This window comes from Parasphingorhabdus sp., assembly GCF_039982395.1.
Classification (GTDB): Bacteria; Pseudomonadota; Alphaproteobacteria; order Sphingomonadales; family Sphingomonadaceae; genus Parasphingorhabdus.
The window spans coordinates 629,302-683,715 of sequence record NZ_JBDWYO010000003.1 but is presented as its reverse complement, the minus strand read 5'-3'; the positions used below and the strand labels follow the sequence as shown (position 1 = coordinate 683,715).

The 54,414-nt window shown below is 54.9% G+C and carries 62 protein-coding genes; 42 read left to right on the top strand and 20 right to left on the bottom strand.

Annotated elements, in window-relative coordinates:
• Positions 1 to 23 precede the first annotated feature (23 nt).
• The 6 genes from ABJV08_RS09865 to msrA all read left to right on the top strand — a co-directional run bounded on the left by ABJV08_RS09865 (position 24) and on the right by msrA (position 4,779).
• Positions 24 to 1,313, top strand: coding sequence for an O-acetylhomoserine aminocarboxypropyltransferase (locus ABJV08_RS09865; protein ID WP_348038259.1), 1,290 nt, complete (start codon positions 24 to 26; stop codon positions 1,311 to 1,313).
• Positions 1,314 to 1,353: 40 nt separating this feature from the next.
• Entirely contained in the window at positions 1,354 to 1,815 is a 462-nt protein-coding gene (locus tag ABJV08_RS09860) for a hypothetical protein (RefSeq protein WP_348038261.1), read from the top strand.
• 92 nt (positions 1,816 to 1,907) lie between these two features.
• Positions 1,908 to 2,210 (top strand): alkylphosphonate utilization protein, encoded by a 303-nt coding sequence (locus tag ABJV08_RS09855; protein ID WP_348038263.1) that lies wholly within the window; start codon positions 1,908 to 1,910, stop codon positions 2,208 to 2,210.
• Positions 2,211 to 2,283: 73 nt separating this feature from the next.
• A complete protein-coding gene (locus ABJV08_RS09850; RefSeq protein ID WP_348038265.1) occupies positions 2,284 to 3,486 on the top strand; it encodes a pyridoxal phosphate-dependent aminotransferase in 1,203 nt (400 codons plus the stop codon).
• Positions 3,487 to 3,876: 390 nt separating this feature from the next.
• Positions 3,877 to 4,035: a hypothetical protein gene (locus ABJV08_RS09845; protein WP_348038267.1), complete on the top strand. Its 159-nt coding sequence runs from the start codon at positions 3,877 to 3,879 to the stop codon at positions 4,033 to 4,035.
• A gap of 6 nt (positions 4,036 to 4,041) precedes the next feature.
• The gene (gene msrA, locus ABJV08_RS09840) at positions 4,042 to 4,779 is read left to right on the top strand and encodes a peptide-methionine (S)-S-oxide reductase MsrA (RefSeq protein ID WP_348038269.1); all 738 of its coding nucleotides are present in this window, start codon (positions 4,042 to 4,044) and stop codon (positions 4,777 to 4,779) included.
• A 171-nt stretch (positions 4,780 to 4,950) separates the two neighbouring features.
• Here the strand turns inward: msrA and ABJV08_RS09835 are convergent, their stop codons facing one another.
• Positions 4,951 to 6,852 carry a hypothetical protein gene (locus ABJV08_RS09835; protein WP_348038271.1) on the bottom strand — a complete coding sequence of 634 codons (1,902 nt, stop codon included), beginning with the start codon at positions 6,850 to 6,852 and terminating at the stop codon, positions 4,951 to 4,953.
• A gap of 113 nt (positions 6,853 to 6,965) precedes the next feature.
• Positions 6,966 to 7,382 carry a hypothetical protein gene (locus ABJV08_RS09830; protein ID WP_348038273.1) on the bottom strand — a complete coding sequence of 139 codons (417 nt, stop codon included), beginning with the start codon at positions 7,380 to 7,382 and terminating at the stop codon, positions 6,966 to 6,968.
• 47 nt (positions 7,383 to 7,429) lie between these two features.
• Here ABJV08_RS09830 and ABJV08_RS09825 point away from each other — a divergent pair, with 47 nt between their 5' ends.
• The gene (locus tag ABJV08_RS09825; RefSeq protein ID WP_348038275.1) at positions 7,430 to 8,518 is read left to right on the top strand and encodes an alpha/beta hydrolase fold domain-containing protein; all 1,089 of its coding nucleotides are present in this window, start codon (positions 7,430 to 7,432) and stop codon (positions 8,516 to 8,518) included.
• Between the two features lie 5 nt (positions 8,519 to 8,523).
• Here ABJV08_RS09825 and infC read toward each other — a convergent pair whose 3' ends face one another.
• The 3 genes from infC to ABJV08_RS09810 all read right to left on the bottom strand — a co-directional run bounded on the left by infC (position 8,524) and on the right by ABJV08_RS09810 (position 11,505).
• Positions 8,524 to 9,063: a translation initiation factor IF-3 gene (gene infC / locus ABJV08_RS09820; RefSeq protein ID WP_348038368.1), complete on the bottom strand. Its 540-nt coding sequence runs from the start codon at positions 9,061 to 9,063 to the stop codon at positions 8,524 to 8,526.
• Between the two features lie 136 nt (positions 9,064 to 9,199).
• Positions 9,200 to 11,206 (bottom strand): threonine--tRNA ligase, encoded by a 2,007-nt coding sequence (gene thrS / locus ABJV08_RS09815; RefSeq protein ID WP_348038277.1) that lies wholly within the window; start codon positions 11,204 to 11,206, stop codon positions 9,200 to 9,202.
• A gap of 155 nt (positions 11,207 to 11,361) precedes the next feature.
• Complete coding sequence (locus ABJV08_RS09810) at positions 11,362 to 11,505, bottom strand: hypothetical protein (protein ID WP_348038279.1); 144 nt, start codon at positions 11,503 to 11,505, stop codon at positions 11,362 to 11,364.
• Positions 11,506 to 11,577: 72 nt separating this feature from the next.
• On the opposite strand from ABJV08_RS09810, the gene ABJV08_RS09805 reads away from it, so the two are divergent.
• The 7 genes from ABJV08_RS09805 to ABJV08_RS09775 all read left to right on the top strand — a co-directional run bounded on the left by ABJV08_RS09805 (position 11,578) and on the right by ABJV08_RS09775 (position 14,788).
• Positions 11,578 to 11,961: a hypothetical protein gene (locus ABJV08_RS09805; protein WP_348038281.1), complete on the top strand. Its 384-nt coding sequence runs from the start codon at positions 11,578 to 11,580 to the stop codon at positions 11,959 to 11,961.
• Complete coding sequence (locus ABJV08_RS09800) at positions 11,958 to 12,353, top strand: hypothetical protein (RefSeq protein ID WP_348052542.1); 396 nt, start codon at positions 11,958 to 11,960, stop codon at positions 12,351 to 12,353. The genes ABJV08_RS09805 and ABJV08_RS09800 overlap by 4 nt, the downstream gene beginning before the upstream one ends.
• A complete protein-coding gene (locus tag ABJV08_RS09795; RefSeq protein ID WP_348038285.1) occupies positions 12,350 to 12,541 on the top strand; it encodes a helix-turn-helix transcriptional regulator in 192 nt (63 codons plus the stop codon). The genes ABJV08_RS09800 and ABJV08_RS09795 overlap by 4 nt, the downstream gene beginning before the upstream one ends.
• Before the next feature lie 20 nt (positions 12,542 to 12,561).
• Positions 12,562 to 12,699, top strand: coding sequence for a hypothetical protein (locus ABJV08_RS09790; RefSeq protein WP_348038287.1), 138 nt, complete (start codon positions 12,562 to 12,564; stop codon positions 12,697 to 12,699).
• Positions 12,700 to 12,755: 56 nt separating this feature from the next.
• On the top strand, positions 12,756 to 13,148 hold the full coding sequence (locus ABJV08_RS09785) for a hypothetical protein (RefSeq protein WP_348038289.1): 393 nt from the start codon (positions 12,756 to 12,758) through the stop codon (positions 13,146 to 13,148).
• Positions 13,149 to 13,158: 10 nt separating this feature from the next.
• On the top strand, positions 13,159 to 13,905 hold the full coding sequence (locus ABJV08_RS09780; protein ID WP_348038370.1) for an alpha/beta hydrolase: 747 nt from the start codon (positions 13,159 to 13,161) through the stop codon (positions 13,903 to 13,905).
• A gap of 73 nt (positions 13,906 to 13,978) precedes the next feature.
• Positions 13,979 to 14,788 (top strand): tetratricopeptide repeat protein, encoded by an 810-nt coding sequence (locus tag ABJV08_RS09775; RefSeq protein ID WP_348115030.1) that lies wholly within the window; start codon positions 13,979 to 13,981, stop codon positions 14,786 to 14,788.
• Between the two features lie 25 nt (positions 14,789 to 14,813).
• Here ABJV08_RS09775 and ABJV08_RS09770 read toward each other — a convergent pair whose 3' ends face one another.
• Positions 14,814 to 15,590: a hypothetical protein gene (locus ABJV08_RS09770; RefSeq protein ID WP_348038293.1), complete on the bottom strand. Its 777-nt coding sequence runs from the start codon at positions 15,588 to 15,590 to the stop codon at positions 14,814 to 14,816.
• A 110-nt stretch (positions 15,591 to 15,700) separates the two neighbouring features.
• Between ABJV08_RS09770 and ABJV08_RS09765 the strand changes: the two genes are divergently transcribed.
• Positions 15,701 to 16,597, top strand: a complete 897-nt coding sequence (locus ABJV08_RS09765) for a LysR family transcriptional regulator (protein ID WP_348038295.1) — start codon at positions 15,701 to 15,703, stop codon at positions 16,595 to 16,597.
• Here the strand turns inward: ABJV08_RS09765 and ABJV08_RS09760 are convergent.
• Positions 16,569 to 17,288 (bottom strand): SIMPL domain-containing protein, encoded by a 720-nt coding sequence (locus ABJV08_RS09760; protein WP_348038297.1) that lies wholly within the window; start codon positions 17,286 to 17,288, stop codon positions 16,569 to 16,571. The two genes, ABJV08_RS09765 and ABJV08_RS09760, sit on opposite strands and share 29 nt — an antisense overlap.
• Positions 17,289 to 17,421: 133 nt before the next feature.
• Here ABJV08_RS09760 and ABJV08_RS09755 point away from each other — a divergent pair, with 133 nt between their 5' ends.
• Positions 17,422 to 17,841: a VOC family protein gene (locus ABJV08_RS09755; protein WP_348038372.1), complete on the top strand. Its 420-nt coding sequence runs from the start codon at positions 17,422 to 17,424 to the stop codon at positions 17,839 to 17,841.
• 14 nt (positions 17,842 to 17,855) lie between these two features.
• Here the strand turns inward: ABJV08_RS09755 and ABJV08_RS09750 are convergent, their stop codons facing one another.
• Entirely contained in the window at positions 17,856 to 19,514 is a 1,659-nt protein-coding gene (locus ABJV08_RS09750) for a diguanylate cyclase (RefSeq protein ID WP_348038299.1), read from the bottom strand.
• Between the two features lie 177 nt (positions 19,515 to 19,691).
• Between ABJV08_RS09750 and gloB the strand changes: the two genes are divergently transcribed.
• Positions 19,692 to 20,414 (top strand): hydroxyacylglutathione hydrolase, encoded by a 723-nt coding sequence (gene gloB / locus ABJV08_RS09745; protein WP_348038301.1) that lies wholly within the window; start codon positions 19,692 to 19,694, stop codon positions 20,412 to 20,414.
• 80 nt (positions 20,415 to 20,494) lie between these two features.
• Positions 20,495 to 20,899, top strand: a complete 405-nt coding sequence (locus ABJV08_RS09740) for a hypothetical protein (protein ID WP_348038303.1) — start codon at positions 20,495 to 20,497, stop codon at positions 20,897 to 20,899.
• A 109-nt stretch (positions 20,900 to 21,008) separates the two neighbouring features.
• Here ABJV08_RS09740 and ABJV08_RS09735 read toward each other — a convergent pair whose 3' ends face one another.
• The 4 genes from ABJV08_RS09735 to ABJV08_RS09720 form a co-directional block, all read right to left on the bottom strand.
• Positions 21,009 to 21,470, bottom strand: coding sequence for a hypothetical protein (locus ABJV08_RS09735; RefSeq protein WP_348038305.1), 462 nt, complete (start codon positions 21,468 to 21,470; stop codon positions 21,009 to 21,011).
• Positions 21,471 to 21,529: 59 nt separating this feature from the next.
• A complete protein-coding gene (locus ABJV08_RS09730) occupies positions 21,530 to 23,350 on the bottom strand; it encodes an AMP-dependent synthetase/ligase (RefSeq protein ID WP_348038307.1) in 1,821 nt (606 codons plus the stop codon).
• A gap of 91 nt (positions 23,351 to 23,441) precedes the next feature.
• Positions 23,442 to 25,163 (bottom strand): gamma-glutamyltransferase, encoded by a 1,722-nt coding sequence (gene ggt, locus ABJV08_RS09725; RefSeq protein WP_348038309.1) that lies wholly within the window; start codon positions 25,161 to 25,163, stop codon positions 23,442 to 23,444.
• A 37-nt stretch (positions 25,164 to 25,200) separates the two neighbouring features.
• On the bottom strand, positions 25,201 to 26,247 hold the full coding sequence (locus ABJV08_RS09720) for a quinone-dependent dihydroorotate dehydrogenase (RefSeq protein ID WP_348038311.1): 1,047 nt from the start codon (positions 26,245 to 26,247) through the stop codon (positions 25,201 to 25,203).
• A gap of 110 nt (positions 26,248 to 26,357) precedes the next feature.
• On the opposite strand from ABJV08_RS09720, the gene ABJV08_RS09715 reads away from it, so the two are divergent.
• The gene (locus tag ABJV08_RS09715; RefSeq protein WP_348038313.1) at positions 26,358 to 27,521 is read left to right on the top strand and encodes an isovaleryl-CoA dehydrogenase; all 1,164 of its coding nucleotides are present in this window, start codon (positions 26,358 to 26,360) and stop codon (positions 27,519 to 27,521) included.
• Here ABJV08_RS09715 and ABJV08_RS09710 read toward each other — a convergent pair.
• Positions 27,518 to 28,927 (bottom strand): alkaline phosphatase PhoX, encoded by a 1,410-nt coding sequence (locus tag ABJV08_RS09710; RefSeq protein ID WP_348038315.1) that lies wholly within the window; start codon positions 28,925 to 28,927, stop codon positions 27,518 to 27,520. The genes ABJV08_RS09715 and ABJV08_RS09710 overlap by 4 nt on opposite strands.
• Positions 28,928 to 29,007: 80 nt before the next feature.
• Between ABJV08_RS09710 and ABJV08_RS09705 the strand changes: the two genes are divergently transcribed.
• The 4 genes from ABJV08_RS09705 to ABJV08_RS09690 all read left to right on the top strand — a co-directional run bounded on the left by ABJV08_RS09705 (position 29,008) and on the right by ABJV08_RS09690 (position 32,560).
• Complete coding sequence (locus ABJV08_RS09705; RefSeq protein WP_348038317.1) at positions 29,008 to 29,694, top strand: glutathione S-transferase family protein; 687 nt, start codon at positions 29,008 to 29,010, stop codon at positions 29,692 to 29,694.
• Between the two features lie 101 nt (positions 29,695 to 29,795).
• Entirely contained in the window at positions 29,796 to 31,304 is a 1,509-nt protein-coding gene (locus tag ABJV08_RS09700) for a SulP family inorganic anion transporter (protein ID WP_348038319.1), read from the top strand.
• Positions 31,305 to 31,446: 142 nt separating this feature from the next.
• Positions 31,447 to 32,079 (top strand): glutathione S-transferase family protein, encoded by a 633-nt coding sequence (locus ABJV08_RS09695; RefSeq protein ID WP_348038321.1) that lies wholly within the window; start codon positions 31,447 to 31,449, stop codon positions 32,077 to 32,079.
• A gap of 7 nt (positions 32,080 to 32,086) precedes the next feature.
• On the top strand, positions 32,087 to 32,560 hold the full coding sequence (locus ABJV08_RS09690; RefSeq protein ID WP_348038323.1) for a hypothetical protein: 474 nt from the start codon (positions 32,087 to 32,089) through the stop codon (positions 32,558 to 32,560).
• A gap of 12 nt (positions 32,561 to 32,572) precedes the next feature.
• On the opposite strand, the gene ABJV08_RS09685 is transcribed toward ABJV08_RS09690, so the two are convergent.
• Complete coding sequence (locus ABJV08_RS09685; protein ID WP_348038325.1) at positions 32,573 to 33,088, bottom strand: sterol desaturase family protein; 516 nt, start codon at positions 33,086 to 33,088, stop codon at positions 32,573 to 32,575.
• A 99-nt stretch (positions 33,089 to 33,187) separates the two neighbouring features.
• Here ABJV08_RS09685 and leuC point away from each other — a divergent pair, with 99 nt between their 5' ends.
• From leuC to ABJV08_RS09625, 12 genes are all read left to right on the top strand, one after another.
• On the top strand, positions 33,188 to 34,618 hold the full coding sequence (leuC, locus tag ABJV08_RS09680) for a 3-isopropylmalate dehydratase large subunit (RefSeq protein WP_348038327.1): 1,431 nt from the start codon (positions 33,188 to 33,190) through the stop codon (positions 34,616 to 34,618).
• A 9-nt stretch (positions 34,619 to 34,627) separates the two neighbouring features.
• A complete protein-coding gene (locus ABJV08_RS09675; RefSeq protein WP_348038329.1) occupies positions 34,628 to 34,873 on the top strand; it encodes a hypothetical protein in 246 nt (81 codons plus the stop codon).
• Complete coding sequence (leuD, locus tag ABJV08_RS09670) at positions 34,870 to 35,463, top strand: 3-isopropylmalate dehydratase small subunit (protein ID WP_348038331.1); 594 nt, start codon at positions 34,870 to 34,872, stop codon at positions 35,461 to 35,463. The genes ABJV08_RS09675 and leuD overlap by 4 nt, the downstream gene beginning before the upstream one ends.
• Before the next feature lie 32 nt (positions 35,464 to 35,495).
• Positions 35,496 to 36,497: an NADPH:quinone oxidoreductase family protein gene (locus tag ABJV08_RS09665; protein ID WP_348038333.1), complete on the top strand. Its 1,002-nt coding sequence runs from the start codon at positions 35,496 to 35,498 to the stop codon at positions 36,495 to 36,497.
• A gap of 69 nt (positions 36,498 to 36,566) precedes the next feature.
• Entirely contained in the window at positions 36,567 to 36,893 is a 327-nt protein-coding gene (locus tag ABJV08_RS09660) for a DUF1476 domain-containing protein (RefSeq protein WP_348038335.1), read from the top strand.
• A 5-nt stretch (positions 36,894 to 36,898) separates the two neighbouring features.
• Complete coding sequence (locus ABJV08_RS09655; RefSeq protein WP_348038337.1) at positions 36,899 to 37,132, top strand: BolA family transcriptional regulator; 234 nt, start codon at positions 36,899 to 36,901, stop codon at positions 37,130 to 37,132.
• Positions 37,133 to 37,142: 10 nt separating this feature from the next.
• Positions 37,143 to 37,475, top strand: coding sequence for a Grx4 family monothiol glutaredoxin (gene grxD, locus ABJV08_RS09650; protein WP_348038339.1), 333 nt, complete (start codon positions 37,143 to 37,145; stop codon positions 37,473 to 37,475).
• Between the two features lie 448 nt (positions 37,476 to 37,923).
• A complete protein-coding gene (locus ABJV08_RS09645) occupies positions 37,924 to 38,292 on the top strand; it encodes a BlaI/MecI/CopY family transcriptional regulator (RefSeq protein WP_348038340.1) in 369 nt (122 codons plus the stop codon).
• A complete protein-coding gene (locus ABJV08_RS09640; protein WP_348038341.1) occupies positions 38,289 to 40,130 on the top strand; it encodes a M56 family metallopeptidase in 1,842 nt (613 codons plus the stop codon). The genes ABJV08_RS09645 and ABJV08_RS09640 overlap by 4 nt, the downstream gene beginning before the upstream one ends.
• Positions 40,131 to 40,229: 99 nt before the next feature.
• Positions 40,230 to 41,102, top strand: coding sequence for an MBL fold metallo-hydrolase (locus ABJV08_RS09635; RefSeq protein WP_348038342.1), 873 nt, complete (start codon positions 40,230 to 40,232; stop codon positions 41,100 to 41,102).
• Positions 41,099 to 41,815 (top strand): DUF4230 domain-containing protein, encoded by a 717-nt coding sequence (locus tag ABJV08_RS09630; RefSeq protein WP_348038344.1) that lies wholly within the window; start codon positions 41,099 to 41,101, stop codon positions 41,813 to 41,815. The genes ABJV08_RS09635 and ABJV08_RS09630 overlap by 4 nt, the downstream gene beginning before the upstream one ends.
• Complete coding sequence (locus ABJV08_RS09625; RefSeq protein ID WP_348038346.1) at positions 41,812 to 42,891, top strand: hypothetical protein; 1,080 nt, start codon at positions 41,812 to 41,814, stop codon at positions 42,889 to 42,891. Before ABJV08_RS09630 ends, ABJV08_RS09625 begins: the two co-directional genes overlap by 4 nt.
• Before the next feature lie 2 nt (positions 42,892 to 42,893).
• On the opposite strand, the gene ABJV08_RS09620 is transcribed toward ABJV08_RS09625, so the two are convergent.
• The gene (locus ABJV08_RS09620; RefSeq protein ID WP_348038348.1) at positions 42,894 to 44,510 is read right to left on the bottom strand and encodes an AMP-binding protein; all 1,617 of its coding nucleotides are present in this window, start codon (positions 44,508 to 44,510) and stop codon (positions 42,894 to 42,896) included.
• A 133-nt stretch (positions 44,511 to 44,643) separates the two neighbouring features.
• Here ABJV08_RS09620 and nadA point away from each other — a divergent pair, with 133 nt between their 5' ends.
• Positions 44,644 to 45,657, top strand: a complete 1,014-nt coding sequence (gene nadA, locus ABJV08_RS09615; protein WP_348038352.1) for a quinolinate synthase NadA — start codon at positions 44,644 to 44,646, stop codon at positions 45,655 to 45,657.
• Positions 45,654 to 46,070: an SMI1/KNR4 family protein gene (locus tag ABJV08_RS09610; RefSeq protein ID WP_348038354.1), complete on the top strand. Its 417-nt coding sequence runs from the start codon at positions 45,654 to 45,656 to the stop codon at positions 46,068 to 46,070. Before nadA ends, ABJV08_RS09610 begins: the two co-directional genes overlap by 4 nt.
• A gap of 182 nt (positions 46,071 to 46,252) precedes the next feature.
• On the opposite strand, the gene ABJV08_RS09605 is transcribed toward ABJV08_RS09610, so the two are convergent.
• Positions 46,253 to 46,546 carry a GIY-YIG nuclease family protein gene (locus ABJV08_RS09605; protein WP_348038374.1) on the bottom strand — a complete coding sequence of 98 codons (294 nt, stop codon included), beginning with the start codon at positions 46,544 to 46,546 and terminating at the stop codon, positions 46,253 to 46,255.
• A 134-nt stretch (positions 46,547 to 46,680) separates the two neighbouring features.
• On the opposite strand from ABJV08_RS09605, the gene nadC reads away from it, so the two are divergent.
• The 3 genes from nadC (at position 46,681) to ABJV08_RS09590 (ending at position 48,762) form a co-directional block, all read left to right on the top strand.
• Positions 46,681 to 47,529, top strand: a complete 849-nt coding sequence (gene nadC, locus ABJV08_RS09600; protein WP_348038356.1) for a carboxylating nicotinate-nucleotide diphosphorylase — start codon at positions 46,681 to 46,683, stop codon at positions 47,527 to 47,529.
• Positions 47,530 to 47,680: 151 nt separating this feature from the next.
• A complete protein-coding gene (locus tag ABJV08_RS09595) occupies positions 47,681 to 48,064 on the top strand; it encodes a hypothetical protein (RefSeq protein WP_348038358.1) in 384 nt (127 codons plus the stop codon).
• Entirely contained in the window at positions 48,061 to 48,762 is a 702-nt protein-coding gene (locus ABJV08_RS09590) for a ribonuclease T2 (protein ID WP_348038360.1), read from the top strand. Before ABJV08_RS09595 ends, ABJV08_RS09590 begins: the two co-directional genes overlap by 4 nt.
• Here ABJV08_RS09590 and ABJV08_RS09585 read toward each other — a convergent pair.
• Complete coding sequence (locus ABJV08_RS09585) at positions 48,740 to 49,045, bottom strand: helix-turn-helix domain-containing protein (protein ID WP_348038362.1); 306 nt, start codon at positions 49,043 to 49,045, stop codon at positions 48,740 to 48,742. The genes ABJV08_RS09590 and ABJV08_RS09585 overlap by 23 nt on opposite strands.
• Positions 49,046 to 49,118: 73 nt before the next feature.
• Between ABJV08_RS09585 and ABJV08_RS09580 the strand changes: the two genes are divergently transcribed.
• A complete protein-coding gene (locus ABJV08_RS09580) occupies positions 49,119 to 49,667 on the top strand; it encodes a carboxymuconolactone decarboxylase family protein (RefSeq protein WP_348038364.1) in 549 nt (182 codons plus the stop codon).
• Here the strand turns inward: ABJV08_RS09580 and ABJV08_RS09575 are convergent.
• The 3 genes from ABJV08_RS09575 to ABJV08_RS09565 are packed head-to-tail and all read right to left on the bottom strand — an operon-like array spanning position 49,664 to position 53,145.
• A complete protein-coding gene (locus ABJV08_RS09575) occupies positions 49,664 to 50,086 on the bottom strand; it encodes a DUF4112 domain-containing protein (protein ID WP_348052550.1) in 423 nt (140 codons plus the stop codon). The genes ABJV08_RS09580 and ABJV08_RS09575 overlap by 4 nt on opposite strands.
• Positions 50,087 to 50,119: 33 nt before the next feature.
• Positions 50,120 to 51,604, bottom strand: a complete 1,485-nt coding sequence (locus ABJV08_RS09570; RefSeq protein ID WP_348036735.1) for an ABC transporter substrate-binding protein — start codon at positions 51,602 to 51,604, stop codon at positions 50,120 to 50,122.
• Positions 51,604 to 53,145 carry a peptide ABC transporter substrate-binding protein gene (locus tag ABJV08_RS09565; RefSeq protein ID WP_348036737.1) on the bottom strand — a complete coding sequence of 514 codons (1,542 nt, stop codon included), beginning with the start codon at positions 53,143 to 53,145 and terminating at the stop codon, positions 51,604 to 51,606. Before ABJV08_RS09565 ends, ABJV08_RS09570 begins: the two co-directional genes overlap by 1 nt.
• Positions 53,146 to 53,223: 78 nt before the next feature.
• Here ABJV08_RS09565 and ABJV08_RS09560 point away from each other — a divergent pair, with 78 nt between their 5' ends.
• A complete protein-coding gene (locus ABJV08_RS09560) occupies positions 53,224 to 54,405 on the top strand; it encodes an acyl-CoA dehydrogenase family protein (protein WP_348036739.1) in 1,182 nt (393 codons plus the stop codon).
• Positions 54,406 to 54,414: the final 9 nt, after the last annotated feature.

Here is a 54,414-nt window from a genome sequence, read left to right as displayed (position 1 = left end):
TCCTTCATTTTGCGGAGACAAACATGGCCGATCAATTGGAAACCCCACGTCTGGAAACCATGGCGGTGCACGCCGGTACCGAACCCGATCCGGCCACCAACGCGCGGATCACGCCGATTTATCAGACGGCATCCTATGTTTTTGATGATGTCGATCATGCAGCCGATCTGTTCAATCTCGACGCGTTCGGGAATATCTATACGAGAATCATGAACCCGACCAACGGCGCATTGGAAGGCAAAATTGCGGCGATGGAGGGCGGTGTGGGAGCGCTTGCGGTGGCCTCGGGCCATGCCGCGCAGTTGATTGTTTTTCACGTTCTGATGGACCCCGGCGCTCATATCGTCGCAGCCAAGAAACTTTACGGTGGCTCGCTCAACCAGCTGGCCCATTCGGTAAAGAAATTCGGCTGGAATGTCACTTTTGTCGACGCTGACAATATGGACGAGGTCAAGGGCGCGATCACCGATGACACGCGCTGCGTGTTTATCGAGAGCCTCGCCAATCCCGGCGGTGTGGTGCAGGATATTTCTGCCATTGCCGATATCGCCCATGCGGCCGGCATCCCCTTGGTGGTCGACAATACGATGGCTTCGCCGATGCTTTGCCGTCCGATTGAACATGGTGCGGATATTGTCGTGGAAAGCGGTACCAAATTCCTCGGCGGCCATGGCAACAGCATCGCCGGCCTGATCATCGACAGCGGCAAGTTTGACTGGACGAAGAGCCCGAAATACGCGTTTCTGAACCAGCCCAACCCGTCCTACCATGGCAAGGTGTTTACCGATGCCTTTGGCCCAATGGCCTTCATTCTGGCCGCGCGTGCCCTGTCGCTGCGCGATCTGGGACCGGCGCTGGCCCCGCAAAATGCCTTCTATATATTGACCGGCATGGAAACGTTGGCGCTGCGCATGGAGCGGCATTGCGAAAATGCTCTAGCGCTGGCCAAATGGCTGCAAGGCCGCGACGAGGTCAGCTGGGTGTCCTATGCCGGATTGCCCGACAGCGATTATCATGCGCTGGCGCAGAAATATCTCGGCGGCAAGGGCGGCGCGGTGTTTACCTTTGGTCTGAAGGGTGGCTATGATGCGGGCACCAAGCTGGTGTCGGCGGTAAAAATGTTCAGCCATCTGGCCAATATCGGCGACACAAGATCGCTGATCATACACCCGGCTTCGACCACGCATAGCCAATTGTCAGGTGACGAATTGGTTGCTGCGGGTGCTGGACCGGACGTCGTGCGCATCTCCGTCGGCATCGAGCATATCGACGATATTATCGCGGATATGGAACAGGCGCTGGAAACTTTGTAGTGTATCGGATTCCTGCCAAAGCGAAGCTGAGAGATAATCGATGGAATATAATTGGAAAATTTTTGACGGATGTGGTTCGTTCGGTTGTTCGGCGGCATTGTTCACACTGATCGCGCCCATTGTAGCTTACATATTTTGGTACCAATATATCCACTATGATTTTGAGAAAAAGTGTCAGAATGATGTTGGGATTGTCGTTGTGGACAATCAAAATTATCGACTGTTGAGAGAAGAACTAGACAGGTTCCGAAAAAGTTACCCCAAGGCAAAAGAACATCCATATGAGTTTAATCCAAAGGGGTTTGCTTTATCGTACGGCCCAAAAAATCGGATCAAAAACTTTGGAGTAGAACCCTATGACTTTGTGTGGATGCGGGGCGATAAAAATGTAGCCATACTTAAAAACTTCTACATTGATTACCCGACAATTGATTTTAGTGGCGGAGACTTGGACGGTGATTGTGTTGGAAAGTACCCTGAAAAATATGACTTTCTCATTTGATGGAGCGAATCCAGACGTGGTTCGTGTGCGGTGAGGATCGAGTAGATTGATGACTTTATTGCGGATATGCAGCTGGTGGTGGAGTCTTTGTGATGACTGATGGTGATAGCGATTATGTCTATGACGAGGACAGCGGCGAATGGCTGAGCCCCGAAGAGGCTGCGGCCAAAGCAGCGGGACCGGACGTCGTTGATGCGGTTGGCAATCTTCTAGCCGACGGCGACGCGGTGACGCTGATCAAGGACCTCAAAGTCAAGGGCGCGGGGCAGACACTGAAACGCGGGACTTTGATCAAGTCGATCCGCCTGACCGGTGACGCGCAGGAAATTGATTGCAAGCATGACGGGATCAAAGGTCTCGTCCTACGAGCAGAATTTGTGAAAAAGCGGTCCTGAGCCATTCTCCCTGTTGCAGTGCAGCAGCAATGATATTAGGCAGTCGCCTCTTTTCCTTGAGATAGGACTCCCCATGACCAAACTTTCAGCCGCGATCGGCCGTATCCAACCTTCCGCTACCATGGCCATGTCAGGCCGGGTCACCGAGCTGAAAGCAAAGGGTATTGATGTCATTGGCCTGTCCGCCGGGGAACCCGATTTTGACACGCCGGATTTCGTCAAGGATGCCGCGATCAAGGCGATCCGTGATGGCGAAACCAACTATACGCCGGTCGATGGCACGATGGCGCTGAAGGAAGCGATTGTCGCCAAGTTCGCGCGCGACAACGACCTGACCTATACGCCCAAGCAGGTCTCGGTGAACAGCGGCGGCAAACAGTCTTTGTTTAACGCGCTTGTGGCGACGCTTGATCCCGGCGATGAAGTGATCATCCCCGCGCCTTATTGGGTCAGCTATCCCGACATCGTCAATTTCGCGGGCGGCACCCCGGTCACGATCGGCGCCGGTGCCGAGCAAAATTACAAGATCACGCCCGAACAGCTGGAAGCGGCGATCACGCCCAAAACCAAATGGCTGATCCTGAACTCGCCGTCCAACCCGACCGGTGCTGCGTATAGCGCGGACGAACTCAAGGCTCTGGGTGCGGTGATATTGCCGCATCAGAACATGATGGTGATGACCGACGATATGTACGAGCATATCTGGTATGCCGATTTTCCCTTCACGACCATCGCGCAGGTCTGCCCCGAACTATATGACCGGACGCTGACAGTGAATGGCTGTTCCAAGGCTTATGCGATGACCGGCTGGCGCATTGGCTATGCTGGCGGCCCGGAATGGTTGATCGGGGCGATGCGCAAGCTGCAGTCGCAATCGACTTCAAACCCTTGCTCGATTTCGCAAGCCGCTGCTGTGGCCGCCCTCAATGGCCCGCAGGATTTTTTGGTCGAGCGCAACACCGCATTCGAAAAGCGCCGCGATCTGGTCGTGTCCATGATCAACGATACGCCGGGGCTAAGCTGCCCGACACCGGAAGGCGCCTTCTACGTCTATCCTGATGCCAGCGGGTTGATGGGCAAAACGACCCCGAAGGGCGCGGTGATCGAGAGTGACGAAGATCTGATCACCTATTTTCTGGATGAAGCGCAGGTAGCGGCGGTGCACGGCGCCGCCTTTGGTCTCTCGCCCGCATTCCGGATCAGCTATGCCACATCGGAAGAAATATTGACCGAGGCCTGCACCCGCATCCAACGGGCCTGCGCGGCGTTGACTTAAAACCTCAGTCGCCGGGCGCGGGCATCCGCCCGCTTGGCTTTCGCGCCAATAAGGCGCGGCGGCCGGTTGGCCTTGCTTCGCTGCGCTCGGTGAGAAACTAACCAAGATTGGGAGCGCCAAACCGACGCGAAGCGGAGGCAAGCGCGACCGCGCGTCGGGCGATAGCCCGCCCCGTCGGAGGCGTTCGCGCAGCGAACTGCCGCGAGACAAAGAAAACCCGGCGATTGAGATATTATGAACAAATCCCCATTCCGATAGAAAATCTAAACGCGGGCAAACTGAATATGATCTTGTGATCAGGTTCACAGCGGTGACAGGAAGACTATCTTAAAGGCTGTAACCAACAGGCGGGATGTTTCGAACAACCAGATAACCCCCAAGGAACAGACGATGATGAAAATCTTCAAATCCGATTTGACCTACAGCCTCGGCGGCGGCTTTCTTGCCGGTGCATTGGTTCTATTCTGTATGCAACCCGCTGAGCAGCGCGGTGACCTGGGTGAGAGCCTGTCTTCGACCGTCAGCGCCGCTTCGCAGATATTGGGCTAGGCCGCTATGGGACCATTTCTTTCTCGCACGATTATGTTTGGTGTCAGCGTTGCCTGTTTTGGCGCTGTGTGGGGTGGTATGCAAACCGCTCTGCCCGACGGTCAGGCTTCTGCCATCCCTTTGATCGGAGAGGCTCATGCTGCCGAGAAGGCGACGATCATCCCGATGCCGCGCGTCAGAGCAGGCGAGAAGGGCAAGCGGGCCGTTGCGATTTTTGCCGGTGGCTGTTTCTGGGGCGTCGAAGGCGTTTTTGAGCATACCAAGGGCGTGATCAGCGCTTCATCCGGCTATCATGGCGGCACCAAGCGTAGCGCAACCTATAAGCTGGTGAGCGCAGGCATGACCAGTCATGCCGAAGCGGTGCGGGTGGTCTATGACCCGAGTCAGGTCAGCTATGGCCGGCTGATGCAGATATTTTTTTCGGTGATTGCCGATCCGACGATGCTTAACGCCCAAGGCCCGGATCGCGGCAAACATTATCGCAGTGCGCTGGTGCCAACCAATGCCGGGCAAGCGAAAGCCGCCCGTGCCTATATCGCGCAGCTGGAAAAAGGGCGCTATTGGCGGCGGCCGATTGTGACAAAGGTAGAAGCCTATAAAGCCTTTTACCGAGCGGAGACCTATCATCAGGATTTCATGCAAAAAAACCCACGGCAAGGTTATATCGTGCGTTGGGACAAACCCAAGATTGCCAATCTGAAGCGCTATTTTCCGAAACGGTATCGCGCCAAGCCGGTCAGTTGATTTTCTGGTTCGTGTTTAACGAGGTGTTAGTCTTGCCCTGCTAAGAAGGGGTCATGGTCAACCAAGAATTCGAAATTCTGATCGCATGTGCAGCCCTGATTGTGGGCCTTGCAATGCTATGGATGGCACGCAGCCAGCCCGACTGAACGAACTGACTGCTGCCGACCCGCATTAGAAGCTTAGTTTGAAACCGGCTGTGGCCTGCCACCGCCAAGCATCAGTGGTGCCGAGTCTCGTGGTTTCCCCATTCAATACTTGATCACCCGAACTGGGGTTGATGATCTGCCCGATGTCCGAAACATAGCTGGCATCGGCGCCAATGGTGAACTTCAGGTCTCGAGAGACGTCGAACTCCAGACCGGCGGCTACCGTTCCGGCAAAGCTGGTACCCGAATCATCTTCCGCAAACGTCAGTGTGAAATTTTGGTCCGCAGGAGGACATAGAGCACACATGTTCCACTCCGTCGCATCCATGTCGGTTTCACGATAATAGAGACCACCAGCTACTGACCCTGTGGCGGACACGCCTTCGGCGACGGGAAGGCGGCCGTTCAATATGCCACCCAGCCCGAATAATCTGTCCTGGACGGTTTGATCTCTACCCTGTGTTATCGGCGTACCGAATACATTGGCATTGGTCTCGCCTCTGAAACTGCGGTCCATGAACAGCGCGTTGATGAATAATGTGGCGGTGGAGGCAAACCCTCCTTCGGAAGCGATCGATGTTGTGACCGAGAATTTTACCTCATGTAGATTGAAATCGGCTTCGTTAAAGCCACTCAAGCCCCGATTGCCGATATTGAGCCCCGTCGAGCCGCTAGGCGATAGTCCACCATAGACATTGCCGACATCAATCGCGCCGCCTGCCGGTATATCAAAGTCTTTCCGCGCATCCCCTTCACTATAGCCGTAGTGAAATCCGCCTTTAAGGGCGTCTGTAAGCTCAAAATGAATTCCGGCAGATATGCCGGAGCTGTCGAATTGTGTCGGTGCTGTATCGGCGAAGGTTTCCGTGCCGGGGCCGGTGGATTGAAAGCCCGTACCCACCGTAGCATCACCGAATGTCAGAGACCCAAAGCCAGCTGAAACATATGTTCCCATATTGGATTCTACGACCAAGTCAGGGTTCGGGGTAGATGTCTCTGTCACGGGAATTTTCGCGGTGTTATCGCTTCTAAAGGGCCCGCGAACCTCGTATTCGGCAGAGGTATCTACCGGCTGGCCGCTATCATCAAGAGCAAGTTTCTCCCTATATGTGGTCGCATCTTTTATCGAATATTCATTGCCTACCGGTTTGGGTTCCCTCTCGATCATCGCCAATTCACTTGCCGTAGGAGGACATTTGAGTTGGGATGGGAATATCGCCCCTTCGATCGCAGGATCCAGTTTTTTCAACTGATTGATGGCGTCTGCTTCGTCCAGATCAGGGTCGTTGGTGAGCAGACGTTCACGTAAATCTCTGCGGATCGCGTCGAGTTCACGCAATTGCGCGAAGTGATATTCGTAGCGTTGCCGGTAAGCGGTAGCTTCTTCTTCGCTTGTTGCGGTTCTGCATGCCTCTACCAAAGAATCCAGATCGGCACGCACGTCGGATGCCCGGGGCAAGCGGCGGGCGTTGTAGACCTGATCGGGCAGGGCCTGGACGGCGAGATCCGGGTCGGGCGTTGCGGTGCTTGTGTCGGCGTTGCAGTTCAGCGCATCTGGCGCCTGGAGAATCTCGATCCGTTGCAGATCGGATGCTGTCAATCTTTCTCCATTGGGAGTGATCCATGGAATGCCGTCGGCAAAATGCTGCGGTATTTGATCGAATCTGCCTCGATATTCATCTTTCAATCCCCGCACATTCATCGGGCTGATGACGCCGGGCGTTGCGTTTCGACCAAATGCAGGGTCACCTCTGTTGATCACACAAAGGCGGTTGATATCCTCAATCCGTTTTAAATTTCCTTCAAAGCCTTCCTCTCCAAGGGCCGAAACCGGAATTGCCGTTTGCTTGATTGAGGTTTCCCGCGCTTGTGCCGACATTGCAGTGCCGGCCAGCAATATCGATACAGCTAGTTGAATGCGTTTCATATTTCACTCCCTGATGTTCCAACTTTGACCCTTGGAAATCGGGATATGGACTGAGCAATTATGACGCATCATGCATTTGTATTACATGTCGTTACAGTCTCGGTTCTTGGGGGCTAGCGGCCGAAGACCTTACGAAGAAGATCGGTTTGTCTATTGGAACCGGTCTTTTCCAGTACGCGTTGCATGTGGACCCGGGCTGTGTTGACGGCAATATTATGCGCCGCAGCATGTTCCGGCACAGAGAGTCCGCCTACAATACTATCGAGCATTTTGATTTCAGCTGGCGTCAGGTTGTGGGCCGTTCCAAATGCGTCAAAATCGATAATTTGGTTTTCGCTGGACTGACGAATGCGGCTCGTGATGTCGTCCAATATTTCCGGCTCCAGGTTCGCCAAAATCTCTTCCATCCGCTCCGCCCAAACGGGCTCAGAGCTGAGCTTGACGCCATCCCCGCGAAATTGGTTGAGAAATGGGCGGATGAAATCAAGCTGCTCAGCTTGCGCTTTTGAATTGTCATCCTGATCCGTCATGATCGACACTCTATCATTTTTGGCTCAAATATCATAGAAGGATGCATATGGATGCGGTTGCCACAAGATATCCCACGATTGCGGGAAGCGATATTGATCTCCGCTTGTTGCAGCTAGAGGCACAGGAAATTGCCAAATCCATCGGTTCGCAAATCGCACCCTTGGCCAAGTCTATCTCTGATTTTCAGGCGCGGATCGAAAATCGATTCATCAAGGTGGCTCTTCTAAGAGCATTGAAGCCGGCCTTTGACAGCGCCTCTGATCCTTCCGAAATCGCTCGCTTATTGTCGGATTATCGAACGGCAACCGCGCGCGGCCGATACGGCATTTTCACTCCCGTCATGCAGTCGCCGCCGGACACGCAGCTTTTGTTCGATCCGGCTTCTCCGGTTACCGAAGACTATGCCGATGCGAACTGGCCAGAGGGTCGATCGGATGAACCCATATTATTCTATGTGCCAGGCGGCGGTTTCATTTTGCCGCCTTCGCCGAAGCAGGTGACGCTGGCATTTCGTCTAGCGGAACATTGTGGCTGCGAGGCCGTCATTGGTAAGCACCGTTTGGCACCGGAATATCCTTTTCCCATTCCTGCAAATGATCTGGTCGACCAATATGCTACAATGCTAAAATCAGGAACTTCGGCCAACCAGATTATTCTTGCTGGTGATAGTGCGGGGGCAACGTTGATCATGGCAATGCTGTTGGAACTGCGCAAGCGGGGGCTCCCGATGCCCTCCAGCGCCATACTTTTCTCGCCATGGGGTGATCTAGCGATGCGCGGGTGGTCCTATATCTCCAAAAGTATGAGCGGCAGTAGCCCGTTCCGAATGGAAACCGCAGCTTTTAGTGCGAAGCTCTATCTTGGGGATGTCTTGCCGACGGATCCGCGTGCGTCACCAGTCTATGCAGACTTGCGGGGCTTTCCGCCCCTCGCCATACATTGCAGCCGACATGACATGCACTTTGACGATGCCGTAATGCTGGCCGAAAAAGCGCATGATGCGGGCGTGTCTGTGCGAATGAACTATTGGGACAGCCCACGACATCATCTGGAACGTTTTGGTTCCAAAGATGCCGAGAAAAGTTTTAAGCTAGTCGCAGAATTCATCAATGCGCGGTTAAAGCACATTGATTGAACATATTATTTCGGGCTGAGTACCATCAACATCTGACGGCCTTCCAGTTTCGGATAGGCCTCGACCTTCGCGGTTTCTTTCATGTCTTCCTGCACCCGCACAAGCAAAGCCATGCCGAGTTGCTGGTGCGACATTTCGCGACCACGGAAGCGAAGGGTCACCTTCACCTTGTCACCATTGTCGATGAACTTGTTCACATTGCGCATTTTGACGTCATAATCATGATTGTCGATATTCGGACGCATCTTGATTTCTTTGACGTCTTGAACCTTTTGCGTTTTCCGCGCGGCATTGGCCTTTTTCTGGGCCTCATATTTAAATTTGCCGACGTCGAGATATTTCGCAACCGGTGGTTGTGCGTTTGGAGAGACTTCGACGAGGTCGAGACCAACTTCTGCTGCACGCTCGATCGCTTCGCGCGTATTCATCACGCCAAGGTTCTCGCCCTTGTCGTCGATGACCCTTACGGTATCGGAATTGATCAGATCGTTGAATCGCGGGCCGCCTTTGACGGGCGGCGTGGGACGGCGAGGTGGTGCAGCTATGTTAAATACTCCTGAGTGTTTGTCTATGCTGGCTCATTAGCCGCAAAGCTTGCGCGAATAAAGCCTTGTTGATGGCGAAACGGATATTAGCCCTGCAAGCCGTTGTTTCGATGCAACAGCTTCCCAAGGTATATCGTCATTCTGTTGCGGGTTTCAAGTCCGGGGCAAGCGCCTCTTTCTGCAACATATCCACCACTTCGTCGAGTGTCAGAAACTCTTGTTCCTTCTGTCCAAGACGGCGTAGTGCAACTTTGCCTTCCTCGGCCTCGCGCATGCCAACCACCAGGATGTTCGGTGTTTTACCGACGCTATGCTCGCGCACCTTATAGTTGATCTTCTCGTTGCGCAGATCGGCCTCGACCCGAATGCCGGCGGCTTTCAGTTTTTCGACCACTTGCTCCGCATAGGGATTGGCATCGGTAACGATGGTCGCGACAACGGCCTGCGTCGGTGCCAGCCAGAGCGGCATTTTCCCGGCAAAATGTTCAATCAATATGCCGATGAAGCGCTCGTAGCTGCCAAAGATCGCGCGGTGGAGCATGACCGGGCGATGGCGATCGCCATCTTCTCCGACATAGCTCGCGTCCAGACGTTCGGGCAGCACGCGATCCGACTGGATCGTGCCGACCTGCCACGTCCGGCCAATCGCATCGGTCAAATGCCATTCGAGCTTGGGTGCATAGAACGCGCCTTCACCCGGCAATTCTTCCCAACCATATTCTTCGGTGGCCATGCCTGCGTCGATGACAGCCTGACGCAATTCTGCTTCGGCTTTGTCCCAATCTGCGTCGGATCCGAAGCGATTCTCGGGGCGCAGGGCCAGTTTGATGGAAAAGCCCTCAAAGCCCATTTCCTTATAGACACGGTCGGCCAATGCACAGAACGCCTGCACTTCTTCGACAATCTGGTCTTCGCGGCAGAATATATGGGCGTCATCCTGGGTGAACTGACGCACGCGCATCAATCCATGCAGTGCGCCATGGGGTTCGTTGCGATGACAGCAGCCATGTTCGAACAAGCGCAACGGCAGGTCACGATAGCTTTTGATTCCCTGACGGAAGACCAGAACATGGGCCGGGCAGTTCATCGGCTTGATCGCCATCATGTCTGCGGTTCCCGTGACGACCGGGCCCTCGCTTTCGGCATCCGGCACCTCGTCGGGGACAGCAAACATATTTTCGCTATATTTCCCCCAGTGGCCGGATTGTTCCCATTGGCGGACATCCATCAACTGCGGCGTTTTAATCTCGTCATAGCCGGCGCCGTCGATGGCCCGGCGCATATAGGCTTCGAGTTCGCGCCAGATGACAAAGCCCTTTGCATGCCAGAAGATGCTGCCCTGCGCTTCGGACTGGATATGGAATAGATCCATTTCCTGACCCAGCTTGCGATGGTCCCGTTTGCCCGCTTCTTCGAGGCGCATGAGATGGGCATTCAGCTGTTTCTTGTTGAGCCAGCCGGTGCCGTAGATCCGCGAAAGTTGAGGATTGCGTTGATCGCCGCGCCAGTAAGCGCCCGACACGCGCATCAATTTGAACGCCTTGGGATCAAGCTTGCCGGTCGAAGCCAGATGCGGACCGCGGCACATGTCCATCCAGTCGTCACCCGACCAATATACGGTAATCTCGTCGCCTTCGGGAAGCTCGGCCGCCCATTCGGCCTTGAAAGCCTCTCCGTCTTTTTCCCAGCGTGCGATCAGGTCATCCCGTTCCCAGACTTCGCGGCGCAGTGGCTTGTCGGCAGCGATGATCCGCTTCATTTCCTCTTCGATCTTCGGCAGGTCTTCGTCGGTGAACGGGTCGCCGGCGGGTGCGAAGTCATAATAGAAACCGTCGTCGGTCGACGGGCCGAAGGTGATCTGCGTACCGGGGAATATATTCTGCACCGCCTCTGCTAGCACATGGGCATAGTCATGCCGCGCCAGCTCCAGCGCTTCTTCCTCATCACGAGAGGTGATCAGGGCGAGTTCGGTGTCTTGTTCCAGCGGCCGCATGATATCACGCACTTCGCCTTCGATCCGCGCCGCTAGCGCCGCTTTCGCAAGGCCTGGCCCGATATCGGCGGCAATCTGTGCGGGGGTAGTGCCCATGGCCACTTCACGCGCACTGCCGTCGGGAAGGGTGATTTTAATCATCTTGGTCATGGGTTCAGGTCATTTCAAAATTAGTCAAAGTTAGTGCCAAGGACAGCATGAATTCTGCCATCACCAGCGTAGATTGGACTTAGTCTTTTGGGGATTCAAGTCAACCAAATCAGATAGCGTGAGGGATATCAGAGGAAGGTTTCCTGTGCATTATGTCATGCTTCCTTGACATTGTCTTGCGAATCGACGATATATGTCAAGGAAGCATGACATAATGTCGATGTAACTTGATGGAGAATGATCATGAAAATGAAGAGATGCTCGGGACGGGCGATGACGCCCAACGAAAATATCGCCATGTGGGCTGCGCTCGCAATCTTGTTTCTGAGTGCATTATGAACAGCGAAAAGCCTTCTCGGCGAATAGGGCCAATGCTCTACCGGGTTTTCAAACTCGATTGGGTGTTCGGGGCTCTGTTGATCATCAGCGGGATCACCCTGATAGTTGAAAATTTTGACCCCGAACCGATGATCACCGTTGACCCCATGGTGAAAATCGCAATTTTGGCTGGATTGACCTTGTTCGTGGCATTGGTCGTGACCTATTTCTCGGCTCTGGACCGGCGGCATGCCGAGGATTATTTTTTCCAGTTGATGTCTAGCGGCGCCATTGTGGGCATTGTGACCACGATGTTTGTCCATATCATCTGGGACTTTATCTACGGTCCACTGCGCGGCGACGATTTGATGGCGATCATGATGGCCGGCTGGAGTATGGGATATTTCTTCTATCGCATAAGGGGGCTGAACCCATGAACAAGGTGCCTGCTTACATGAAACGCTATATCATCAGAATGGCAATGTCCCTCGCACTATACATGGTTATTCTATTGGCCGGGTTGAGTTGGATGAACAGTGGTAATCCTCCGGGCAGTCCAATGGCAGCCGCTTTGGCCATCCTGACCGCGCTGCCGATATTGTGTGTATTCTGGGCCATATTCCGCCTGCTGGTGGAAATTGAAGACGAATATCAGCGCCTGTTGATGACCAAGCAGATTGTGATCGGGACAGCGGTCACTCTGATGATTGTGACGATCTGGCAATTTCTCAATGTCTACAATGTGCTTGGGCAAGGGCCGCAATGGATTGGCGCAATCTGGCTGGCCATGTTTGGTTTGGCCGGCGGACTGGTCCGGTGGAAAGCATGAAGAACCGTCTAAAAGTGTTGCGCGCCGAGCGTGACTGGTCGCAGGCAGATCTGGCGGAACGGCTCAAAGTTTCAAGGCAAAGCGTCAACGCGATTGAAACGGGCAAATATGATCCGTCCTTGCCGCTTGCCTTCAAGATTGCTGATCTGTTCGAGATGACGATCGAAGATGTTTTTCTCAAAGACTAGAGTGGCAATTGGAGAACGACATGAAATCCTCGATTATCATCTCCGCTTTCATGGCTGCGGCGAAGATGGATGCATTCTACAAAACTGCTTATGCTAATGCAGGAGAGGCTCATTTGAAGCGGATCAACAACAGCGGCCATTTCATCATGCTCGATTAGCCAGAGCGCTTTGCGGCTGCAGTTGAGGCGTTTCTGTCTAAGTAACGGCTCGGCCTTTGGCACGTGCAAAGCGGCATGACTTCTTCTACGGTCATGATATGGCCAATGAATTTTCCGCATGGCATATTGACCAAGATAACGCTTTGAAACGTCGGGTGCGCATAGAGGCCATAGGCACGACATTTGCGCTCTACGAGCGACAATGGCGCAGCGAAGTCTATTATTTCGGCGATTTGGTCTACCGCGGCAAAGAGGGCGCAAGCCATGTGTTCGGCCTGGAAGATGGCATCCGATCCCGCCCACATTGGAAACTGGTTATTGATGGCGAGATTCCTAGCGGGTTAGCGGCGTTGCTTCCTGCGACGAAACAACCGTTGCTATCCAATATCGGCATGTTGATTATCGGGTTCTTATGTTTGGCAATTGTCTATTTTGCCGCAGCGGCATAAAGCGCAGGCCATGGAAGATGAAATATTATATCTCGATCGCCCCGGTGGTGCCGCGCTCGCCTATTGTTACACTCCGGCCAAGGCGGATGTGAAAGGCAGCACTCTGGTGTTCCTGCCCGGTTATATGTCGGACATGGAAGGTGGCAAGGCGCTCGCTGTCGATGCGTGGGCCAAGGAACAGGGCAGGGCCATGCTTCGCCTCGACTATTCCGGTTGCGGGGCGAGCGGCGGTGACTTTGAAGATCAAAGCCTGATTGACTGGCGTGAGGACGTATTGCTTCTGATCGACAAGGTGACATCAGGTTCGATCACCCTGATCGGTTCCTCCATGGGGGGATGGCTAATGCTATTGGTGGCGCTATCGCGGCCGATGCGCGTGAAAAATCTTGTCGGCATTGCTGCGGCGCCGGACTTTACCGACTGGGGTTTTACGCAGGATCAGAAAATGTCGATTTTGCGCGATGGCAAGCTGGAAGAAGCCAGCGAATATTCTGATGATCCCTATGTCACCACTCAGAAGTTCTGGCGGTCTGGTGATGCCAATCGTTTGCTGCACAAAGAGATTGCTTTTGATGGCGCTGTGCGGCTGCTCCATGGGCAAAAAGACGCCGATGTGCCTTGGGAATATAGCCTCGAGACCGCGAAGAAAATTCGTTCAGATGATGTGCAGGTCCATTTGGTAAAAGACGGCGATCACCGGCTTTCCCGCGATCAGGATATCGCCTTGCTCATCGATACGCTGTCGCAATTGGGATGACCGTTGGTCTCATGAACACCAGCCTTTAACGGATATTCTTTCCATGATTTCGTCGCTAATCCTGCCTCTGTTAATGCAATCGGCAAATCCATTTGGTTCGCCGATTGACCCTGTGCTGCGGCCATCCGAGGCAAAACGGCAAGAGTCGGTCAATCCACCACCACCGCCGGTTATGAAAGCGAAGACGCCGATGGATGCCCGATTGGAGCAATGTCTGGATCAGGCGGCAGATGATCCGGGCAAGGGGTTGCTGGCGGCCAACAAATGGCAAATAGAAGGAGGCGGATATCTGGCCCGCAATTGCCTCGGTTTTGCTTATGCAGAACTGAGCGACTGGGCGAAAGCAGCGGCTGAATTCGTCCGGGCGGCGGAAGGCGCAGAATCTACCAGCGACGAACGCGCCGCTATTTTCTGGTCGCAGGCCGGCAATGCGGCATTTGCCAGCGGTGACAATCCGGCTGCGTTGACCTATCTTGGGAACGCGCTGGCGCAAAACAGTCTGGATGGGCTCCTGAAAGGAGAAGTCCATCTTGATATCGCGCGCGTGTCGGTGGCCTTGAATCAATATGACGAAGCGAAGAAACAATTTGCCTTTGTTCATCAACTGGTTCCGCAGGACCCGCTCGGTTGGTTGTTGTCTGCCACTCTGGCGCGGCGAATGGGTGATCTGGCATCGGCCAAATCGGATATCGCCGAAGCCGTAAAGCTTGCTGGTTCTGATCCAGCGATCGCGCTCGAAGCCGGAAATATCGCTTATGAAGCCGGCGATGTGTTGAATGCCAAAAGCAATTGGGAACAGGCCGTTAAGTTGGGCACCGACAGCCCTTCGGCCAAAGTTGCAAAGGGGTATCTCTCGCAATTGGTGACCAGTGTCGAGGAGTGAGCTTCTCCACTTTATCTTGGGTGCCTTACTGCCGAACTGACATCCGGTAGAATTCGATTTTACTGACGCCCGACTGGAAAAATGGGACGCTGGCTTTATATTCCTCGGTCGCCTGAACCCTAGAAAATCCGTCGAGATCATCCCATTCGACAAAAGTGAGCTGTGCCGGGGCTGGTTCCGAAGCATCATTGGATTCTAGCTGCGGATTATACATCTTGTAGATGAAGCGACCACCAGCGCGTGCGACCGCTGGTTCAATACCGCTGAGATATTTTTCATATCCATCGGGATCTTCGTCTTTTTTCCAAGCTACGACCAATGTGTAACTCTTCTCGGGATCGAATTTTATGGCCAGGTCTTCCGTCGTCTCGGCGCTAAAGATTTTCAGTTCGTTCCAGATATCTGGTCGGGTGGCCTTGACCGCCTCCCAGTCCGGGTTGGCAGCCAATCCATCGGCAGATTGCTTGTCGGGATAGGAAAAGAACAGCACGCCAGTGGGTTTATAGTCGCTGATAATCGCGCTAACGACGCTAAGCGAGGTTTCCTGCCTCAAGCCATATTGTGCACCCAGTGGGTAACCGGTTCTATAATAGTTCAAGCGCGCTTTTACAGCTTCTTCCGAGGTTTTTGCTTCGGAAATTGTGACGGATAGATATTGCCCTTTTTTCAGGTTGAGCTGCGCTGCACCTGTGGATGTTGTTTGCGCAAGGCCGGTTGATTTCTGGGCGGTTGCGCAACTGGCGGCGGATAATGCGATCGCTGCTATGGCGAAAATTTTGACGGCTGAAGCTGGGGCGGACATGGAGGAATATCTTTCTAACTGCACTGGATGATCGGTCATCGCACCACTTTAGGCTCCCAAAATCTATTTTGTGGATGTAAGTTGATCATATTTGGTGCAATAATGCACCAATGGACAATTGGGATGACTATCGCTTTATTCTGGCTCTGGATCGGGCAGGGACTGTCCGTGGAGCAGCTTTGCAATTGGGCGTGACTCATTCGACGGTGTCCCGGCGGCTTGCGGTGATCAACCGGCGCTATGCAAGGCCGGTGATGGAGCGCATCGCTGGTGGCTATCAGAAAACCGAGTTTGGCAATCGGTTGATAAAGGCGGCCGAGCAAATGGAAGCGATCAATTTTTCTGCCGATCGCCAACATCGTGCAGCGGAAACCGAATTGTCAGGCCCGATAACCCTTTCAATCCCTGATGTTCTAGGGCAATATTTGTTGCTCGATGATCTGACCAAATTTTGCGCAACTTATCCTGATATCGAGCTGTCTATCCAAAGCAGTTACCAGTTCGCCGATTTGGATCGATCAGAAGCGGATGTCGTGGTGCGCGGAACCAACAAACCGCCGGAGCATTTTGTGGGACGCCGCCTGTTTCCTTATGCGCTGAGCTTTTATTGCAAATCTGACTATTTTGAACAGACACGCCCCGAAAATTATCAGTGGATCACCGGCTTGCCGGCCAGCCAACCAGGGGACTGGATTGCGGATAGTCCCTATCCGGATGTGCCGATCGGGCTGATGAGCGATGATATCAGCTTCCACTATCAAGCCGCGGTTGCGGGGCATGGAATGATACGAACCGCTTGCTATATATGTGATCCGGACCCGCGGCTAATTCGCGTGCCAAATGCAATGCCTCCCATTCCTGTTGCGGACCTTTGGGTGTTAACCCATCCGGATTTAAGAGAGACACCGCGCATCAAATTGCTGATGCGGTTTCTGGTGTCGGCCTTGAAATCTCGGAAAAACCTCGTTGAAGGTCGACTCAATCCAGATAGAAGTTCACCGTCGTGACCACACGCACTTTCTTATAAGGCGTGTCCGTCACGCCATATCCGCCGCCATCGCCATCGCGGCTGTTGATGCTGAAATAGCCTTGGGTCGCGGATTTGATGCCGCCGACATCCGTGCCACTGTCTTCGGCAAATTGTTCGGCGGATTTGCGGGCGTCCTTGGTGGCGGCGGCCACCATTTCGGGTTTGATCTCGTCCAGCTTGGTGAACGTGTAACTCATCCCCGATCCGTCTTCGAGCACCACGCCGCGGCGAACGAGATCGAACTGCCGTGCGACGGCGGCCTGGGCCTTGTCGATATCGTCTGTGCGCAGGCTGAGCCGTTGACGGATCGTATATTGGGGAATGCCGTTTGAACTATATTGATTCACATTGGCGCCGGTCGGTTTGAGGGCATCCGCCTTGAATCCAAGCTCTTTGAAAAATGTAGTGATGGCGCTGGTGTCACGGTCGATATCCGCCTGCGCGCTTTGCAAATCGCTGGACTGCGCGCTGTACGCGATCGTCCAGGTAGCAAGATCAGCGGTCACTTCGCGTTCGGCCAGCCCTCGCACGGTGACACTGCGGTCCGCCATTTTGGCGCGCAGCAGGCCATCGCCTAACAAATAGCCACCTACAATCAGGCCAATTGTCAGCATGCCGGCACTTGCCAGCCAGATCTTGTTCTTATTCTCGATAAATTTCTCGCTCATCGCTCTTTCCCTCGGTTCAAAAGCCGCTTAGGCTATTTCAGATGACCCGGTTCGGCATTGCTATGCTTGCGATGAACCGTTTCTGAATGTCGATGAATGGAGATTGGCTTTGACCATAAAATATCTGCACACCATGCTTAGGGTCAGCGATCCCGACGCGACCGTTGCTTTTTTCGGGCTTCTGGGGCTGGAAGAAGTGCGGCGCTACGACAGCGAACAGGGGCGCTTCACGCTGATCTTCCTTGCTGGTCCCGGGCAGAAAGATGTCGCCGAAGTCGAATTGACCTACAATTGGCCATCGGAAGACGGCAGCCCAGCGGAACAATATGACGGTGGCCGCAATTTCGGACATCTCGCTTATGCCGTCGATGACATATATGCATTGTGCCAGACGCTGATGGATGCCGGAGTCACGATCAATCGTCCGCCGCGCGATGGCCATATGGCGTTCGTGCGATCGCCCGATAATATTTCTGTGGAGCTGCTGCAGTCAGGCAAGAGCCTTCCGGTTCAGGAGCCTTGGGCGAGCATGGAGAATATCGGCGAGTGGTAAGCAACCGATAGCCTTCAGGCGGAGGCTGTGCCGGTTGGTTTAACCGGTTTTGCAGCCGATATATCGACCCAGACAATCTGGTTGCGGCCATTATGTTTCGCGTCATAGAGCCGCCGGTCCGCGGTTGCCATTACGCTGCGCAACGCTGCGCGTTTGGATATCGCCGAGACACCGACCGAGAAGGTCACCGGTTCTTGTATTTCCGGAACTTGATCGTGCACGGTCTTGATCAATGTCTCGCAGATCTCGGTTAACGCATTGACCGGGTAGTTTTTACGCTTTTCACCACGGTCATTGCGCATCAACAAAGTGAACTCTTCTCCGCCAATCCGGGCCGCAAAATGGTCGGTTGCGTCAAGCTCTTTGCCGACAACCCGCAAGACTTCATCGCCAATCTCGTGACCGTAGCGATCATTGACCCGTTTGAAAAAATCAATGTCGAAAAGGGCGAGGTGGCTATAGCGATACTCGCGCTGGTTGCGCTTGAACTCTCGTTCAAAAGACCGGCGATTGTTCATCGCGGTCAGTCCGTCCGTATCTGCGAGCAATGTCAATTCAACCTGATCGCGCAGCGTGCTTTCGTGCCGCCGCCGCAGCCGAAGAATGCGATTGGCAACGCCCAGTGCGAGAATGATGGTCTCCAGCACCAGTGCGAAATAGAGACCATAGTCGAGCACCGGCCAACCGATATACAGGTCCATACCCCGGGCTATCCGGTCCAGCCCCAAAAGAATGATCGGCGACCAACCGGCAATTTGAAACCAGATTGCCCGGCTACCCCGGCGCAACGCGTGTGCCATTGCATAGATTACCACTAGAAAAATCGGCACAAACGATGCGTGGTAATAGTTTCTGGCGTCCATGCTGTAACCATCGTCGAGGCGCACAACGAGCGCCGTGACGATGACAGGAAGGATCGATGAAAGGAAGATGACAGTTTGCAGCCAACCTGCAATTTTCCCGCGTTCAACGAAGCGCAGGAGAAAAATACCGCTGGCCGCGATGCCGATGGCGAGCGTCCAGTAGTTGAACACCATTTTTGCGGAGAGACTGGTTTCCGGGAGGGCAATGAAGATTAGACCGGACGAACTGAACGTATAGCCAACGGTCGCGAAAATCATCAGGCTGTGCCACAGCATGAAATCGTATCGCAAGGCTCCGTAGAAGAACCAGTTGTAGATCAGCGGCATGATCGCCATCCCGCAGAGGACGGCAAACATTACGGATAGCGGAAGCTTCAAATCATCCCATTTTTCTTTTGATGCCAGTTGGATCAGCGATATGGAACTGGCGACCTTGGGTTCGTCAATTGTGACATAGACCTTTTGGATGCGGTTGCGGATTTCAGGATCCTCTGTGCCGGGAATGGCCAGTCCATATTGGCCTTTCGGTCGCCAATTCTCCGTTACCGCTTGCTCTGAAAAATTCGCAGACATGATGGAGCCATCGTCAAGAACAGCATGAACCTGCATTGTGGTCAGACCATTATTGTCGCCCTGGACTTCGACGATACCGGCGGGAATTGTTGCGGCCTCAAAGGGAATCTCTACCCAGACTCGGGGGCCTTCCACCGCATATTTATTCTCGGAACAATCAAAGGCTTTGCCGGTTTGCAGCACCGTTGCGAGGGTCGCTGTTTTCGCACTGCTTTGCGTGCACAGCTGGTCCGACATCGGGACGTCAGCGTGAACAGGGGAGCACAGGCAGAAAAATGCCAAGAAGGCGACAATGAGACGCAAATGAATCCCCTTCCAAAAATCATTGCTGCGGAAGGTCATGTGAGTAGGGCAAATTCGTTATTTTGCGGTTAACCATCGACAGGTTTAAATTTGCAGCCTAATTTGCTGTCTATGCTTGAAATCATCCGAATTCCCGTATTGTCCGACAATTATGTCTGGCTCGTCCATGAACCCCAATCGAAAGAGACCATGGTTGTTGACCCGGCCGTGGCGGAACCGGTGCTCGCCGAGGCTGAAAAACGCGGCTGGACCATCACCCAGATATGGAACACCCATTGGCACCCCGATCACACCGGCGGCAATGCCGAGATCAAGGCGGCGACCGGTTGCCATATCACGGGCCCGGAAGCGGAGCAGGAACGCATTCCCACGCTCGACACCTTGGTAAAACAAGGAGACACGGTCAAACTGGGCGATGTTACCGCCGAGGTCATCGACGTCCCGGCCCATACCGCTGGCCATATCGCTTTCCACATTGCATCCGATAGCGCCGCATTCGTTGGCGATACCCTCTTCGCCATGGGTTGCGGCCGCCTGTTCGAAGGCACGGCCGCGCAAATGTATGACAATATGCGCAAGCTGGAGGCTCTGCCGGGCAGCACGCAAGTCTATTGCGCCCATGAATATACCCAGAGTAACGGCGAATATGCGCTGGTTGCAGAGCCGGACAATCAGGCCTTGCAGGACCGGATGACCGAAGTTCTCGCGATGCGCAAACGCGGCGAAGCGACCGTGCCGACAACGATCGCGCTGGAGCGCGCCACCAATCCGTTCATGCGGGCATCATCGGCCGAAGAACTGAGCGAGCGGCGGGTCGCGAAAGACAATTTCTGACGCGCCGCGCTTTCATCCCCGGTTCAGCCTGGATCATGCTATATGAGAGGCTGATGGAGGCTGACACTAGGAGAGAGACTATGCAGAAACTGCTATTGGCACTACCCGCGGCGATGCTGCTCACAGCGCCCGCGATGAGCGAAGAACAAATAAATCTCACCGAAAAAGAGCAGACCAAGCTCGACAAGCGCCTGGAAGGCCGGACCGCCGGCAAGCCGAAATCCTGCATCAGCGCTCATGATCAACGCCAAATGACGGTGATCAGCGATGACATCCTGATCTTCGGATCGCGGCGCAACGCCAAGACAATCTATATCAACAAGCCCTATCGCGGCTGCCGCAATGCGGACCGCAACATCCTGTCCTATCGCCGGACAACGTCGTCACTCTGTCGCGGTGAAATTGTTGATCTGATTGACAATAGCAGCGGCATGTCGATGGGCAGCTGTGCCTTTGGCGAATTTGTGCCTTATACAAAAAACTAGACACGGAACGCGCTTTTTTATCGTCTGTGATCTGTGGCTCTAGACCACAAGAATCATACCCTTCTCCTTTGAGGGAGATGGTCGTGCACTGTCACCGTGATTCCGTAATTCAGTCTTTTTTAGTCTGATGTGCTGCTGATGGACGCCTGAACATTGGCTTGAAATCGGCGGTAAGTTGCTGTTCGAATGTTATTGCTTCTCGCTGCAAAGCGGTAAGTAACTTTAGCCTCAACGCAGGGCCAATTTTCTGGGATGGATCAATCGTGCGATACCCAGTGATATGTGCAATCTGAGTGTTAAGCTTGTCCCTTTCGGTTTTTGTGAGGCTTCCCAAGTGTGCTGCCTTATAGCTTCCGCCCGTATAGTCTTTGGCGTGTTTACTTTTCTTTTTTTCGAAGAATTCGAGCAATAGTCGCGCATGAAGGCAAAAAGACTCGATCAGAGCATTGCACAGCACCTGATCGGTTAACGCAGAACCTAATTTCTCGTGCGTCTCTCGAAGCATCCAAAGTTCATAGGGCAAATGTTCGCCAAGGATTTCTTCGTCTGTCGCAATTGTTGGCTTGGGCATTTCAATCTCCCATTTTCAATATCTGATGGTTGATCGATTTGCTTACTGCCGTTCCAGCCTCACTTCTTATAAAGCGCGCCCATTCGCTCTTCATAGCGCTCGCGGATGACATGGCGGCGGATTTTCATGCTGGGGGTCAGCTCTTCATTCTCGATTGCAAAGGGTTCGTCGGCAAATTCAAAGCGGCGGACTTTCTCGATGACCGACAGGTTTTCATTCACCCGGTCGACGGCTTCGCGCACGGCGGTTTTGAAGGCGGGGTTGGCCTGTAGCTTTATGAAGTCATAGGCCATGCCCTGTTCGCGTGACCATTCGAGCGCCCATTCGGGGTCCGGCACGATCAGGCCGACCATATAGGGTTTCCGGTCGCCGGTGATCATCGCCTGCAAAATCTCCGGTTGTAGCGTCAGCATGCCTTCGACTTTTTGCGGCGCGACATTGTCGCCCTTGTCGTTGACGATCAGGTCTTTCTTGCGGTCGGTAATGGCGATCCGTCCGGCTTCGTCGATATGGCCGATATCGCCGGTGTGAAGCCAGCCATCCTTCAAAACCTTGTCGGTCTCTTCCTGATTGCGCCAATAGCCTTTCATCACCAATTCACCAGCGACGAGGATTTCGCCATCTTCGGCAATCCTGACCTCTGTGTCGATCATCGGTGGGCCGACCGTATCCATTTTCAGGCCGGTGCGCGGTCGGTTGCAGGCGATGATCGGGCCGGACTCGGTCTGGCCATAGCCTTGCAACATGGTGAGGCCGAGTGACTGGAAGAAGACACCGATTTCCGGGTTCAAAGGCGCGCCGCCGGAGACCATCGCCTTGATCCGGCCGCCGAAGCGTTTTTGTACTTTGGGACGCAGGGTTTTGTTGAGGAATATGTCCATCAACTTGTCGCGCTTGCGGCCTTTGCCATCTGCCTCGCGGTTGCCGATGGCGAGCGCTTTGCCGAGCAGATAATTCGGCATTTTTCCTTGCTTCTCGACCGTCTTGATCAGTCGTGCGCGCAACACTTCGAACAGGCGCGGAACCACGACCATGATCGTCGGGCGCACTTCTTCGATATTGGACGCCAGCTTCTCCAATCCTTCGGAGTAGAAGATCTGGGCCCCCAGACCGATCGGGAAAAATTGTCCGGCGCTATGTTCATAGGCGTGGCTCAGCGGCAGGAAGGACAGGAATACTTCTTCGTCCCAGCCAAAGTCGGTCTCGATAACCTCCGCCGGTCCCTTGGTATTGTGCAGGATCGCGCCATGATGCTGCATCACGCCGCGCGGCTTACCGCCGGTGCCACTGGTGTAGATGATGCAGGCGGTTTCGTCGCGGGTGATGCTGGACACCTGTTCGGTCATTTCCGCGACATCCGCATCATCACCCTGGACCAGATCATGCCACTGATAGAGATCGAAATCGCCGGTCTGGCCAATGCGCAGGTCGGACAGGCCAATGATGATATTCGCGTCGGAAGAGCTGATGACGGAGGGCAGCAGGTTCTTCGCCAATTTGCTGTCGGATACGATCACCGCATGGGCGCCGCTATTGTCGAGAATATGCTGATGGTCGGAGGCGGTATTGGTTATGTAGGTCGGGACGGTGACGCAGCCGGCTGCCATGATCGCGAGATCGGCGATACACCATTCGGGCCGGTTTTCGGACACCAGCATGACCCGGTCGCCCTTTTTCAGGCCGATACGCTTTAACGATTTGGCCAGCGCGGCGACTTGCCGGGCCGCCTCGGCCCAACTGGTCGGCTGCCATGCGCCATCGATCTTGGCGTGCAGAAACGGTTTGTTGCCAGCCTGCGTGGCACGATCGAAAAACATCGATACCAGATTCTGATATTGATCAATTTCCAGATAACGGTTTGCTTGTTTCTTCCGCGCCATGCGATCGTTCCTCTCACGCGCCGGCTTTTTACCGAGCTTGATTCCTTGCAAGAAAGACTAGCGCGGTTGAAACCGCTCGGCAATATATTGCTTAGGGTAGTTCGCTGACGGCCTGACCGGTGCTGCGCGGATCGACGGCGCCGATCCAGCCTTCTTCGGTCTTCTGGGCGCCAGCCAGTTTGCTGGGCAGGCCAGAGGTTACAACGATATGGCCGAGACGCGAGATGTCCGTTTGCAGGGCTTCCAGACCGCTACCCTTCTCGATCAATAGGCCGGAACCGCCATAATATATATTGGGCAGGGCCATCGCTTCTTCGAGCGACAGACCATAGTCCAGAACACCGATCAGGGTTTTCGTGACATGCATGATGATCCGCTTGCCACCAGCGGATCCCAACGCGAGGATCGGTTCGCCTTCTGCGTTGTAGACGATGGTTGGCGACATCGAGGAAAGGGGGCGTTTGCCCGCCTCGACCCGATTGGCCACGGGCGCGCCGTCTTTCTCCGGCGCGAAGGTAAAGTCGGTCAGTTCATTGTTGAGAACCATACCGCGCGCTATCAACTGACTGCCGAAAGGGCCTTCGACAGTGGAGGTCATATTGGCAATATTGCCCTCGGCATCGACCGCCGTGAAATGGGTCGTTCCGGCCACTTCGGATGAAATGGCCGCGGTGCGCGCGACACTTCCCGGAGGATTGCCGGCAGGATAGGTCTCCATGCCAGGCATCTGTGGTCGGGCGCGTTGCAAGGCGATCATCTGTGACCGGCTGGCGAGATAGTCCTTGTCGATCAGACCATCTACGGGAACCGCGACAAAGTCTCTGTCGGCGAGATATTTCTCGCGATCGGCATAAGCGAGCCGCATGGATTCTCCGATCACGTGCCAGGCGCGTTCCGGCTCTTCGGCATAGAGCTTGCCCATGTCGAACCGTTCAATCGCGCCCAATATGCCAAGCACGGTGGTTGCACCGGACGATGGCGGGCCCATGCCGCAAATTTTATAGACGCGGTAGCTGGTGCACACCGGGGAGCGCAAAATGGCGCGGTAATTGGCAAAGTCATCCGCTGTTATGGTCGCCGGGCTGCGCGGGGCATTGGCGACAACGTCGGATATCGCTGCCACGGTTTTGCCGGTGTAAAAGGCATCTGCGCCATCGGCCTGCAATTCCCGCAACAAGGCACCCAGCTCTGGATTTTTGATGATCGAACCCGACTTGGCCGGGGCGCCATCTTTCCAATAGAGTGCCCGTGCTTCGGGAAAATCGACCCAGATTTTCTGAAGGCGACGGAGCCAGCTCGCTTGCGACACGCTGACGACATAGCCGTTTTCTGCCAAACGGATGGCCGGTTCAAAAAGCTTTTCCCATGGCAGCTTGCCCCATTTTTTATGGGCCATTTCCATCAGCCGCATATTGCCGGGGACACCAACGGATTTTCCGCCCGGCATGGCTTGGATGAACGGAAGCGGCTTGCCGTCTTCGCCAAGAAAACGCGTGGAACCGGCCGCAGCAGGGGCCATTTCACGGCCGTCAATCGTTTGCATCCATCCCTGTTTCGCATCATGGTGCAGGAAAAATCCACCACCGCCAATGCCGCTGGATTGCGGCTCGACCACCGTCAAGGCCAGCATCATTGCCATCGCCGCGTCGGTTGCGGAACCACCGGCTTGCAGCATCTCGAAGCCTGCCCTGGTTGCATCGGGATGGGCTGATGCAGCGGTGCCGGTATTTTTGCTCTGATGATGTTCCGCTAGCGCGGGTGCAGCCAGCGTGGTGAACAGGCATAAAGCGACAAGATGGAGGATGTTTTTCATGGACCGGGTTTTATGGATACCCCCGGATTTTGGCAAATCATTTGTCGACCGATGATCCGACAGCCTCCGCAATCGATGTAAAACCTTCTGCTTTCAGCAATTTGGCAAGCTGACGGGCCATGGAGGCTGCGATTGTCGGGCCTTCATAGATCATTGCCGAATAGAGCTGGACCAGACAAGCTCCGGCGCGGATGCGTTCGAGGGCATCTTCTGCGGTCGCAATGCCGCCCACGCCGATCAACGGGATTCGTCCGCCGCTGGCTTTGCGGAAATCTTTCAGCCTTTGAAGTGCGAGATCTTTTAGCGGCGCTCCGGACAGCCCGCCGGTTTCGCTTTGGTTGGCAGAACGGAGGTCGGGCCGCGTGATCGTGGTGTTGGAAATGATCAGCGCCGCGATTTTCTGTTCTGTCGCGACTTCAACAATATCGTCGATATCGGCGGGTTCCAGATCGGGCGCGACTTTCAGAAATACCGGCGCTTTGGACGTGCCCATCGCCTGCATCACGGCGGCCAGCAATTCCGCCAATGCGCCTTTGTCCTGCAGGGCGCGCAAGCCGGGCGTGTTGGGAGAGCTGATATTGACGGTCAGATAGTCGGCAAGCGGAGCCATATTTTTTGCGCCGGTAACATAGTCGGCGATCCGGTCATCGCTATCCTTGTTTGCGCCAATATTGATGCCGAGCACGCCTTTGCCCATGCGGCCTCGCATCCGTTCAAGGCGAGACATGGCATCATCCTGCCCGCGATTGTTAAAGCCCAGACGGTTGATCACCGCCTTGTCCTCGACCAGCCGGAAGATGCGCGGCTTGGGATTGCCGGCCTGCGCGCGGGGAGTCAGCGTGCCGACCTCTGCAAAGCCAAAGCCCATGCGGATCAAGGCATCGGGCACTTCCCCATTTTTGTCGAAACCGGGGGCCATGCCGATCGGATTGGGGAAATCGAGCCCGGCGACTGTGGTTGCCAAAACAGGGTCGGCTTTGGGCGCTGGTCCCATCGGGAGGGTTTTCAAACCAGCAATGGTCAGCCCGTGCGCGCGTTCGGCCTCGAGCTTGAAGATGAAGGGTTTCGCAAGATTGTAGAGCATGGCGGCGCTATGGCATTTGAACATGTTGCGCGCAATGGTGGTGGCGGTACAAGCACTGGAAACCGCGTTGCAATCTGCTAGAGCAGACGCAAGATATCGAGGAACTGAAAATGATTGCCACCCCACAATTTGACTTCCAGCTTGGCGAAATGGCGGACCAGATCCGCGACACCACCCGCCGTTTTGCCGAAGAGAAGATCATGCCTTTGGCCCAGAAAATGGATCGAGAAGATTGGTTCCCGCAGGAGCTGTGGCAGCAGATGGGGGATCTCGGCCTGCACGGCATCACGGTGGACGAAGCCGATGGCGGTCTTGGTCTCGGCTATCTGGAACATGCCATTGCAGTGGAGGAAGTCAGCCGCGGCAGCGCCGCTCTCGGCCTTAGCTATGGCGCGCATAGCAATCTCTGCGTCAACCAGATCCGCCGCTGGGCCTCGCCCGAACAGAAAGCCAAATATCTGCCCAAGCTGATTTCCGGCGAACATGTCGGCGCGCTGGCCATGTCGGAAGCGGGCGCGGGCAGCGATGTCGTCTCGATGAAGCTCAAGGCCGAGGCAGTGCAGGGCGGTTATATCCTCAATGGTACGAAATTTTGGATCACCAATTCGACGGTCGCCGACACATTGGTCGTCTATGCCAAGACCCGTCCCGATTCCGGATCCGGCGGGATTACCGCTTTCCTGATCGAAAAGGGCATGAAGGGTTTCTCCATCGGCCAGAAGATCGAGAAGGTCGGCATGAAGGGCAGTCCGACAGCCGAGCTGGTGTTCGACGATTGCGAAGTGCCGGAAGAAAATATCATGGGTCCGCTCAACGGCGGCGTCGGCGTTTTGATGTCTGGTCTCGATTATGAGCGTGCGGTGCTCGCGGCAATCCCGCTCGGCCTGATGCAGGCCTGTGTGGACACGGTCATCCCCTATGTCCGCGAGCGCAAGCAGTTCGGCAAGCCGATTGGTAGTTTCCAGCTGATGCAGGGCAAGATCGCCGACATGTATGTCCGCCTGAACAGCGCGCGCAGCTACGTCTATAATGTCAACAAAGCCTGCGATGCGGGACAGACCACGCGCTTCGATGCAGCTGGTGCGGTGATGCTGGCCAGCGAGAACAGTGTGCGGGTCGCAGAAGAATCCGTGCAGGCGCTGGGCGGTGCGGGATACACCACCGACTGGCCGGTCGAACGCTACTGGCGGGACAGCAAGCTGCTCGACATCGGTGCAGGCACCAACGAAATCCGCCGGATGCTGATCGGACGGGAATTGATCGGGGCGGGTTAGGCTCGCAACGTCTCCCACGGCCCGGTGATCGCATAGGTATATCCCGGTTCCTGCACATTGACGAACATCGTCTGGCCGTCGGGCGAGAAACAGGCGCCGCAGAATTCGCTCTGGTCCTTATGGGCGTTGCGGGCGATGTCGTAGATTTTGCCGTCCGGTGACAGACCGCGCAGATATTGATCGCCGCGTCCGTCTTCGCAGAGGATGATATCGTTCCAGGGCGCGACCACCATATTGTCGCACATGTCGAGGGAATCGGCGCTGGTGGATTCAAAGAATAGCTGCAATGATCCGCCGGATTCCGGTCCGCTGTCCGGGCCTTGGTCCGGCGTGTAACGCCAGATCTGGCCAACCCGCTGCGGTCCACCCTCGGTGCAGGTGAAGTAGAAATCGCCGGTCGTGCCATCGGTGCGCACGGCATAGTCCAGGCCTTCGCCGCGCATGAACTGGGCGGCGCCCGCGGCATGGCCACGATGGGCGAGATCGCCTTCCGGTGCTTCGACATCGTCCAGATCAATCCATTCGGCGACATGGTCCTGTCCGACAGTGAATGAATCGGGACCTGTTCCGCCCCAGTCTTTCGGCCAATTGGATGTGATCGCCGCTTTCCGGTTGGTCAGAACAAGCGCCTGCAGGCGGCCGCCTTTGTGCAATTCGCCTTTCACTGCCGGGATGAACCGGTAGAGCAGTCCGTGGCGGGCATCTTCGGTCATATAGACGATGCCGGTTTTCGGATCGACAGAGGCGGCTTCATGGGTGAAGCGGCCCATGGCTTTGAGCGGAATGGCATCAATCAGGCCGGTCGCGTCAGAAGGCGTTTCGAATACGAAGCCATGATATTTTCCGGGGCCTTCTTCCGGTTTGAGCATTTCCTCTTCGCAGCTAAGCCAGCTGCCCCAAGGGGTCGGACCACCCGCGCAATTGGCAGCGGTTCCGGTCAGCACCAGAAAATCCTTCTCCATCCGCTTTTCTTTCAGATCATAGACCAGCTTGGTCACGCCACCGAAAAAGGGAGAGCCGTCTTTCTTGCGGTCATAGAGCTGGCTGTCGGAAACCCGGTCGAGCAGTTCATTGCCTTTGCCGAACGGATTGCCGTGGGGGATGCTGTTCCAGTTTTCATGGTTGCGCATCAATATGCATTTGTCGGTGGAATCAGGATGGGCGAAACAGGCCATGCCATCGGGACGCCCCGGCCGGAAAAATCCATCCGACATCACGCCACCGGTCTCGCTGACCAAAGTATAGGAAAAACCTTCAGGCAGATCGAGCCGCTTGGCAGGGTCCGTGACCAGCTTGAAACCGACGTTCGCGCTATGCGCGCGGGCGCAACCGGCGATAGAGAAAGAGGCATAGAACAAGCCAACGGCCTGTGCGGACCGGATAAAATCTCTGCGGGATAATGTCATTAATCGAATTTCCTGTTATCGGTGTTTCTATTGTCGCGTTCGCATGAAGCCAGATCCTACCAGCCAAAGAAAACAGATTTATGACCTACACCCTGATCACCGCCAATCGCAACTATTCCAGCTGGTCGTTGCGACCTTGGATGCTGATGAAGGCCCTGAACATCCCTTTCACCGACGAAATCGTCTATTTCGAAGAAGAAAATTACGACCAATTTCGGGTATTTGCGCCCAATGGGCAGGTGCCATGTTTAAAAGATGGTGACCGAACCATCTGGGATAGTTTGGCAATCGCCGAATATCTTGCCGAGCGGCACCCGGGGTGTTGGCCGGAAGATGATGATGCGCGGACATGGGCGCGATGTGCGGTCGCAGAAATGCATGGTGGCTTCGGGCCGCTGCGCAATATCTGTCCGATGAATGTGGGCGTGCGTGCGACGTTGAAGGGCATTGATATTGGCTTGCAACGCAATATCGATCGCATTGAAGAGCTGTTCGCGCAGGGTCTCGACGATTTCGGCGGCCCATGGCTCGCGGGGGATCGGTTCACCATCATTGACGCCTTTTATGCGCCGGTCGCCTACCGGGTCCGCAGCTTCGACCTGGATATCGGCGCAAAGGGCCGCGCTTGGGTGGATCATATTCTCGCGCATGACGCGATGCAGGATTGGGAGCGGCAGGCCTTGTCCGAGCCGCAGCGCGAAATCGGTCATGAAAACGAGATAGCAGCGGCGGCCACAGTAACGGCAGATTACCGCCTTACCGACTAGCCGCCTCGCGCTTGACGGCATCCGACCAATAGTCCATTGGCCCACGCTTAATGTTGCATCGCAGCATCGGGGCATATTCAGGGTCGGGTAAAGGATTTTTCATGGCGATTCACAGTGATTTTCGGCGCGATTGGTTGTCGAATCCCAAGACCGAATTTTTGGCCGGACTGGTGGTTGCGCTGGCTCTGATTCCTGAAGCCATCGGTTTTTCCATCATCGCCGGTGTTGATCCACGTGTCGGACTCTATGCCAGTTTCTCGATTGCCGTGATCATTTCGATGATTGGCGGGCGTCCGGGAATGATCAGCGCGGCAACCGCCGCTGTCGCTGTGCTCGTGGTACCGCTGGTGCGCGATCATGGCGTCGAATATCTCTTTGCGGCCACCATATTGATGGGCATTTTCCAGTCGATTGCTGCCTTGTTACGGCTCGACTTGCTGATGCGCTTTGTCTCGCGTTCGGTGATCACGGGCTTTGTGAACGCCTTGGCGATTTTGATTTTCATGGCGCAATTGCCGCAACTGACTGGCGAAGCCTTTACTTGGGCCAATAGAGATTTTGTGATGCAGACCTATGCAATGGTCGCTGTGGGACTAGTCATTATTTATGGCCTGCCGCGGATTACAACGCTTGTCCCTTCGCCCTTAGCCGCGATTGTAATTCTAGCAGCAGCAAGCATATTTTTCGGAGCAAAAGTCACAACCGTAGGCAATATGGGTGAATTGCCCGACAGCCTGCCTTGGTTCCACATTCCGCAAATTCCGATCACTTGGGAAACACTAAGGATCATTGCTCCATTTTCGCTGGCAATGGCCGCTGTCGGGTTGCTGGAATCCCTGCTCACCGCTTCTATTGTCGATGACATGACCGAAACCCGCAGCGACAAGAAGCGTGAAACATACGGGCAGGGCATTGCCAATTTCGTCACCGGCTGGATCGGCGGAATGGGTGGCTGCGCGATGATCGGTCAATCGGTTATCAATATCAAATCGGGTGGCCGGCGCCGGCTCTCGACCTTTGTGGCTGGCGTGATGCTGCTTGTGCTGATCGTCGGGCTGGGGCCGCTGGTCGCGCAAATCCCGATGCCGGCTCTGGTGGCGGTGATGATCTTTGTTTCGATCAGCACCTTTCGCTGGGCGAGTTTTACCGAAATCACCCATCACCCCTGGCCTTCGAATTTTGTCATGATCGCCACGGTGGTCATGGTGGTGGCGACGCATGATCTGTCGATCGGCGTGCTCACCGGCGTGCTGCTCTCCGGTATCTTCTTCGCCTGGAAAGTGCGCCAGTTGGTCACCATCGAGGATTCCGTTGAAAACACCACACACCGTTATGTCTTTGGCGGCCAGATCTTCTTTGGCTCGGTCGACATGATGTACGAAGCGATGGAGTTTAACGAGGAGGGCATCGATAAGGTCGTGATCGACGTGCATGACGCCCATTTTTGGGATATCAGCGCGACGGGTATGCTCGACAAGATTGTCGAACGGATCCAGAATGAAGGCAAGACGGTCGAACTGATCGGCATGAACGAAGCCAGCGCGACACTCGTCGAGAAATATAGCGAGAATGACAAGCCGTTCGAGAGCCTCGGTATGGTTGGTCATTGAACTTTTGACACGCGTAACACGCGCGCCTTTGCAAAATTATCTCCGTTCGTGCTGAGCTTGTCGAAGCACAGCTGGCTATCGAAAATGCCCTTCGACAAGCTCAGGGCGAACGGTATAAGGGCTCCCAAAACAGGAGCCCCATATGATCAAGCTACACCATCTACAATTTTCCCGTTCGTCCCGCATCATCTGGCTCTGCGAGGAAGGCGGAATCCCTTATGAGATGGTCAGCTATAATCGCGATCCGGTAACCCGCCGCTCGCCGCCTGAACTCGGCGAAGCGCACCGGTTGGCCAAGGCGCCGACTGTGGAAGTGGACGGCCATGTGATGGTCGAGTCCTCGGCGATCATCGAATATCTGGTCGAAAAGCATAGCGACGGAGCGCTGGGTCTGGCCCCCGATCATCCTGAACGCGCAAAATATCTCGAATGGTTGCATTTCGCCGAAGGCACGATGGGCATGAGCTTCATCCTGACCGGAATCGCGCCGATGCTCGGCGGATTGCCGGATGTCATTGGCGGATTTTTGCAGGCCGAAGTCGATAAGATTCTTGACCATCTGGAGATTGAACTGGCAGGCAAAGACTTCCTCGTCGGTGACAAATTCACCGGAGCGGATATCAATCTGCACTATATGCTCGAAGGCCGTTCCGCGCTGGGCGAACTGGAAAGTCGCCCGAACTGCAAGCGCTATTTCGAAGCGCTGGTAGCACGGCCAGGCTATCAGAAGACTGTGGAACTGGGTGGGCCGGTCTTATTGCCGAAGCCCGGTTAAAAATTGGATGAATGCGATTGTAAAAGTGACTTTTGGAAGTTTCCTGTTGGGATCCGGCTTGGTGTTATTGACTTCCGGATGTGTCACTAATGATGTTCAATCGATTTCGCTGATGGATGAAATTGAGAATCAAATACCGATGCCTCCCGGAGCTTTCGAACTCCAAAAATACGGTCGTAGCTATGCATTCTCAGATGATGGGAATGTCATCGGCCACTATATGATCCCAATTCCGCAGATGTCTGCTGATGAAAGTTGTTCCATACTAACAATCGACTTAGAACTGGTAGATTGTGAACCTGAAGCTCTCGACGAGATGAAGGACTATATCGAAAATCAGGTCAAAGCCGGCGAACGCAGATGGTTAGACGACTTTCGGCAATTGCCCATTCAAGATGATGGTGGATGTTCATTCATTGAAATAAAATATGTTCAAACGACGAAGAAATTTTCGTCAATAAAATGCAATGAACGATTCTAGGCAGGCTTGGCATTATCCAACCGCATCCCGCACAACCGCAACGCCAGCTTCCCGCTGTTCCCGCAGCTCCGTCTTCAGTTTCGCCGGATCGCGGGCAAAGACAAAGCCGAAGCTGACCCCGCCTTCCTTGCCGATGGTCGCATGGTGCAGCTTGTGCGCCTGCACCAGCCGTTTGGCATAGCCGTGCTTGGGGACATATTTGAAGTAACGCTGATGCACCAGACCGTCGTGGACCAAAGTATAGATGATCCCGTAAAACATGATGCCTAGACCAATCCATGTGCCCGGCTCCCAAGCGCCGGTGCCCATGATCATGGGGCTGCCCACGACAAACATCGATATGCTCATCACCGCGCCGGCAATGCCGTAAAGGTCGTTTTTCTCCAGCTTGTTATCATGCGGCTCATGGTGATCTCGGTGCCATGCCCAGCCAAAGCCATGCATGATATATTTATGCGCGGCCCATGCAATACACTCCATCGCGACGACGGATGCAAATATGGTGGCGAGGATAGCGAAAATGCTCATAGAGCGAAGATAGGCGTTATCGATAGGCTTTTGAAGTCACTTCTCCCTTGCGCGGCCAATTGATCTGGGTAAACGAAACCCCATATTGGATAGGAAGTTATGACAGAACCGAAAACCCTCTACGAGAAAATCTGGGATGCGCATGTCGTGGATCAGCGCGATGACGGCACGGCGCTGGTCTATATCGATCGCCATCTGGTGCATGAAGTGACCAGCCCGCAAGCCTTTGAAGGCCTCCGCAAGGCGGGTCGCAAAGTCCGGCGCCCGGATCTGACATTGGCGGTTCCCGATCATAATCTGCCAACCACGGCGCGGCTGGATGCCAAGGGCGACAAAATTCCGATTGCCGATCCGCAAAGCGCGGCGCAGCTGGAAGCATTGGAAGCCAATGCACCCGCGTTCGGGATCAAATATATCGGTGCCAGCGATATCAATCAGGGTATCGTCCACGTGATCGGACCGGAGCAGGGCTTTACCCTGCCAGGTACGACTCTGGTTTGCGGCGACAGCCATACGGCGGCCCACGGTGCTTTGGGGGCCCTGGCCTTCGGCATCGGTACCAGCGAAGTGGAACATGTTCTGGCGACGCAAACGCTGCAACTAACCCGGTCCAAATCGATGGAAATTCGCGTGGATGGGCTTCTAGGTCCCGGCATTAGTCCGAAAGACCTCATCCTGCATATCATCGGTGTGCTGGGGACTGCTGGCGGAACCGGCCATGTTATCGAATATCGCGGTGACGTGTTTGAACAAATGTCTATCGAAGGGCGTTTGACCGTCTCCAATATGTCGATCGAGGCGGGCGCGCGTGCTGGTCTGATCGCGCCGGATGACAAGACATTCGCCTATCTGAAGGACCGTCCCATGTCGCCCAAGGGCGCGGACTGGGATGCGGCGGTGGACCATTGGAAAACATTGCGCACCGACGACGATGCGGTTTTTGACAAGAGTGTAACGATCAACGCAGCGGATGTGGCACCGACCGTGACATGGGGTACAAGCCCGGAAGATGTTGTTGCCGTGAACGGCATTGTTCCGGCGCCGGCCAGTTTTCCCGATCCGTCCAAGCAAGATGCGGCCCAGAAATCTCTGGACTATATGGGGCTCGCAGCGGGCCAGGCGATGCGCGATGTTGCGGTCGAGAATATTTTTATCGGCAGCTGTACCAACAGCCGGATCGAGGATCTGCGCGCAGCCGCATCGATTTTGGATGGCCGTCAGAAGGCCGACAATGTCAAATGGGCGATTGTTGTGCCCGGCTCCGGTCTGGTCAAGGCGCAGGCCGAAGCCGAAGGACTGGACCGGATATTCACCGATGCCGGGTTCGAATGGCGCGAACCGGGCTGTTCCGCCTGTCTCGGGATGAATCCGGACAAGGTGCCAGCGGGTGAACGCTGTGCATCCACTTCCAATCGCAATTTTGTTGGACGGCAGGGGCCGGGTGCTAGAACGCATCTAATGTCACCTGCTATGGCTGCCGCTGCGGCCGTGGCGGGCAAGCTGACTGACGTGCGTGAATTGACAAGATGAGAGGTTGAAATGAGCGACGACAAGAAAACGGACAAACCCTCCGCGAAAAACGAGTCTTCCCAAGATGATGAATCCGGGAAATGGTCAACCGGTGCGAAAGTCGGCGCGGCCATCGGCTCTGCTGCGGTCGCCGCTGCGCTGATCTACGCGGGTCGGCACAAGATCAAAAAACATAATGAATTCAAACCGGCAAAAGACAAGCCGGTGCCGAAATATGAAAATGAACCGGATTATGACGAGGATGACGCCCAATGAAGCCCGTCAATCGCGTGGCAGGCCGTGCCATTCCTTTCGGCCAGAAAAATGTCGATACTGATGTCATCATCTCGGCCAAATGGTTGAAGACGATTTCACGGGAAGGGCTTGGCGCAGGGGCGTTTGAATCAATCCGTGCGCAGGAAGGCAATATTTTCGACGACCCGGAATATGCCGGTGCGTCGATACTCATCGCCGGTGACAATTTCGGTTGTGGATCGAGCCGTGAACATGCGGCCTGGGCGCTGGATGACATGGGCATCAAGGCGGTCATCGCACCCAGCTTTTCGGACATATTCTCCGGCAATGCTTTTAAAAATGGATTGCTCGCGATCGCATTGCCACAGGCTGCGATCGACCGGTTGATGGAGGTTGCCAGAACCGACCCGGTCACCATCGATATGGAGAGCATGAGCGTCACCACGCCGTTCCAGGATCGTTTCCCGTTCGAGATGGACTCCTTCCGGCATCAATGCCTGGTTGAGGGACTGGACGAAATAGACCTGACAATGGCAAAATCCGATGCCATAGAACGGCACGAGAAAAAAAGTGATTCTGCGCAACCGTGGCTAAAACCGGTTGCGGCATAGGATCTCGGAACAATTCCAGGGAAGGGAATGATATGAAGGCTTTGATGTCAACCAAAGTGGGCGGTGCTGATACGCTGGAAATGCTGGACGTCGATGCACCAGTGGCTGGCAAAGGACAGGTGCTCATTGATATCAAAGCATGTTCTATCAATTATCCTGATGTATTGATCATTCAGGATCTCTATCAATTCAAACCACAGCGACCGTTTGCACCTGGTGGCGAAGTGTCCGGCGTGATCTTGGCTGTTGGCGAAGGCGTGACGGATTTGAAGGTTGGCGACCGTGTTGCTTCCACCACCGGTCATGGTGGCCTGGTTGAGCAAATTACGGTGGACCAGAACAGCGTGTTCAAAATTCCCGACAGTGTCAGCTATGAAGATGCTTCGGCCCTGATTCTCACTTATGGCACATCGATCCATGCTTTGGTCGATCGCGGCCGGATCAAGGAAGGCGATGTTCTTCTGGTGCTCGGCGCATCCGGCGGCGTTGGTATCGCTGCGGTCGAACTGGGCAAAGCTTTTGGCGCGCGTGTTGTCGCCGCTGTGTCTTCGGAAGAAAAGGCCGCTTTTGCCAAAGCTGCGGGCGCGGATGAAACTGTGATTTATGGCCGCGCGCCGTTCAGCAAGGATGAGTCCAAGGCATTGGCCGCTCAGTTCAAAGCCGCCGTCGGTCCGAACGGAGCCGATATCATCTATGACGCGGTGGGTGGTGATTATAGCGAACCAGCGGTGCGTTCGATCGCCTGGGAAGGTCGCTTTCTGGTGGTTGGATTTCCGGCCGGCATCGCTAAACTGCCGCTCAATCTGACCCTTCTCAAATCCTGTGATGTGTGCGGTGTGTTCTGGGGCGCCTATGCGATGCGCGATCCAAAGGGCAATCGCGCCCATATCAACCGGCTGTTCAAACTGTGGGACCAAGGTCTCATAAAGCCCCGCGTGTCAGAGGTATTCGCCTTTTCAGATGCAGGACAAGCCATTCAGAAAATGGCCGATCGCGGCGCGATTGGTAAATTGGTGGTGAAGGTCGCCGATTGATTGCCTTCCCCACTTGCAGGGGGCAGGGGTGATCCCTATTTTTAAGACTATATAGATCAAGGGAAGTTCATGACAGATTTTAAGGACCGCGAAAACGCGTTTGAAGCGAAATTTGCGCGCGACGAAGAAATGCAATTCAGAGTTACCGCGCGGCGCAATCGCCTGCTCGGACAATGGGCTGCAGAAAAAATGGGACTGACGTCCGAAGAAACCGATGCCTATGCCAAAGAAGTTGTGGCGGCTGATTTTGAAGAAGCGGGCGACGAAGACGTCATTCGCAAGCTTCTCGGCGACCTGACCTCGGCTGGTGTCGAGATGGACGACGCTGGCATTCGCACGGCTCTAACCGAAAAAATGGTAGAAGCCCGCCGTCAGTTTATCGAAGAGGCCTCTTAAGCCTTATGCCCATGGCAAGTGCAGATATTGAAGCGATGATATTGGTCGCCTTTCCGGATGCTTCGGTCGAGATTACCGATCTGGCCGGTGATGGTGATCATTATGCCGCTAAGGTTACAACTGCGGCTTTCGCAGGAATGAACCGGGTGAAGCAACACCAGGCGGTCTATGCTGCGCTGAAGGGAAAAATGGGCGGAGAATTGCACGCGTTGCAACTGACCACAGCCATTCCCGACTAGGAGAATATTTATGAGCGATGTAAAAGCAAAAATCGAAACAGTGGTGAACAGCAATGACGTGTTGCTGTTCATGAAGGGCACGCCTCTTTTCCCGCAATGCGGTTTTTCAAGCCGGGCGGTTGCCATTCTTGAGCATCTCGGTGTGGGCTTCGATTCATTTGATGTCTTGCAAGATGCGGAAGTCCGTCAGGGCATCAAGGATTATTCCGACTGGCCAACCATCCCGCAGCTCTATGTCAAAGGCGAATTTGTCGGCGGCAGCGATATCATGATGGAAATGTATGAAGCCGGTGAACTGAGCGAATTGATGGCCGAGAAAAAGGTTGCCCCAGCCGCAGCCTGAAGTTTCTCGCCCGCGCAAAAAGCCAAAGAAAACGAAAAACGGCTCGGTCTAGGAGGACCGAGCCGTTTTTGATTCTGGGTAAGTTTCGTAAAACTGGGTAAGTTTCGTAAAACCGGGTAATGAGAGGGGGCAGCGGAGACCAGTCACGCCGTCCCCCTTCATTTCGATACCCCCTGAAAGGAGGATTTGGGTGTGAAAAGTTAGAGACACGGGATACTATGCATTGCTCGTGCCAGTTTTGCAAAAACGATATATTACAATAACTTGATTGGTTAAATGGTTGTTAATGTCTGTAAATTTGTAAGATATTTCGACAAGTGGCCGCTTTTCGACAAACGACAGCTGCCAAACCACCAACGACATCGAACGGCGAAATGACAGTTTACATCTGTAGTCAATGAAACTACAGATGTAGTCACTACCGATTTTCGATGGAGGGACAATCACCGTGACCGAACGCATTAGCGATGCCGAACATGCCGTCATGGAAGTCCTGTGGAAACGCGCACCCATGACTGCCACAGAAGTGGCGGATCAAGTGGTTCAACAGAAAGACTGGTCACTACAGACCGTTAAGACTCTGCTGTCGCGGCTCGCCGCAAAAGCGGTTGTCGGCACCGAGCGCGATGGCCGTCGTTTTCTATATTCACCGCTGGTGGAACGGGATGCTTATCTCACCGGCGTGTCACGGAATTTTGTGGATCGGCTTTTCGGGGGGAAAGTCATGCCATTGGTTGCCCATTTGGCGGAAGCCGACGAATTGAGCGCCGATGATATTCGCGAAATCGAGGGGCTTTTGAGGGAGTTGAAAAAATGAGCGGCGAATTGAACCAATGGATTGGGGACACGATGCTGTCGATGGCCCTGTTGATGATATTAGTGCTGATAATCCGCAAGCCGGTGAGCCACTTTTTCGGAGCGCGCATTGCCTATCTTCTATGGATTTTGCCGCTGGCGCGCCTTTTCATGCCGACCATCACGCTCGAGGCCCCGGTTGCGGCCGAGCCTGTTGCTGCTTTCGTGCCCATCGCTGCTGGTTCAGAATTTGTCGCCGCTGTGCCGGCGCAGGTAACGGCTTTCTCCACATTGGCTTCGCTTGACTGGACGATGATCGTCGGTCTTGTCTGGCTTGGCGGAGCGGCACTGTTGTTCATCAGCAAGCTTGCTTCCTATATGCAGTTTCGGGAAGATATTATTTCCGATGGCCAATCGATCGGTTGCCATGGGAACATCAGAATTCTTGAAACGGCGGCCGTTGGTGGCCCGCTGGCTTTCGGATTGTTCGATAAATATATCGCTGTGCCGACCAACTTCTTCCGCGACTATGCGCCGCGCGAACGGGAATTGGCGCTGGAACATGAAATTGCCCATCATGAATCGGGTGATTTGGCCGCCAATTTTGTTGGCCTCACTATATTGTCCCTTCACTGGTTCAATCCGGTTGCATGGTTTGCCTGGGTCGCGTTTCGGCAGGATCAGGAAACGGCTTGTGATGCGCGCATATTGGCAAAAAGCGGACGTGAAGTCCGCGCCGTCTATGGCCGCACGATCGCAAAATCGGCCTCTGGCCACCGACTGGGTCTGGCAAGTCCTTTGAACCAGAAAGACAAGATTAAGGGGCGCTTGAAGATGTTGGGGCGGTCAGAAACATCATCTTGCCGTCGAACAATTGGGGCTGCTTTTGTCGCGATCGGAACGGTTTTCGCATTGCCGCTTACCGCGACAGTTACATATGCCGAGGCCGTCGATCCTGTCGATGTTGCAGCACCACTGGCACCTGAGCCACCCGTGGCTGTACAAGCGCCCATGGCTGTATCTGCGCCGGTTGCACCGGCAGCACCGCAGGCACCGGTCGCTCCAGTTGCGCCCGCCGCCGATGGTGACGAGGTGCACATCACAATGCTCAACGGACGGAAGAACGCCGACTTATCGAAAGACCATGTGCACAAGATACAGCATAATGGCAGAACCATTATCTTGCGCACCAACAAGAAATTGAGCGACAAAGAGGTGCGCAAAATGGTCGCTGAAGCAGAGAAGTCACGCCTTAAGGCGGACAGGGCTCTGCATGAAAGCGAAGTAGAACATAAGCATATGAACTCGACCATGCGCCAGGTCGAGCGGGAACTGGCTATGGCCAGAAGGGAAATGCAACAAGAATTGAGGAATGCCGAACAGGAAATTCGGGCAGCTAATCAAGCAATTCGCGATGCCGAGCAAAAAGTGCGAGACGCCAAGCAGGAAGCTCGCGAAGCCCGGCAGGAAGCCATCGAGGATGCCAGAGAAGCCCGGCGGGAGGCATGGGAAGCAAAGCGTGAGGCAATGGAAGAAGCACAGTCCGCCGCGCGAATTTCTACAATTTCTTATACCACCCACAATAAGATCAAGGGCCCCGATTGTGTCGCAATGAACCGGCAAATCGCTATGGCTGGCAAAAAGGGTCTTGCCGGACAGGCCTGGGCCGTCGTGGCCGGTTGTGGTGGATTTGAGGTCAAAGTCGATAAGGTTGCGATGCTCAAGGCGGCGTTGACCGGACTGGAAAAAGGCCGTGCGGACGCCGTGAAATGTAAAGATAACAAAGCTGATCGCGCGAAAAAGATAAAGAAGTTTGATCGGAGTATTGCCAAAGTGAAGGCACAGCTTTCGATGACTTGAGCCGGGGAAACCGTTCATAACGGGGCATGAGGGCGGTTCGTTTTGCGGACCGCCCTTTTTCGTGGTTGTTTTATGGGCTGAATATGCCACATCAGACCCATGGACTTTGACCCTTCAAAATTTCCCACCGGCCTCTGCGAACAGATGGAACCCCTTGTCGCACGGGTCCTCGCTGGCAATCCCAGCCCCTATACTTATACCGGCACCCAGACCTATGTTGTCGGGAACGGCTCGGATCGGGCGGTGATCGATCCCGGTCCGGCCATCGATGCGCATATTGACGCGATCGTCGCGGCGGTCGGAGATGCCAAGATAAGGGCCATCATGTGCACGCACACCCATCGCGATCATAGCCCCGCTGCCGCGCCTTTGTCCGAGCGCACTGGGGCTCCTATCATTGGTTGCGCGCCTCTGGTGCTCGCAGATGACGGACCGCGCGCCGACGAGAGTTTTGACAAATATTACAAACCGGACCGGGTGCTGGCGGACGGCGAGACTATATCCGGGGATGGCTGGACAATCGAAGCGGTGGCGACGCCGGGCCACACATCCAATCATCTGTGCCTTGCGGTTCAGGAATCGGGTGCGATGTTTACCGGCGATCATGTCATGGCCTGGTCGACCAGTGTCATTGTCCCGCCAGATGGCGACATGGCCGATTATATGACGAGCCTTCAGAAGCTCTATGAGCGCGAAGACAAGGTCTATTATCCGGCCCATGGCAAAAAAATCACCAACACGCGGCAGCTGGTGCGCGGAATGATGGGCCACCGCAAACAGCGCGAACGGCAGATTGTCATGCTGCTCGAAGAAGGCCCAGCCGCGATCGTCGATATGGTGCCCAAGATGTACAAGGGCCTTGATCCGCGTCTAAAAGGTGCTGCGGGGCAATCCGTCCGGGCACATCTCATCGACTTGCAGAATCGCGGGAAGGTTTCGCAATCGGATGAGGTCTGGGCGATGGCCGGATGAACCTGCGGACTTCTTGGCGCCTTTGGGTTCCGGTTGCCATCATCAGCGGGCTGCTAATCCTTCTGTGCATATTGGCATGGCTGCTTTTTACCCGCGTCGAAAGCAGCATCCGTCCCGACCCGGTCTCGATTGCCAATGCCAGCCTGACCAATTTGCAAGAACAGAACCGGCTGACGGTCTTCTCTGCTAGCTATAATGCCACCGTCACCACGACGCTGACCAAGCTTGGTCTGACGGCCCGCAAGACATTGATCATGCCCGGGACGGTGCGCTACGAACTTGATCTGGCAAAGCTGGATGCGGAGCGGGTCCGCTGGGACGCTCGTGACAACACGCTCTATGTCGAGATGCCCGCGATCGAGACGGCACGACCGGAGGTGCATGTCGAACAGATTCAAACCTATGATGATGGCGGGATATTGATCGCTTTGACCGACGCCGAAAATGTCCTCGATCAGGCCAATCGCAAAAAGGGTGTCGACGAACTGGTCAAGCAGGCCCAAAATCCAGTGCAGATTCGAATGGCACGGGAAGCGGCACGCCGGGCGGTGCGACATAATTTTGCCATTCCACTGCAGGCTGCCGGGGTTGAGGCGAAGATTGACGCCTTTTTCCCTTATGAGCGCAGCCGCTACAAGGAGCGATGGGACTATTCTCGGCCGATCCAGAAAGTGCTGGCCGAGCAGCAAAGGAAAAAGGAAGAGGCACCATGAACCTGCCGATCAAAAGCGCCGCTGCAATTTTCCTGACCGGGTCGTTCCTGACCGGATGCGAGCAGAGCCCGCCGCCCGAACCCTTGTCGGAGACAGCGTCATTCGCCTTGCCCGAAGCCATTGCCAACAATGCGGTGGCTGTCGCCGATGGTCCGGAAGGGCCAACCCTGTATAGCTTCAACGGCCTCAAGTCGGGCAAGACCTGGAGAGACACCAGCAACGCTGCTTATGCTTGTGTGATTGATACGGAAAGCTGCAAGGCCATCGCCTCTGTTCCGGTGCAGGAAGGTCGGCTCGCAAGCGCGGCGGTCACGGTCGCCGGAAAAATCTATATTTTCGGTGGCTATACGGTTGCCCCCAATGGCGATGAACTATCTACCCCAGAAGTCTTCATTTTTGATCCTGCAACCGGCCGCTATGATGCATTGGCCGACATGCCCACGCCAGTCGACGACATGGTGGCCGTGCCCTATCAGAACCGCTTCATCTATCTGATTTCCGGTTGGCATGACGAGGGCAATATCAGCCTTGTGCAATTGTTTGATACGCAGACCGGTGCGTGGACTCAAGCCACCGAATTTCCCGGAACACCGGTCTTTGGCCACGCAGGCGGCATCGCTGGCGATAGCATCATTGTCACGGACGGGGTCGCTTCCATTTTTGCCGATGGCAAACGGAAATTTGTCGCCGCAAAGCTGAGCTGGCGCGGAGATATCGATCCCAATAATCCGACGCAAATTGCTTGGCGCGGGATTGATGCCCACGCTGGGTCCGCACGTTATCGAATGGCAGCCATCGGCGATGCAGCGGGTCAGCGGATCATTTTCGCCGGGGGAGGCGACAATCCCTATAATTATGACGGCATTGGCTATGATGGCATACCCGCAAAACCCTCCGGCGGATATTTTGCCTATGATCTGAAAAGCGACAGCTGGCGGGAGTTGGGAAGGCTGTCCGAACCCAGCATGGACCACCGCGGTCTCGCCAAGACGGGCGAAGATTATTATATCATCGGCGGCATGGATGCCGAGCAGAAGGTGGTCGACCGGATCGTGAAATTCCGGATCGGGCAATAACCTTAAGCCATTTGATCTTCAAATTCACCGCGTTCAAAAGCTTTGGCCAGTTCGAATTTCTGGATTTTTCCAGATCCCGTCATCGGCCATTCGTTGACCCATATCCAATAGGCCGGCGTCTTCTGCGGAGATAGGCGTTCACGGATGAAGGCCCGCAATTCGCTGACGGTCGGTTTCTCGCCCTCTGCGGTGCGGATGAAGCAGGCGACCAGTTCGCCCCATTTGTCATCCGGAACGCCGGCGACTGCGACTTCTGCCACCATTGGATGTTCGAGCATCGCCGCTTCAATCTCTGCGGGAAAGAGATTTTCTCCGCCGCGAATGATCATCTCTTTGACCCGGCCTGTGATCCGGACATAGCCGCGTGCGTCCATTTTTCCGAGATCCCCGGTGTGGAGCCAGCTATCGGCATCCACCGCTTCGGCGGTCGCCTCGGGATTGTTATTATAGCCCTTCATCACATGATAGCCGCGGACACAAATCTCGCCCTGTGTGTCAATCGGACAGACGGAATTGTCGTTGGTGTCCCGGATCGACACTTCCATATGCGGGAGCGGCTGACCTATGGTCTGGGTCAGGTCTTCCTCGCTGTCGGTTGGCCAAGTGTGCGTGATACCCGGCGACGATTCCGTCTGACCATATACGATAAGGATGGGCGACCCGAACACTTCCCGGCCAGCGCGCACCAGCTCGGGCGCGACCAGAGCGCCGCCGCTGACATTGCGGCGCACCGACTTGCAATCGGCGCCTATGGCCCGCGCTGCCTCGATAATTGCCACATACATTGTCGCAACTCCGCCCAGAACTTCAGGACGTTCGCGTTCTATCGCCTTGACAATGGCGCCCGGATTAAAATTTGAGACAAGGATCAGTGTCACACCTGTCATCAAGCTGCCCAAAACACTGACGGCGCCACCGGCGGTATGGAAAAGCGGGAAGGGGCAGACAAAGCTCTCTCCCTCAAGCACGCCAATTCTCTGGAACACGTCAAAATTGCTTTGTAGCAGGCCCTGTTGATGGAGCAGAACACCTTTCGGAAATCCAGTTGTGCCGGATGTATATTGGATTTGAACGATGTCAAATGGCTGGGTTTCGCGCAATATACCGCTATCACAGCCATCCAGCAAAACAGCGGGATCGGAGATGGAGATACGGTGTTCGATTGCGGGAAGCTCGTCACAGGCTGCGTCCACAATCGGTTTTAGTTCAGAACCTCGCACCACCGGCAAATAATAGATGGCCTCGGCTCCGGATTGTTCGAGCACATATTTGACTTCGCGAGGCGTGAAGGACGGGTTGATCGTTACCAGCGTGACGCCTGCCAGTGCCGCGCCATATTCGATAAGCACCCATTCCGGGCAATTGCTCGCAAAAATGCCGATGCGCGCACCGGCTAAATGTCGAGAAGCCAAAGCACGGCCCATTTTCTCGGCATCGGCCAACAGCTCAGCAAAGGTCCATTCACGCCCGATCTCGCCATCATCGAGCAATTCGCGCAACGCCTTCTGGTCGCCAAGCCGCTCTGCTTGTTCCCGCAATATCTGCGCGATGGTTATTTCGCGATAGGGCGTGTTGGTCTGTACCGGGAAGTAGGAATCCTCGAGCTGGACCTTGTACATCAACATATCTCCTACGGTTCTAAGCGACCTTAGACAGGGTTTTACGCAGATTGGTATGTTCTGGACAAGACAAATGCCAATTCGCTTCCTATATGATATTGCAAAGGCCGGTTTTCGGCAAAGGAGACGATAGATGGACGCACGTGGTGGAATTGGTGGCAGCTTGGCTGGAGTGGATATTGTTGAAGAAATCAACAAGCTGCGCAAGGAGCGCAATGCGATCATCCTCGCCCATTATTACCAAAAGCCGGAAATTCAGGACATTGCCGATTTTGTTGGCGATAGCTTGGAATTGTCCCGCAAAGCGGCAGAAACCGATGCCGATGTGATTGCCTTCTGCGGGGTGAAATTCATGGCCGAAACCGCGAAAATCCTGTCGCCGGAAAAAATTGTCGTGCTGCCGGATATGGATGCCGGTTGTTCACTCGAAGACAGCTGCCCGCCGGACAAATTCAAGGCGTTCCGCGACGAGCACCCCGATCATATCGCGCTGACCTATATCAACTGTTCGGCTGAGGTGAAGGCGCTCAGCGACATCATCGTCACCAGTTCATCGGCGGAACATATCCTCTCGCAAATCCCGCTCGACCAGAAAATCATCTTTGGTCCGGACAAGCATCTCGGCGGCTATATCGCCAAGAAAACCGGCCGTGAAATGTTGCTCTGGCCCGGTGTCTGCATCGTCCACGAAGCGTTTAGCGAAACCGAATTGCTGAAATTGCAGGCACAGCATCCCGATGCGCCGGTTGCTGCCCATCCGGAATGCCCCGCCTATATTCTGGATCATGCGGACATGGTTGGTTCGACCAGCGCGATCCTGAAATATGCCAAGTCATTTGAAGGCGACACGATCATTATCGCCACCGAACCGCACATCATCCACCAGATGGAAAAAGCAGTGCCGGAGAAAAACTTCATCGGTGCCCCCGGCGCGGACGGCAACTGCAATTGCAATATCTGCCCCTATATGGCGCTCAACACGATGGAGAAGCTCTACATCGCACTGCGTGACCTGGAACCCCGCATCGAGATGGACGAGGAACTGCGCCTGCAAGCGCGCAAGTCGATCGACAAGATGATGGAAATGGCGAGCGCGACGGTTGGGCAGGGGGACTTGGGACCGGCTGATTTGGCGCATGAGGGGTGAAAGCTCCACCCGACAGATATGTTGGGTGGAAAAAACTCGAATTGCGTTGGTCAACATCTGACCAGCGGCAATATAGTGGGGCACAGAAGACTGCGGTCAAACTTCTTGAGAATAAATATTCGCTCACATTGCCGGAGGATTTTAGAGAATATTTGCTTAAAACTGTACCGGCCAGCGGTGCAGATTGGATGGATGACGATTATTTCGATTGGTGGTCTATTGATCGGATCAAAAATATTCCTGATGAGTATGAGCATGATATCTGCAATCCCGAAATTGCAAATTCGGCGTCAAAATATTTGTTCTTTGCAGACTATCTGATGTGGTGCTGGGCATGGGCGATTTGTTGTGATGATGGTCCCAACTTTGGGAAAATAGCTGTGATTGGGGGGCAAGAGAGGGTTTGTTGCTGATAGTTTCGACGAGTTTGTTGAGTTGTCGCTCACCGATGTTGAAGCATTGAGCTGATTTAAGCTTTGACAAGGCGCGCACGCTGGATGCCCGCCTTCGCGGGGATGACAAGGGTGTTCGCAATCCCGCTTCTCTGTCATCCCCGCGAAGGCGGGGATCCAGTTTACGCTCTCTTCCGGCTCGATTATCCGTTTAGCGTGTCGAAAAGATCATCCCAGTCCGGATTGCCTTCCTCAATCAACCGCAATTTCCAGCCCCGGTTCCATTTCTTGAGCGCCTTTTCCCGGGCAATCGCTTCGCGGACATCAGTGTATGGTTCGATATGGACCAGCCTTGTTGTCCGATATTTTCTGGTAAACTCTGAACCCTTGCCGCTTCTATGCGCAAAAACGCGGGCGGCGAGATTGCCGGTAACGCCGATGTATAGTGTGCCGTTGCGTTTGCTGGCTAGAATATAGACATGATAGCTGCGCGGCATGGCCTGTTCTAGCTGGATCCCCGCCTTCGCGGGAATGACAAATTGGCGTGTGGGAATGACAGTTGCGGCCATGTTCTCTGTTGGTCGTCGATTATCCACTTTCGGACGCCATCACTTGCCGCTAGACAATGTATATGACCTTCATCCTAGACCGCTTCGACCTCTCTGCTTTTGTGCAATCCACGCTGGACGAGGACCTCGGCCCGACCGGCCGTGATGTGACCTCTGAGGCGGTTATTCCGGAAGATGCGATATTCTCAGGCGTGATGGACAGCCGCCATGATGCGGTCATTGCCGGGCTGCCGATTGCAGAGGCATTTTTCCGGTATCTGGATCCGGATGTAGAGATAGAAACGCTTGTCGCAGAAGGCGAGGCGGTTGCGGCTGGCACCGACATCATGCGCCTGAAAGGCAAGGGGCGCGCGATGCTCACTGCCGAACGCAGTGCGCTAAATACGGTGCAACATCTGACGGGCATTGCCTCGATGACATCGGAATATGTCCAAAAGATTGCCGGAACCGGCTGCACATTGCTCGACACGCGCAAGACCATTCCCGGTCTGCGTGTGCTGGAGAAATATGCGACGCGGATGGGCGGGGCGCAAAACCACCGCATGGGTCTATGGGACGCGGCTATGATCAAGGATAATCATGTCGCTGTGGCCGGTTCTGTTGGCGAAGCGGTCCGCCGGGCCAGAGATGCCGGCGTCGAAAAAATCATCTGTGAAGTGGATCGCGTCGACCAGATTGAACCGGCGCTGGCGGCTGGGGCAACCCATGTGCTGCTCGACAATATGGAACCCGCGATCTTGCGCGGGGCGGTGACGCTCATTGGCGGTCGTGTTGCGACCGAGGCCAGCGGTGGTGTGACCCTGGAAACCATTCGTGACAAGGCGGAGACTGGCGTTGATTATATTTCGGTGGGGAGGCTCACTCAGAGTGCACCTGCTGCGGATATCGGGCTGGATTTTGAGCAGGTTTAGGCACCTTATTGCCGCTCGTGCTGAGCGTGTCGAAGCATGGATTTGTGCTCTGCAAAGTCCTTCGTCAGACTCAGGACGTTCGGAATAGATCGTGAGACCCAATTCTATCATTTGGTTTGAACGGCTATTTATTGGGTCGCTTGCAGTCTCGGTGCTAGATTTGGTCTACCATCGAGATTTGCTCACGGGCGAGATTGAAGGCATCGAAGGTTGGGAGATGGAATTTGCTCTTATCCTCGGTGGGGCAGTGATAATCGGTTTCGGTCTTCAGATCTTGCTTTGGTACTTCATTGCATATCGAGCGAGTGTGAAAGCCAAGTGGATATATTTGGTGTTCTGTGCATTGGGCCTGAGCGGCATTGCAAGCACTTGGGCGGAACTATTGATAAGTGACGTCATATTTTTGGTGGCCACGCAATCTATGGCTCTTGGTTCGGTTATCTTACTGTTTCAAGCAGATGCTCGAAAATGGTTTGAAGCCAAAGGTTTGCTTGACGATTCAGATGGTACTGACTTGAAGGATGTATTTCGATGAGGATTGTTGCAGCGGTATTGTTGTTAGGACTGCCTGCGGTGGCCAACGCCCAATCTTACCAATGCCGCGCACCGTCGGGTCTCAGCGCGCCGGCCGAGCGCAAGCCAGCAAGCGAACCGCGCCGCATCACACCCGTCACCGGTTATACACTGGCCCTCAGTTGGTCCCCCGAATTTTGTCGTATGCGGAAAGATAGCCGCCGCGATAAAACCCAGTGCAGCGGCGATGATGGCAGTTTCGGATTCATTCTCCATGGCTTGTGGCCTGACGCACGTGGTCCCGCCTATCCGCAATATTGCGCGTCGACCAAGCCGTTGCCACCCGCCGTGGTGAAGCGCAATTTCTGTATGATGCCGTCGGCCAACCTGATGGCGCGCGAGTGGGCCAAGCATGGTACCTGTATGACCAAGCGGCCGGAAACCTATTTTCGGGTATCGCGGATCATGTTCGATGCGGTTCGTTTCCCCAATATGGACCGTCTATCACGCAAGCCTCTGACGGCGGGACAATTCCGAAACGCGTTCGCTGCGGCTAACGAAGGTGTTCAGCCGAATATGATACGTTTGAAAGTGAATAAGCGAGGCTGGCTTCAGGAGGTCAAACTATGCCTTGGGAAGAGCTTTCGTCCGCAACGCTGCCCGGCATTCATGAAGGCGACAAAACCGGAAAACGCGATCAAGATCTGGCGAGGAGCGTAGCTTCCTTATCTGCCCATTTGGTCAATCCGATCATGATTTTGGCCAGTTCCAGTCCTTTGGCAGTCAATTGATAGCCATCAGGTTGATGGTCGACAATTTCAAGTTTTTTGAGATCGCTCAGGCGATTGTTAAGGGTGGTGGGTGATAGCATATCGCAGGATTCCTGCAGTGCGCGAAAGGTGAACGGCCCGTTTCTAAGCTCCCACATGATCCGCAGTGTCCATCTTTTTCCCAAAATGTCGAGTAGGACCATGATCGGCCGGGCGCTCTTATTGTCGCTCATAGTAGGTTCCTTCTTGACGCTACTAAAAATGTAGCATACTTTTGCTACAATATTAATAGCAAGGAATCGCCCTATGAGCAATATTCTTACTCCTTTTATGCCACCATATTCCCCTGCATTGTCGGAGGTGATGAAACAATATCCGGAACAGGACGGCTATCTTCTGCGATTGTTCCGCGTTTTTGCCAACAGCGTCCGGTTTGCAAAAAAAGGTGTTCCTAATCTACTCGACAAGGACAGCCCATTATCCCTGAGGGAGCGGGAGATTGTCATCTTGCGGACAACGGCCAATAATGAATGTGAATATGAATGGGGTGTCCATGTCGCGGTGTTTGCATCGGCTGCCGGGTTTACCAAAGAGCAGATTGCGGCGACCAAAAATTCAAATTCCGACACCCCGGTCTGGAATGAAAAGGAGCAGATCCTGCTGGCGGTTATCGACGACCTCAGCCATTCGGGAACGATCCGCGATGACAATCTGGCCGGCTTTCAGCAATATTGGAAAAAGGACGAGCAACTGGAGATATTCGCGCTTTGCGGAACATATCACACGGTTAGTTTTGTGGCTAACGGCGCGAGAGTAGCTTTGGAGGACTTTGCGGTCCGTTTCCCCGAAGTCTAACCGTTCAGTGTTCTTGTTCCCGGATGATGTTTGTCGAGATGCTTGGTGATAATCTTCAGATTCTTGCTGTTTGAGCGCCAGAGAAAGTCAAACAGATCGCCAGCCAACGGAATAGCACCCAGGGCGGTATCGATACCGACATTTGCAGCCATGCGCGTCAATTGAAGCTTGGACATGCCGAGATTGCGGGCTTCCCAGACGATATAGGCCCCCATTAGCGCGGTGGCGATGTCGCCAACCACCGGGATTAGGCCTACCAGGGAATCTAAGCCAATTGGCCGATTGATGCCGGGAATGACAAAGGCGCGTTCGAGGACTTTTTCCATCGCTTCCACGCGGTTGCGCACGGCCTGCGGATCGCGGCTGACGTCGGGCAATTGTTCTGCCAGACGTTTTAGTTGTTCTTCGGAAATGGCCATTTTGAGCCTCCCTGTCTTATAATACTCATACAGTTAGGATATGGGTATTCCGATCAGATTATTCAATGGATGCCAACCACGCGGGTTGACCGCAAAGCCGCGCTGGCCCTGCGGAGCGATCGACCAGCGGATCGGAACCGCGAGTGGAATGAAGTTATAATGATCGACCAGCATGGTCTCCGCGTCGGCGTAGAGACGGGCCTTGATCTCCAAATTGGTTGCGGCATCGGCCTCAGCGATTTTTGTATCGGCATCGTTCAGGCAAATGGAGGTTTTGACACAGGTGAACTGCATCAAAAACCATTGCGCGCTGTCATAAGGGGCAATCTCGTCCATCAGTCGCACGTCGGCATCCTGGTTGATTTTGACCCTTTTGGCGTCCAGTCCCACTCTTCTGAGATCGGACTGAATGCGTTTGAACAATATACTGGCGCCAGCGGCATCCGGCAGCGCAATCACCAGCGGGTCGACGGACCCCTCGGACGCTTTCCAGCTGTTCATATGGCTGCGGGCAAAGAGGATTCGGTCCTCCATCGTCATGCTGGCCCAGTCTGGATAGGTGTTGATGCCTTCGACATCCAAAGCTTCGGGGATGATCTTGAGCCGGCTCTGCCAGGCGCTGACTCCGGGAAAGGATGTCAGCAGCGCGGGACGGTTGATGGCCATGGCCAATACTTCCCGGTTCCCGGGAACCGCCCAAAATCCGTTGGCGCGCACGAAGCGCAATCCGAAAAGACCGGCGACCGGATCGAGCCGCAAATCATTGCTGCTAATGCCTGCCGCATCGACGAGCGGGAGGTGATGATATTTTCCATTCAGTACGACTTGGACGGCCCCGGCCCGATATCGGGCGATGGCAGCTGCTGCCTTTTCACCGCGCAACGATACCCAGCGGTCATTGTCCTGCTCGGCATCTTTTTCTTCCTGCGAAGGTTCGTCGAAACGGCTGAGCTTGATTACATTCTCCTCGCTGAACAAACGCAGGGGGCCGGCGCCATGGCCCGCCCGGAACAATCCCATTTCTGGCTGAGCGAGCAGCTGGAGGAAATTGGGATGCGGGGAATCCAGCCTGATCTCGACAACCCGGCCGGTCATGGACACGATCTCGTCGACCACCGACACGTCATATTGCAGCCGGCTGCGGCGCAATTCGGAAAAACGTTCGCGGAGCAACCGGGCGACGCGCTCTGCAGTGACCTGTCTGCCGTCGTCCCATTTTGCATCGAACAACCGGAATATATAGCTCAGGCCATCGTCGGAAACGATCCAGCGGGCCGCAAGCGCTGGGACCACCCGGCCTTCTTCATCCAGTCCGACCAGGCCCTTGGCCATGGACGCGCGCATCGTCGAAGACACGAAGTTTAGCCGTGTCCCGACCGGATTTATCTTTGCCGGACCATCCTCGACCACGGTGACCCGCACCTGATTCTCATCTTCGGAAAAGCTGCACGCCCCCAGCAATAACACCGCAAGGGCCGCGATCATGCTGTTCCGCCAAAATGTCGAAAGGGAATTCATCACGGCCTTATACGCAAAGTACGGCTGGGATGCACATTGGAAATATTATCTTCCCAACCGTCTATGCGCTTGGCCACTAGGCTACGCGTGACATAGAAATAGAGCGGGAGGATCGGCATGTCAGCGATCAGAGAGGATTCTGCTTCACGCATCAATGCTTGCCGCTTGGCCGGATCCGGTTCGGCAATCGCCCGCGCCAAAATTTGATCATAGGCCTGATTGGTATAGCCCGAGTAATTGCCGGGGCCGTTTGCTAGCTGATGTACCAGAAGGAAATTTTCCGGTGTGGGCAAGTCGGCGATCCAACCGGAACGGGCCAATGCGAACTCATGCCGCCGCAGGGCAGCAAAATGGAGCGCGGCTTCGCTGTTGAACAAGCTGGCTTCCACCGCCAGGGGTTTCCACATCGCAGCCATAGCCACGGACACGCGACGATGTTCTGCAGAACTGTTGAACCGTATCTCGAAGCGCAGAGGATTGGCCGGACCATAGCCGGCATCATCGAGCAAAGCGCGGGCTTTATCCAAGCGTTTCTCCCGAGGCCAATCAGCCCATATCGGTTTTGCGGGTTCCGCCCCGGCGAGGCCTGGCGGGAGCAATCCCCAAGCAGGTGTGTTGCCAACCCCTATGACCTTGTCGGCGATCCATTCGCGTTCAATCGCCATGGACAGCGCAGTGCGTATTCTGGGATCATCAAAGGGCGGCATGCGCGTGTTGAAGGCAAAATAGTAGCTGCCGAGATAAGGCACGCTATGGGCCAGATCCGGATGGTTGTCTTTCAGCCATTGATGGCGGCTAGCCGGATAGTCTGCGGCAATATCTGCGCCACCGGACAGAAACAGGCGCATCGCAGACAGGCTATCATCCATCGGTTTCCAGATGATGGTCTCGGTCGGCACTGTATCGCCATACCATAAGGGATTGCGTTCCAGCCGGGCATGATCATTGAGTTTCCATGCGGTCAATCGATAAGGGCCGCTGGTGATGATCGGTCGATCTGCGGTCCATTGATCGCCAGCCGCGTCGATCCGGTGGAGCGGGACGGCTGCCACAGCGGGATGCGCAAGCAGAGATGGTAAGGACGGGTCTGGGGAGGCAAGAGTCACAATGACTCGGTTGGCGTCAGGTGCCTCAACAGCCACAATATTGCCGAACAGGCTCTTGGCGGGGGCTGTCGTTTCCGGTGCCTGCAAACGGTCCATGACGGCCGGAAAAAGGGTTGCGTCAAAGCCTGTGTCATCGGAGAACTGCAAGTTCTGACGCATGGAAAAAGTCCAACGCAGACCATCTGGTGAGATTTGCCAACTTCTCGCGAGTCCCGGTTCCGCCTCGCCATTGGCACCCAGTCGCGTGAGCCCTTCAAACTGGTCTGCGGCGACCCGAAGAGATGCCAGGTCAGATATTTTTTGCGGGTCGAGTCCTTTGATTTCTGAATCGGACAATCGAACAATCTGGGCCGGACCAGGCGCGCTATCTGCCGCTGGACCGGCGTCGCAGGATATCAGCAGCATGATCGTGCATAGAAGAGCGAAATAGCGCATGACCTGTTCCTAGATGTTTTTGCTGGCTCAACAAAGCGGAACTCTTATGCTGTCTTATTCGTTAGGGAGAATTGCCGCATGAACGGTCTACAATATGATATTTCCAGCATCGGTGACGTTGGCGCCAATATTGTGAAAATGCTTCCCGAAATAAGGGAGAGAGCGGCGGAAATCGAGGGCGCGCGCCGATTGCCAGCCGACCTCGCCGCAAAACTGGCCGAGGCAGGCGCGTTCAATTTGTCGAAGCCGGCATCTCTAGGTGGACTGGAATTGGCACCACTGGATTTCATGAAGATCATCGCGACGGTTGCCGAAGCAGATGCCAGCGTGGGCTGGTGCGTGATGATCGCTGTAACCTCGACTTTGGGGGCGGCCTATATGCCGGAACTCGTGGCTAGTGAAATTTTTGGGGCAGATGATGTCATCACCGGCGGTGTTTTTGCCCCAATGGGCAGGGCAGAGGACAAGGGGGATCATTACCTGCTCAGTGGGCAATGGCAATGGGGGTCGGGTTCGGCCAACTGCTCTTGGCTCGGTGGCGGCGCGATGATTTTCGAAGATGATGCCTTACAGAAATTTGATAATGGCGCACCCAATCATCGGATGTTGTTTTTCCCCGCCAAGGAAGCGACCTTCGTCGACAGCTGGCACGTCGCGGGACTGAAAGGCACGGGATCCGGAGATTTCTCGGTCAAGAACCTGAAGATTCCCAAGGACCGCAGTGTGTCCTTCGTCGCAGACCAGCCGCGCGATGCCGGGGCATTGTATAAATTCCCTCTCTTTGGGCTGCTCGCTTTGGGCGTCTCGTCGGTTGCACTGGGTAATGCGCGGGCGGCGTTGGAAGAGATCAGGACCATTGCAATTCACAAGAAGACGCCTGGCGGTGGTCGGACGATGGCGCAACGGGCGACGGTGCAGGTCGAATTGGCCCGGGCAACCGCCCAATTGGAAGGTGCTTTCAGCTATTTGGAAAATGCTATCAGCGCATGTTGGCTTGAAGCGCAGGGGTCCGACGAAATTTCTGCAAAAGGCCGGGCCAACCTGCGACTGGCCTGCGCCCATGCCACGGAGACCTCTGCCGAGCTTTGCAAGATGGCCTATACATTGGGCGGCGGCGCGGCGGTTTATTCGGACAATGTTTTACAACGCCGCTTTCGCGATGCGCATGTCGCCACCCAGCATATTGCTACGTCGCCAGCGGTGTTTGAACTGGCTGGCCGGGTTCTGTTGGATCAACCGGTTGATATGGCGATGCTCTGATCTAGAGAC

What these genes read in the sequence shown, in the direction of transcription:
- ABJV08_RS09865 (WP_348038259.1), top strand. Translation starts at nt 24, where the DNA reads ATGGCCGATCAATTGGAAACCCCACGTCTGGAAACCATGGCGGTGCAC.
- ABJV08_RS09860 (WP_348038261.1), top strand. Translation starts at nt 1,354, where the DNA reads ATGGAATATAATTGGAAAATTTTTGACGGATGTGGTTCGTTCGGTTGT.
- ABJV08_RS09855 (WP_348038263.1), top strand. Translation starts at nt 1,908, where the DNA reads ATGACTGATGGTGATAGCGATTATGTCTATGACGAGGACAGCGGCGAA.
- ABJV08_RS09850 (WP_348038265.1), top strand. Translation starts at nt 2,284, where the DNA reads ATGACCAAACTTTCAGCCGCGATCGGCCGTATCCAACCTTCCGCTACC.
- ABJV08_RS09845 (WP_348038267.1), top strand. Translation starts at nt 3,877, where the DNA reads ATGATGAAAATCTTCAAATCCGATTTGACCTACAGCCTCGGCGGCGGC.
- msrA (WP_348038269.1), top strand. Translation starts at nt 4,042, where the DNA reads ATGGGACCATTTCTTTCTCGCACGATTATGTTTGGTGTCAGCGTTGCC.
- ABJV08_RS09835 (WP_348038271.1), bottom strand. Translation starts at nt 6,852, where the DNA reads ATGAAACGCATTCAACTAGCTGTATCGATATTGCTGGCCGGCACTGCA.
- ABJV08_RS09830 (WP_348038273.1), bottom strand. Translation starts at nt 7,382, where the DNA reads ATGACGGATCAGGATGACAATTCAAAAGCGCAAGCTGAGCAGCTTGAT.
- ABJV08_RS09825 (WP_348038275.1), top strand. Translation starts at nt 7,430, where the DNA reads ATGGATGCGGTTGCCACAAGATATCCCACGATTGCGGGAAGCGATATT.
- thrS (WP_348038277.1), bottom strand. Translation starts at nt 11,206, where the DNA reads ATGACCAAGATGATTAAAATCACCCTTCCCGACGGCAGTGCGCGTGAA.
- ABJV08_RS09810 (WP_348038279.1), bottom strand. Translation starts at nt 11,505, where the DNA reads ATGGCGATATTTTCGTTGGGCGTCATCGCCCGTCCCGAGCATCTCTTC.
- ABJV08_RS09805 (WP_348038281.1), top strand. Translation starts at nt 11,578, where the DNA reads ATGCTCTACCGGGTTTTCAAACTCGATTGGGTGTTCGGGGCTCTGTTG.
- ABJV08_RS09800 (WP_348052542.1), top strand. Translation starts at nt 11,958, where the DNA reads ATGAACAAGGTGCCTGCTTACATGAAACGCTATATCATCAGAATGGCA.
- ABJV08_RS09795 (WP_348038285.1), top strand. Translation starts at nt 12,350, where the DNA reads ATGAAGAACCGTCTAAAAGTGTTGCGCGCCGAGCGTGACTGGTCGCAG.
- ABJV08_RS09790 (WP_348038287.1), top strand. Translation starts at nt 12,562, where the DNA reads ATGAAATCCTCGATTATCATCTCCGCTTTCATGGCTGCGGCGAAGATG.
- ABJV08_RS09780 (WP_348038370.1), top strand. Translation starts at nt 13,159, where the DNA reads ATGGAAGATGAAATATTATATCTCGATCGCCCCGGTGGTGCCGCGCTC.
- ABJV08_RS09775 (WP_348115030.1), top strand. Translation starts at nt 13,979, where the DNA reads ATGCAATCGGCAAATCCATTTGGTTCGCCGATTGACCCTGTGCTGCGG.
- ABJV08_RS09770 (WP_348038293.1), bottom strand. Translation starts at nt 15,590, where the DNA reads ATGTCCGCCCCAGCTTCAGCCGTCAAAATTTTCGCCATAGCAGCGATC.
- ABJV08_RS09765 (WP_348038295.1), top strand. Translation starts at nt 15,701, where the DNA reads ATGGACAATTGGGATGACTATCGCTTTATTCTGGCTCTGGATCGGGCA.
- ABJV08_RS09760 (WP_348038297.1), bottom strand. Translation starts at nt 17,288, where the DNA reads ATGAGCGAGAAATTTATCGAGAATAAGAACAAGATCTGGCTGGCAAGT.
- ABJV08_RS09755 (WP_348038372.1), top strand. Translation starts at nt 17,422, where the DNA reads ATGCTTAGGGTCAGCGATCCCGACGCGACCGTTGCTTTTTTCGGGCTT.
- ABJV08_RS09750 (WP_348038299.1), bottom strand. Translation starts at nt 19,514, where the DNA reads ATGTCGGACCAGCTGTGCACGCAAAGCAGTGCGAAAACAGCGACCCTC.
- gloB (WP_348038301.1), top strand. Translation starts at nt 19,692, where the DNA reads ATGCTTGAAATCATCCGAATTCCCGTATTGTCCGACAATTATGTCTGG.
- ABJV08_RS09740 (WP_348038303.1), top strand. Translation starts at nt 20,495, where the DNA reads ATGCAGAAACTGCTATTGGCACTACCCGCGGCGATGCTGCTCACAGCG.
- ABJV08_RS09735 (WP_348038305.1), bottom strand. Translation starts at nt 21,470, where the DNA reads ATGCCCAAGCCAACAATTGCGACAGACGAAGAAATCCTTGGCGAACAT.
- ABJV08_RS09730 (WP_348038307.1), bottom strand. Translation starts at nt 23,350, where the DNA reads ATGGCGCGGAAGAAACAAGCAAACCGTTATCTGGAAATTGATCAATAT.
- ggt (WP_348038309.1), bottom strand. Translation starts at nt 25,163, where the DNA reads ATGAAAAACATCCTCCATCTTGTCGCTTTATGCCTGTTCACCACGCTG.
- ABJV08_RS09720 (WP_348038311.1), bottom strand. Translation starts at nt 26,247, where the DNA reads ATGCTCTACAATCTTGCGAAACCCTTCATCTTCAAGCTCGAGGCCGAA.
- ABJV08_RS09715 (WP_348038313.1), top strand. Translation starts at nt 26,358, where the DNA reads ATGATTGCCACCCCACAATTTGACTTCCAGCTTGGCGAAATGGCGGAC.
- ABJV08_RS09710 (WP_348038315.1), bottom strand. Translation starts at nt 28,927, where the DNA reads ATGACATTATCCCGCAGAGATTTTATCCGGTCCGCACAGGCCGTTGGC.
- ABJV08_RS09705 (WP_348038317.1), top strand. Translation starts at nt 29,008, where the DNA reads ATGACCTACACCCTGATCACCGCCAATCGCAACTATTCCAGCTGGTCG.
- ABJV08_RS09700 (WP_348038319.1), top strand. Translation starts at nt 29,796, where the DNA reads ATGGCGATTCACAGTGATTTTCGGCGCGATTGGTTGTCGAATCCCAAG.
- ABJV08_RS09695 (WP_348038321.1), top strand. Translation starts at nt 31,447, where the DNA reads ATGATCAAGCTACACCATCTACAATTTTCCCGTTCGTCCCGCATCATC.
- ABJV08_RS09690 (WP_348038323.1), top strand. Translation starts at nt 32,087, where the DNA reads ATGAATGCGATTGTAAAAGTGACTTTTGGAAGTTTCCTGTTGGGATCC.
- ABJV08_RS09685 (WP_348038325.1), bottom strand. Translation starts at nt 33,088, where the DNA reads ATGAGCATTTTCGCTATCCTCGCCACCATATTTGCATCCGTCGTCGCG.
- leuC (WP_348038327.1), top strand. Translation starts at nt 33,188, where the DNA reads ATGACAGAACCGAAAACCCTCTACGAGAAAATCTGGGATGCGCATGTC.
- ABJV08_RS09675 (WP_348038329.1), top strand. Translation starts at nt 34,628, where the DNA reads ATGAGCGACGACAAGAAAACGGACAAACCCTCCGCGAAAAACGAGTCT.
- leuD (WP_348038331.1), top strand. Translation starts at nt 34,870, where the DNA reads ATGAAGCCCGTCAATCGCGTGGCAGGCCGTGCCATTCCTTTCGGCCAG.
- ABJV08_RS09665 (WP_348038333.1), top strand. Translation starts at nt 35,496, where the DNA reads ATGAAGGCTTTGATGTCAACCAAAGTGGGCGGTGCTGATACGCTGGAA.
- ABJV08_RS09660 (WP_348038335.1), top strand. Translation starts at nt 36,567, where the DNA reads ATGACAGATTTTAAGGACCGCGAAAACGCGTTTGAAGCGAAATTTGCG.
- ABJV08_RS09655 (WP_348038337.1), top strand. Translation starts at nt 36,899, where the DNA reads ATGCCCATGGCAAGTGCAGATATTGAAGCGATGATATTGGTCGCCTTT.
- grxD (WP_348038339.1), top strand. Translation starts at nt 37,143, where the DNA reads ATGAGCGATGTAAAAGCAAAAATCGAAACAGTGGTGAACAGCAATGAC.
- ABJV08_RS09640 (WP_348038341.1), top strand. Translation starts at nt 38,289, where the DNA reads ATGAGCGGCGAATTGAACCAATGGATTGGGGACACGATGCTGTCGATG.
- ABJV08_RS09635 (WP_348038342.1), top strand. Translation starts at nt 40,230, where the DNA reads ATGGACTTTGACCCTTCAAAATTTCCCACCGGCCTCTGCGAACAGATG.
- ABJV08_RS09630 (WP_348038344.1), top strand. Translation starts at nt 41,099, where the DNA reads ATGAACCTGCGGACTTCTTGGCGCCTTTGGGTTCCGGTTGCCATCATC.
- ABJV08_RS09625 (WP_348038346.1), top strand. Translation starts at nt 41,812, where the DNA reads ATGAACCTGCCGATCAAAAGCGCCGCTGCAATTTTCCTGACCGGGTCG.
- ABJV08_RS09620 (WP_348038348.1), bottom strand. Translation starts at nt 44,510, where the DNA reads ATGTACAAGGTCCAGCTCGAGGATTCCTACTTCCCGGTACAGACCAAC.
- nadA (WP_348038352.1), top strand. Translation starts at nt 44,644, where the DNA reads ATGGACGCACGTGGTGGAATTGGTGGCAGCTTGGCTGGAGTGGATATT.
- ABJV08_RS09605 (WP_348038374.1), bottom strand. Translation starts at nt 46,546, where the DNA reads ATGCCGCGCAGCTATCATGTCTATATTCTAGCCAGCAAACGCAACGGC.
- nadC (WP_348038356.1), top strand. Translation starts at nt 46,681, where the DNA reads ATGACCTTCATCCTAGACCGCTTCGACCTCTCTGCTTTTGTGCAATCC.
- ABJV08_RS09590 (WP_348038360.1), top strand. Translation starts at nt 48,061, where the DNA reads ATGAGGATTGTTGCAGCGGTATTGTTGTTAGGACTGCCTGCGGTGGCC.
- ABJV08_RS09585 (WP_348038362.1), bottom strand. Translation starts at nt 49,045, where the DNA reads ATGAGCGACAATAAGAGCGCCCGGCCGATCATGGTCCTACTCGACATT.
- ABJV08_RS09580 (WP_348038364.1), top strand. Translation starts at nt 49,119, where the DNA reads ATGAGCAATATTCTTACTCCTTTTATGCCACCATATTCCCCTGCATTG.
- ABJV08_RS09575 (WP_348052550.1), bottom strand. Translation starts at nt 50,086, where the DNA reads ATGGCCATTTCCGAAGAACAACTAAAACGTCTGGCAGAACAATTGCCC.
- ABJV08_RS09570 (WP_348036735.1), bottom strand. Translation starts at nt 51,604, where the DNA reads ATGAATTCCCTTTCGACATTTTGGCGGAACAGCATGATCGCGGCCCTT.
- ABJV08_RS09565 (WP_348036737.1), bottom strand. Translation starts at nt 53,145, where the DNA reads ATGCGCTATTTCGCTCTTCTATGCACGATCATGCTGCTGATATCCTGC.
- ABJV08_RS09560 (WP_348036739.1), top strand. Translation starts at nt 53,224, where the DNA reads ATGAACGGTCTACAATATGATATTTCCAGCATCGGTGACGTTGGCGCC.